Below are 56,054 nucleotides of genomic sequence, written 5' to 3'. Positions count from 1 at the left end.
GACCCGCTCGCAGACCTCGATCGCGAAGTCGGTCGGCGTCTGGGTGAAGATCTCCGGGCTGTACTGGTAGCCGAAGTCGGTGCCGCCGAGCAGCTGGTCGGCGTACTTCATCACCCACTCGGTGCCGCGGGTCGCGATCGCGATGCACTCGGCCTCGGTGACGTTGAAGACGACGCGCTGGAACAGCGGCGCGGTCGCGTTGTAGAGGTGGACGGTCGCCTTGTCGGCACCCTTCAGCGACTCGACGGTGCGCGCGATCAGGTCCTCGCGGGCCTGGGTCAGCACGGACACCCGCACGTCGTCGGGGATCCGGTCCTCCTCGACGAGCTGGCGCACGAAGTCGAAGTCGGTCTGGCTCGCGGCCGGGAACCCGACCTCGATCTCCTTGTAGCCCATCTGCACCAGGAGCTCGAACATCTTCATCTTGCGCGAGGGGCTCATCGGGTCGATGAGCGCCTGGTTGCCGTCGCGCAGGTCGGTGGACAGCCACCGGGGCGCGCGGGTGATCAACTGATCGGGCCAGGTGCGGTCCGGGACGGTGACGGGCTCGAAGGCGGTGTAGCGGTGGTACGGCATCCCGCTCGCCTGCTGGCTGGGGACGGTGACGCGCTGGTTCATGACTTCCTCGGGTGCGTGAGTGACGAGTTGGGGCGCCGGGCGCGCGACTCACTCCGCAGCGAGGGGGTCCGGCTGAGTCAGACCTCGCTGCGGCCGCTAAGAAGGAGGGCTCGCGTCATGATGGGGCTCACTCTAGCAGCCGCCCGGCCTAGGCTGATGACGTGCCTCGGTTGCTGATCGTCCACCACTCCCCCAGTCGCTCGATGCAGATGCTGCTCGCGCAGGTGGTGGCCGGCGCCCACGACGACGAGGTGCAGGCGGGCGCGGCGATCGACGTCGTGGTGCGCCCCGCACTCGAGGCCACGGCCGACGACGTCCTGGCCGCCGACGGGTACGTCCTGGGGACGACGGCGAACTTCGGCTACATGAGCGGCGCTCTCAAGCACTTCTTCGACTCCACCTTCCTCGCGGTCGGCGGCGCCCTCGACCCGACCGGAGCGCCCGCCGGCGACGGCGGCGGGGACACCGCGGGGCGTCCCTACGGTCTGTGGCTGCACGGCCGCTACGACCTGACCGGCGCCGAGCGGTCGGTGCGGTCGATCGTCGGCGCGCTCGACTGGCGCCAGGGGTACGACGTCCTCGGGGTCCTCGGGCCGGTGGACGACGCCGCGCTGGAGGCGGCCTATGCCCTGGGCGCTACGATCGCGGCACTCCTGACCGACTGATCGCGGAGCCGCGTCCCGGCCTGCGACCGACCTGTCACCGACCTGCGAACGACCTGCGAACGACCTGGATGCCGACGTCACGAGAGGGGCTCTGACACCGGATGCTGGACCGTGCCGTCCGCCTGGCCGGGATGCTCGCGCTCCTCCTGCTGGTGCCGGTCCTGGCCGCCTGCGGCAGCGAGAGCCAGGGCAAGAACACCGACGACGACCTGGTGGACTCCCTCGAGGTGCCGCAGAACGGCGTGTGCCGCAACCTCACCCCCGACGACGTCGCGCTGCCCGCCAACGCGACCGCGACGGTGCCGTGCTCGGAGGAGCACACCGCCGAGACCTTCGCGACCGGCGAGCTCCCCGAGGAGTTCGACGACACCGGGTACGACGATGCCGAGCTCGGCCGCTTCGCCTACCGCACCTGCTCGACCGCGTTCGCGAAGTTCGTCGAGGCCGACGAGAGCCTCGCACTGCGCACCACGATGAGCTGGGCCTGGTTCCGGCCCTCGGAGAAGGCGTGGGACAAGGGCGCCCGCTGGTACCGCTGCGACGTGCTGGGCGGCAGCACCGCCAGCACGACGTACCGCCCGCTCCCGGAGACCGCCCGGGGCATGCTCGCCGGGCGCCCGCCGGACGTGTGGCTCAGCTGTGCGCGCGGACCGTCGGTCGGCGAGGGCGAGAAGGTCCCGTGCTCGCAGAAGCACGACTGGCGCGCCGTGACGACGGTCAAGCTGGGCCAGCCCGAGGACACCTACCCCGGCGACCGCGTGATGGAGAGCCGCACCCGGTCCTTCTGCTCGACGTCGGTCGAGGCGTGGCTGAACTACCCGGCCGAGTTCGAGTACGGCTTCACCTTCTTCCACGAGGCCGAGTGGGACGCCGGCGTGCGCAGATCGGTGTGCTGGGCGAGGACGAGTGAGTGAGGACATGAGCATCCGCAGCCTGCCGGCCCGCCGGGCGGGCGTCGCCGTCGCGGCGCTGCTCGCGCTGACCGGCCTGGTCGCCTGCAGCGGCGACGGCGACAAGGAGAAGGCACCCGCACAGGCGCCGTCCACGCAGACCACGGCGCCGGAGCCCGAGCCCGGCCCGGCGACCGGCGCCTGCTACCCGCTGCCGTACGACGCCGCCGTCGCCCCGACCTCGACGGTCGACGCCGTCGACTGCGCCCAGCCGCACACCAGCGTCACCTTCGCGACCGGCACCCTCGACGCGGTCGTCGACGGCCACCTGCTCGCCGTCGACTCCGAACGGGTCCAGGCGCAGGTCTCGTCGGCCTGCCCGAACCAGCTGCTGGCCTACGTCGACGGCTCGCTCGACCATCTCCGGCTGTCCATGATCCGCTCGATCTGGTTCACCCCGACCGTCGAGCAGTCCGACGCCGGGGCGACCTGGTACCGCTGCGACGCGGTCCTCCTCGACGGCGCGTCGAAGCTCGCCGACCTCGACGGCGACCTCCGAGGTGCCCTCGGCGGCGCGACCGTCCCCGACCGCTACGCCATGTGCAGCACCGCCGCACCGGACGCGCCGGACTTCGAGCGGGTGCGCTGCTCGGTGAAGCACGCCTGGCGGGCCATCGACGTGGTCGCCTTCGAGGCGACCGACTACCCGGGCGTCAAGCAGGTCCGGGCCGCCGGGCGGACCCGGTGCGAGGATGCGGCGGCCGACGTCGCCGAGGACCCGCTGACCTTCAAGTGGGGCTATGAGTGGCCGACGAAGGAGCAGTGGGCGATGGGCCAGAAGTTCGGCCGCTGCTGGACGACCGACTGAGCTGTAGTGCGCGAGCCGCGCCGCGGTCGGCTCGGGCGGGTCGCAACGTTCGCCGGGCGGCCACACTGCTCGGCTCGCGGAAGCTGCGCTCGCACAGCGGGGAGGACAGCGGCCCTAGAAACCCAGTTTCCTCAGCTGGCGGGGGTCGCGCTGCCAGTCCTTGGCGATCTTGACGTGCAGGTCGAGGTAGACCGGGGTGCCGAGCAGGGCCTCGATCTGCTGGCGGGCGGCGGTGCCGACCTGGCGGAGCCGGGCGCCCTTCTTGCCGATCATGATGCCCTTCTGGGAGTCGCGCTCGACGTACAGGTTGGCGTGGATGTCGAGGAGCGGCTTGTCGTCGGGGCGGCCCTCACGCAGGCCCATCTCCTCGACGACGACAGCGATCGAGTGCGGGAGCTCGTCGCGGACGCCGTCGAGGGCGGCCTCGCGGATCAGCTCGGCGGCGAGGATCTCCTCAGGGGCGTCGGTCAGGTCGCCGTCGGGGTAGAGCGGCGGGCCCTCCGGCATCAACCGGACGAGAAGGTCCCCGAGGAGTGGGATCTGGTCGCCTCCGACGGAGGAGACGGGCACGATCTCGGCCCACTCGGTGCCGGTCTCCCGGCCCAGCTCGACGATGTCGAGGAGATGCTCCGCGATGCGGTCAGGGGCGGCGAGGTCGGTCTTGGTGACGATGGCGATCTTGGTGGTACGCCGGACCTTGGCCAGCTCGGTGACGAGGAACCGGTCGCCGGGGCCGATCTTCTCGTCGGCCGGGAAGCAGACCGCGACCACGTCGACCTCGGCCCAGGTGGTCTTGACGAGATCGTTCAGCCGCTCCCCCAGCAGGGTCCGGGGACGGTGCAGGCCGGGGGTGTCGACGAGGACCAGCTGGCCGTCGGGGCGGTGCACGATGCCGCGGACGACGGTCCGGGTGGTCTGTGGCTTGTCGGAGGTGATCACGATCTTCTGTCCGACGAGCGCATTGGTCAGCGTGGACTTGCCGACGTTGGGGCGCCCGACGAAGCAGGCGAAGCCGCTGCGGTAGCCGTCGGGCACGTCGCCGAGACCGAAGACCGGGGCGGCCGGCGGGGGCAGCGCACCGAAGTCCTCGTCGAACTCCTCGTCGAGGTCCTGATCGTCGAACTCGCTCATCCCTGTGCCTCTCGTGCGGCGTCGTAGTCGGCCCAGATCTCCTCGTCGGACTTCCCGGCGGCCTTGCCGGCCCGCCAGATGGGGCCAGGGTCGACGGCGCGCGGCTGGCGCTTCGCGACCGAGCGCCAGTAGCCCATGACGTCGTAGTGGGTGCTGGGGAGCCGGCGCTCGCGCATCAGGTGCTTGCGGATCGCCCTCATCTGGGCGGATTCGCCGGCCATCCAGAAGTAGCCGTCGCCCTCGGGCCAGTCGATCTCCTCGACGACCTCGGCGAGGCGGCTCTCGTCGCCGAGCGGGAGCCAGGTGACGGTGGCGGACGGCGGGAAGTAGCCCTCGATCCGGGAGTCGGCCGGCACCTCGGCGTGGATGCGGACCGGCAGCCGGTCGCCGTGCTCGGCTGCGATCCGCGCCATCGCGGGCAGCGCGGTCAGGTCACCGACCAGGAGCAGCCACCGCGCCTGGTCCGGCGGCAGGAAGGAGCCCTTGGCCTCGGTGAGGACGACCTGCTGGCCGACCACCTCACCCGAGCCGCCGGACGCCCACTCGGTGACCAGGCCGACCTCGTGCACCACGACGTCGAGCACCATCCGCCCGTCCGCGAAGGAGCGCACCGTGTAGTAGCGGCTCTGGAACTGGCCGGGCACGACCAGTCCCACCCACTCGTCGGAGATGCCCGTCGACACGAAGCCGGGGACGTCGAGCGTCAGCCGCACCAGGTGCGGCGTCAGCTGCTCACCGGCGCGAACCGTGGCGTCGTACTGCTGGGCGCGGGTGCTCACCCACCCAGGCTATCGAGGCACGGCTCAGACTCCGAAGTCGTGCCGAAGGGGGTACCCGCTGACACCGTCGTCGCTGCGGGTCGCCAGCACGTGGTGCAGCTGGATCTCGTCGCGTTCGAAGGCGATCCGGGAGCCGGCCATGTAGAGACCCCACACCCGGGCCGTGCCCTCGTCCGTCTCGGCGACGCAGGCATCCCAGTTGTCGGCGAGGTTGCGGCACCACCCGGCCAGGGTCCTCGCGTAGTGGACCCGGAAGTTCTCGTGGTGCTGCACCTCGAGACCGGCGTCCTCGACGGCCCCGACGATGGTGCCCGACCCGATCAGCTCCCCGTCGGGGAAGACGTAGCGGTCGATGAACGCACCGGTGCGCCGGTCGACATTGTCGCGGCGCGTGATGCAGTGGTTGAGCATCCGGCCCTGGGGCTTGAGCTTGTCGCGGATGAAGCCGAAGTAGGCAGGGTAGTTGGCGACGCCGATGTGCTCGGTCAGTCCGATCGAGCTGACGGCGTCGAAGCCGCCCTCCGCGACGTCGCGGTAGTCGGAGTGGCGCACCTCCGCCAGGTCGTCGAGGCCCTGCTTCTTGATCTCCTCCTGGGCCCAGGTCGCCTGCTCGCGGGAGAGCGTCACGCCGAGCACCTGCACGCCGTAGTGCTTCGCGGCATGGCGCACCATGCCGCCCCAGCCGCAGCCGATGTCGAGCAGGCGCTGGCCGGGCTGGAGGCCGAGCTTGCGACAGATCAGGTCGTACTTGTGCTCCTGGGCCTCTTCGAGGGTGGCGTCCTCGGTCGGGAACACCGCGCACGTATAGGTCATCGAGGGACCCAGGACGTGCTCGTAGAAGGTGTTCGACACGTCGTAGTGGTGATGGATCGCATCGGCGTCACGCTCCGCGGAGTGCCGTCCCCATTGGCCCAGCGAGCGCAGGCCCTCGAGCCGGTGGCGCCAGGCGGGGAGGTGCTCCTGCGGGGGCGGCGGGGGCGGGACGAGGTGGCTCAGCCCGAGCGAGCGCAGCACGCCGACCAGCTCGAGCGGACCGGGGATCCCGAAGTCGGTGTGGTCCTTGAGCAGCGAGAACGCGGCGTACGGGTCGCCCGGGTGGGCGCCGTGGAGGATCAGGTCGCCGGCGACGTAGGCCCGGGCGAGCCCGAGGTCGCCGGGCGCCGTCATGATGTAGGAGAGCCCACGCTCGCTCACCAGCTCCACGCCGTAGGGCTGGGACTCGTCTCCGGCCACCGAGCCGTCGTAGGCCTTGAGCCACAGGGGCAGGCCGCCCCGGAACAGGGAAGCGATCGTGGGCGCGATGCCCCTGCCTGTCTGAACTGTCATCGGCTTCGCACCGCCTTGTCGTAGAGGGTCGTCAGTCGGTCGTCGGGATCGTGGACGCGCTTGACCGCCTCGAGCCGGGCGGTGTTGTAGAGCGCGTCGAAGGTTTCCTTGTCGTAGTAGGCGTCCGAGTAGAGCGACTTGTGGCCGCCGAGCTCGTGGACCTTGGCCTCGATCGCGCGGTTGCGTGGGCCGTCGGGCGCGTCCGGGCCGACGTGCACCGTGCCCCAGAAGCCCACGTTGACGTAGGTCTTGCCGGTCTCGAGCGGGTACAGCGGCCAGGAGCGGGTGGTCGCCAGCGGACAGATCCACACCGGTCGCATGCCGACCTCCTCGTCGAACCAGGCGAGGAACTCGCCCAGCCGCTCGACCGGGACCTCGATGTCCTGCACGACCCGCTCGCGCAGCGGGCGGCCGGCGCGACGGTCGAGGCGATCGGCGATCCCGAAGCGGCGGTCGAGGTGGAGCATCCGCATGTAGACGTCGGAACGCCGGAAGCGGCGCGGCCAGAACCGGCGGATCCGCGGGTTCTGGGCGCCGAAGGCGCCGGAGCACCAGAACCAGTCGGTGTCCCACCGCCACAGGTAGTCGTGGAAGGTCAGCCGGTCGCGGTCGCAGGTCTGCAGCGAGCGGTAGTAGATCTCCTGCCCCGCGTAGTCGGAGGTCGGGCCCGGCTCGTCGGTCCATCGGGCGAGGGTCAGCACGTGCTCGCCCGGTCCGAACGAGACCCCGTCGAGGCCGTGGACCGGCTCCCCGTCGTACTGCTGGGTGGCGGTGATCTCCGCGATCGTCTTGGCGAGCAGCCCGGGGTCGTCGATGCGCAGGTGTCGCAGCGCGACATAGGGCGGCACCTTCGCCAGCTTGATCCGCAGCCGGGTGGCGTAGCCGAGCGAGCCGTAGGAGTTGGGGAAGGCGTCGAAGAGCTCGTCGCCGGGACGGGTCGTGACGACCCGGCCGCTGCCGGTGAAGACGTCCATCTCCAGCACCGACTCGTGGGGCAGGCCGAGCCGGAAGCTGGTCGACTCGATGCCGAGCCCGGTCACGGCGCCCCCCAGGGTGATCGTGCGCAGCTGCGGCACGACATAGGGCACCAGCCCATGGGGCAGCGTCGCGTCGACCAGGTCCTCGTAGGTGCACATGCCCTGGACCTCGGCCACCGGACCATCGCCGTCCACACCGTCGGGGAGCACCTCGATCACGCCGGCGAGACCGCTGACATCCAGCCCAGGAGCGTCGGTGGCGGTGCGGGCCCGGAACAGGTTGGTGGTGCGCTTCGCGAGCCGCACGGGCTGACCAGCGGGAATGGCTGCGTAGGACTCGGCGAGCCGCTGGACGGCCTGCTCGTGCTCCTCCCAAGAGCGGTTTGCCATGGTTCGAAAATACTCCTGTCCGCGGACAACGGGTGCTCCGGGGTGGTTGACCTCACTCAACCAGTTCTCCGGCCATAGGGCCAAGTCGATTTCAGAGCCAGCCATTCCCGAGCGCGACGACGACCGCCTCGGTGCGATTGCTCGCACCCGTCTTGCCGATCGCCGCGGAGAGGTGGTTGCGCACCGTGCCCTCGGACAGGAACAGCGCCGCCGCGATGGCCGCCACCGGCGCGCCGTCGCGGGCGGCACGCAGCACGTCGGTCTCGCGCGCGGTCAGCGGCGACTCCCCCGTCAGCAGGGAGTCGGTGGCCAGCGCGGGGTCGACGACGCGCAGGCCCTGGTGGATGCGGCGGACGGCGTCGGCGAGCTGCGGCGCCGGGGTGTCCTTGACGACGAAGCCCGCGGCGCCCGCCTGGAGCGCGCGACGGAGGTAGCCGGGTCGACCGAAGGTCGTGACGATGAGGACCCGGGTGCCCGGGCTGGCCGCGCGGACCTCGGCGCACGCCGCGATGCCGTCCAGTCCGGGCATCTCCACATCGAGCAGCGCGACGTCCGGAGTGTGCCGGCGCGCCGCCGCGACGGCCTCCTGCCCCGTCCCGGCCTCGGCGACGACCTCCAGATCGTGCTCGAGACCGAGCAGAGCGGAGAGCGCCCCGCGGACCAGAGCCTGGTCGTCGGCGAGCAGCAGCCGGATCGAGGTACTCACGGCAGCACCACCGCCACCGACCAGCCGGGGTCGAGGCTGCGGGTGACCAGGGTCGCGCCGAGGGTGGTCGCGCGCTCCTGGAGCCCGGTGAGGCCCGAGCCGTGGGCCGCGCCGACCGCGACACCATGACCGTCGTCGCGGACCTCGACCGTCCCGGCCGTCAGCCGCACCTCGCAGTGCCGGGCGCCGGAGTGCCGTACGACGTTGGTGACGGCCTCGCGAACGGTCCAGGCGAACAGCTCTCGCGCCTCGGTCGGGACCTCGTCGGTGCTGTTGGGCAGCGTCGCGTCGATCTGTGCCGCGGCCAGCGCGGTCCTGGCCCGGGCGATCTCGCCGGGCAGGGTGAGGTCGCGGTAGCCCTCCACCGCCCGTCGTACGTCGGCGAGGGCGTCCCGGCTCAGCCGCTCGAGGTCGCCCAGCTCGGCGCGGGCGCGCGCGGGGTCCGCGTCGAAGAGGCGGCCGGCGAGCTCGGCCTTGATCGTGATCACGGTCAGCGAGTGGCCGAGGATGTCGTGCAGATCGCGAGCCAGCCGGTTGCGCTCGCTCTCGGCCGCCAGCGCGGCGTTGGTCGCGTGGGCGCGGATCAGCTCGATGTTGCGGTTCATCATCGACCGCACGCCGAACACCGCGATCGAGGCCGCCACGACCGAGAACGCCAGCCAGGTGTTGTGCTCCCACCCCGGCACCGTCAAGCCGAGGACCAGCACCGTCGCGGTCAGCGCGAGCACGAGGGGCAGGAAGGCCCGAGGCGGATAGAGCATCACGAAGGTCACCGCGAGGTAGACCACGCTCGCCATGCCGACCTGGCCGAGCGCGACCACCATGACGACCGCCAGGCCGCCCAGGGCGAGCGTCCAGGCGAGGCGGACGCGCACCGGCGGCGCCATGGCGAGCCGGGCCCGGCCCGAGCGGAGCGTCACCCACAGGGCGAGGTAGCTGGCGGCGAACAGGGCAGTCGCGGACAGGCCGACCCAGGCCCGCGGGGCGGGCAGGTCGCCCCAGGCCGTGCGCAGGGGGTCGACGAGGAACGTCAGCCAGATCGCGGCGAACAGCGGCCCCCACCGGCCCAGCGGGCGCTGGAGGGGGTGGGGGGCCGCGGTGTCCACAGACGTCACGCTAGTCGTCCGGGGTGCGTCGGGGAGTCGCTCGGCCCGGTCAGACCCGGGCGGTGTCCCTGCTCATCCGCCACGCGGCGCCCGCCACGAAGAGCACGAACCAGGCGACCGCGTTGAGGACGGCGTACCACGGCAGCTCGTGGGTCAGCGGCCAGCGGGCGATCTCGGCGACGCCGTACATCGGCGTCCAGTACGCGATCTGTCGGACCACCTCCGCATAGTCGTCGAGCGGGATGAAGACACCGCCGAGGAAGGAGAGGAGGGCGAGACCGGGACCGAGGATCTGCATGGCGTTCTCGCCGGGGACGACGTAGCCGACGAAGACCCCGAGGGCGGCGAAGGTCAACGTGCAGAAGAGCGTCACCACGGCGCACTCGATCCACACGTGCGTGGGCATCTCGGCCTTGCCCTGCACAGCGCCGACGACGTTGACGGCGGCGATCGCGAGCGCGCCCATGACGAGGGCGACCAACGCCTTCATCAGGATGTAGACGACCGGGAGGAGCGGGGTGAGACGCAGCTGGCGCGACCAGCCGAGGGAGCGCTCGAGGGCGACCATGGAGCCGCCGGCCGCGGCGGTGAGGGCGGCACCGTACAGCGCCATCGAGGCCAGGATGTACGCCGCCACGTTGCCGCTGCCCACCTTCTCCTCCCAGCCCGACTGGCCCCCGAAGGCGAGCAGCATGGCCGCCGGGAAGACCAGCGTGAAGACGATGGTGCGCCGGTTGCGCAGCATCCGGCGCAGCTCGATGCCCAGGACGGTCGGGTTGAACCCGCCCATCGGCGGCACCCGGCGGGTGGTGGGGTCGACGGTGCTGGTGGTCGTGCTCATGCGGTCTCTCCGGTCAGGCTGAGGAAGGCCTCTTCGATGCCCTGGGCCGTGATCTCGACGTCCCGGGCGGCGGTCTCGGTGAGCAGGTAGCGGGCGACGGCGTCGCTGTCCTTGGCGTGGATGGTCACCGACTCGCCGCGGACGTCGACATGGTCGACACCACCGAGCGCGGCGACCGCGGCGGTCACGCGCCGGTCGACGCCCGGCACCGACGCTCGGACCGTGCGGCCCGAGGCGAGGGCACGGATCTGCGGGCCGGAGCCGTCGGCGGCGATCCGCCCCTTGCTGATCAGCACGATCCGGTCGGCGTACTGGTCGGCCTCCTCGAGGTAGTGCGTCGCGAACAGGACGGTGCGGCCGGCGCCGGCGTCGGCGCGGATCGCGTTCCAGAACGCCCGCCGGCCCTCGACGTCCATGCCGGTCGTCGGCTCGTCGAGGAGCAGCAGTGCGGGATCGGGCAGCAGCGCCATGGCGAACCGCAGTCGCTGCTGCTCACCTCCGGAGCACTTGGCGACCTTCCGGTCGGCGAGGCCGGTGATCCCGGCGCGCTCGAGGACCTCGTCCACCGGCCGGGTGTCGGCGAACAGACTCGCCGTGTAGGCGACGGTCTCGCGAACCGTGAGGTCCTTGAGCAGGCCACCGGTCTGCATCACCGCCGACACCAGCCCCCGGGCGATCGCCCGACGCGGCTCCAGGCCGAGCACCTCGACGGTGCCGCTCGTCGGTCGGCTCAGCCCCAGCACCAGGTCGATCGTCGTGGTCTTGCCGGCACCGTTGGGTCCGAGGAAGGCCACGATCTCGCCCGGGTGCAGTTCGAGGTCGATGCCCCGGACGGCCTGCACCGGGCCGAAGTCCTTGGTCACTCCCGCCAGGCGGACCGCCAGGCGGGTCATGCTCGTCGTCGTCATGGCTCCAGCGTCGTCGCCGGCCGGGTCCCGTGCCTCGGGCAGGCGTCACGATCCGGGCATGACAGATGTCATGGCGCGAGCGGCGCCTCAGCGGCCACCCGGGTCGGCGGTCGTGGTCGCGCCGATCGTGCCGCGGGCGTCGCCCCGGTGGATCACGACACCCCCGGCACCGGCGAAGTCGCTGAGCACGGCGGCATCCGGCTCGCTGAGGTCCGGCGCGTCGCCGAGCACGACACAGGCGTCGACTCCGGTGGAGCCCGAGGCGACCGCCATGGCGACGACGGCCTGCACCGCGGTGAGCCGGAGGGACGGCAGGTCGACCGTGGCGGCGGCGTACGTGCGGCCGTCGGTGTCGCGCACCGCCGCGCCCTCGGCTGCCTGGATACGGGCCCGGGTGGCGCGGGCGAGGGTGACGAGCTTCTGGTCCTCGGCGGACAGGTCGGACATGGATCCATCCTCTCAGCCCCCGCGGTGGGTCCGGCAGGATGGGGCCATGCCCGCCTACTGGATCAGCAGCTACCGCGCCGTCACCGACACCGAGCGGATGGCGGCCTACGCGGCCCTCGCCATGCCCGCCCTGACCGCCGCCGGCGGCCGCTTCCTCGCCCGAGGTCTCCCCGAGCAGGTCTACGAGGCCGGGCTCGAGGAGCGCTCGGTGCTCATCGAGTTCGACAGCGTCGAGGCGGCGCGGGCGGCGCACGCCTCGCCCGCCTACCAGGAGGCACTGGCCGCCCTGGGCGACGGCGCCGAGCGCGACATCCGGATCGTCCCGGGCGCCTGACGTGGCGCTCGGCCTGCGGCCGCGGCTCGGGCGCCCCGACCTCGGCCGGTACGCCGGCCGGTTCGGCCTCCCGCAGGCCGGCGGTGGAGTCGGGGTCACCTTCCTCGGCGTCGCCAGCCTGCTCATCGACGACGGGGCGTCGGCGGTGCTCACCGACGGCTTCTTCACCCGGCCGTCGCTCCCCCGCGTCGCACTGGGTCGGCTGGCTCCCGACGAGGCGCTGATCCAGCGGACCCTCGGGCGCGCCGGCATCGACCGGCTCGACGTGGTCGCGCCGGTACACACCCACTACGACCACGCGATGGACTCCGCGGTCGTCGCCGCGCGCACCGGCGCCCGGCTGCTCGGCGGCACCTCGGCCGCGCAGATCGGCCGGGGTGGCGGTCTGCCCGAGGACCAGATCGGGGTCGTCGTACCGGGTGAGCCGGTCCGGGCCGGCGGCTTCGTCCTGACCTGGATCGAGAGTGAGCACTGTCCGCCCGACCGCTACCCCGGACGGATCACGTCGCCCGTCGTACCGCCCGCGCGGACCACCGCCTACCAGTGCGGCGAGGCATGGTCGATCCTCGTCGAGCACGACAGCGGACGCACCGCGCTCGTGCAGGGCAGCGCCGGGTTCCGGCCCGGTGCACTCGCCGACCGGCGCGCCGACATCGTCTATCTGGGCGTCGGGCAGCTCGGTGTCCAGAACCCGGGATATATCGAGCGGTACTGGGCCGAGACGGTCGCGGCGGTCGGTGCCCGGCAGGTCGTGCTCATCCACTGGGACGACTTCTTCCGGCCACTGGACCGGCCACTGCGCGCCCTGCCGTACCTCGGCGACGACCTCGACGCGACGATGGCGGTCCTCGCGCCGCTCGCGGACCGCCAGGGCGTCGGCCTGCACTTCCCCACCGTGTGGCGACGAGAGAACCCCTGGGCGCTGCTCGGCTGACCCGCTAGCGGCCACCCAGCACGGTCCGGCAGGGATCGTCTCCACCCCATTCCGGGATCGGGAGCACGCGCGGCATCTTGTCAGTCGTCGCCGGGCACGACCTGGGGAACGCGGGAGATCAGCACCGTGCCGATCTTGTTGCGCCGCCCCGCCGGCTCCTCGGCCTCGAAGCGCAGGCCGTGGGCCTCGACCACCGAGCCGGGGATCGGCACCCGGCCGAGATGCTTGGCGAGCAGGCCCCCGACCGAGTCGACGTCCTCCTCCTCGATCGGGAAGCCGAAGATCTCGTCGAGGTCGTCGACCGGGTAGCGCGAGGACACCCGGACCTCGTCGTCCCGACCGTCACCGACCCGCTCGACCTCGACCTCCGCCTCGTCGTACTCGTCGGTGATCTCGCCGACGATCTCCTCGAGCAGGTCCTCGATGGTGATCAGGCCGGCCGTGCCGCCGTACTCGTCGACGACGATCGCGACATGGAGGCGCCGCAGCTGCATCTCGCGCAGGAGGTCGTCGACCGGCTTCGACTCCGGCACCCAGACAGCAGGGCGCATGACCTCCTCGACCCTCTGGGTCAGCTCGACGTCCGGCGCCTCGAAGTCGCGGCGGACGACATCCTTGAGGTAGGCCATGCCGAGCACGTCGTCGAGGTTCTCACCCACCACCGGCACCCGGGAGAAGCCGGACCGCAGGAAGAGCGACATCGTCTGGCGCAGGTTCTTGTGGTTCTCGATGTAGACCACGTCGCCGCGCGGCACCATCACCTCGCGCACGGTCGTGTCGCCGAACTCGAAGACCGAGTGGATCATCTTCCGCTCGTCGGCCTCGATCAGCTCGCTGGCCTCGGCGATGTCGACGAGCTCGCGCAGCTCCGTCTCGGTCTGGAACGGTCCCTCGCGGAACCCACGGCCGGGCGTGATCGCGTTGCCGACCAGGATCAGCAGTCGTGGGATCGGGCCGAGCACGGTGGTCAGCGCCGACAAGGGCCAGGCGCACCAGATCGCGACAGTCTCGGCGTGCTGCCGGCCCACCGTGCGCGGGGCCACGCCGATGGCGACGAACGACACGACCAGCATCACCCCGAGGGCCAGGCCCGCGCGGGCCCACCAGGGGGCGTCGAGCCGGTCGTCGACGTACAGCGTCACCACGACGATCGCCGCGGTCTCGCACAGCAGCTGCAGCAGCAGCGCGGTGTTGAGATGACGAGGCGCGTCCTCGAGCAGGACGACGAGGCGCTGCGCGCCCGCGCGTCCCTCGCCCACCATCTCCTGCGCGCGGGCGCGCGAGAAGCCCGCGAGGGCGGCGTCCGCCGCCGCGAACAACCCCGAGAGCACCACCAGGACGGCCGCCGCACCCAGCGGCCACAGACTGTCGGCGATCATCTCCGCGACCCCGGCGTCAGGAGGCGGCCACGTGGGCGCGCCACTGGGCCAGCAGCTGGTCCTGGAGCCCGAACATCACCTTGTGCTCCTCGGGCTCGGCGTGGTCGTAGCCGAGAAGGTGGAGGATGCCGTGCGTGGTGAGCAGCTCCAGCTCGGCGAGTGTGCCGTGGCCGGCCGTCTCACCCTGGCGCTCCGCCACCGCCGGGCAGAGCACCAGGTCGCCGAGGACGCCCTCCTCGGGCTCCTCGGTGACCAGGCCGGGACGCAGCTCGTCCATGGGGAAGGCGAGCACGTCGGTCGGGCCGTCCTTCTGCATCCACTTGCCGTTGAGCTCGGCGATGGTGTCCTCGTCGACCGCCTTGATGCACAGCTCGGCCAGCGGGTGCACCCGCATCTGGTCCATCACGAACCGTGCGAGCCGCGAGAAGTGCTTGACGTCGAGCCCGCTGCCGGACTCGTCGAGGATCTCGATGGTCACTTCTCGCCCTTCTTGGCGACCCGGCGGGCCGCCTTCTGCTTCTCCGACCTGGCGTCGAAGTCGTCATAGGCCGCGACGATCCGGCCGACCAGCTGGTGACGGACGACGTCGTGGCTGGTCAACCGGACGAACGCGAGGTCCTCGACGCCGTCGAGGATCGTCTCGACGACCCGCAGCCCGGAGTTGGTGCCGGAGGGCAGGTCGACCTGGGTCACGTCGCCGGTGACCACGATCTTCGAGCCGAAGCCGAGCCGGGTCAGGAACATCTTCATCTGCTCGGGCGTGGTGTTCTGCGCCTCGTCGAGGATGATGAAGGAGTCGTTCAGCGACCGGCCCCTCATGTAGGCCAGCGGGGCGACCTCGATGGTCCCCGCCCCCATCAGCTTGGGGATCGACTCGGGGTCGAGCATGTCGTGCAGCGCGTCGTAGAGCGGGCGCAGGTAGGGGTCGATCTTCTCGCTCAGGGTGCCGGGGAGGTAGCCCAGGCGCTCACCGGCCTCGACCGCGGGGCGGGTCAGGATGATCCGGTTGACCTGCTTGGCCTGCAGTGCCTGCACGGCCTTCGCCATCGCGAGGTAGGTCTTGCCGGTGCCCGCGGGGCCGATGCCGAAGGTGATCGTGTGCTGGTCGATCGTCTCGACGTAGCGCTTCTGGTTGAGCGTCTTGGGCCGGATCGACCGGCCGCGGTTGCTCAGGATGTTGAGCGAGAGGATGTCGGCCGGTCGCTCGGACGTCGCGGTCTGCACGCGCAGCATCGCCTCCACCCGCTCGACGACCTCGGGCGTGATGCCCTGGCCGGTGCGCAGGATGGCGACCAGCTCGTCGATCAGCTTCTCGGCGAGCTCGATCTCGTGGACATCGCCGGACAGCGTGATCCGGTTGCCCCGGACGTGGACCTCGACGCCGAACCGCTTCTCGATGATGCCGAGGTGCTCGTCGCCCGGGCCGAACAGCGTGACCATGTCGATGCTGTTGGGCACGACCACGGTGTGGCGCGTGGCGACGGCGGGGCTGACTTTGGGAAGTGAGTCGGTCATGGATGCCCGAGGACGGGCGGCCTTTCAGGTACGACGATGCGGCCCCTCCATGGTACGGGGCGAGGCCGCGGCGTGCCCACTCGTTTCCCCGGTCCCCCAGCCGGTCCCTCAGCCCGGTCCCTCAGCCCGGGGGCCAGGTCATCGCTCGACCGGCGAGCACGTGGCAGTGGGTGTGGAAGACGGTCTGCCCGACGCCGGCTCCGGTGTTGAACACGAGCCGGTAGTCGTCGTACCCCTCGCCGGTCGCGACGGCGCGCGCCGTCGTGGCGATCTCGGCGAACATCGCGGCGTCGGCCGCGGCCGACGCCGCGGCGTCGGGCTCGTGGTCGCGCGGCACGACGAGCACGTGCAGCGGCGCCTGGGGATTGATGTCGCGGAAGGCGACGGTGCTCTCGGTGGTGTGGACGACCTCGGCGGGGATGTCCCCCGCGACGATCTTGCAGAACAGGCAGTCGGGTGCGGCAGTCACGGGGACAACCATGCCACCATCGGCAGATGCGTACTCGCCCCCGCCGTCCGCACACCCTCCTCGTCACTCTCGCCGCCGCGGCCTGCCTGCTCGCCGGCTGCGGCGACGACCCCGAGCCGGCAGCCGGGGAGACCCCGGCGGCGACGCCGTCGACCTCGCCGACCGCCTCCGCCACCCCGAGCGAGGAGCCGGCGCAGGAGGTGTCCGTCACCGCCTACTACGTCGGTGACACGCCGGGCGGTGCAGCGCTGTACGCCGAGCCGCACGCCCAGGTCACGCCCGACCACGTGGTCAGCCTCCTCCTCGTCGGCCCGGCGGATCCCGACTACCGCACCCTGCTCCCGGCCGGCAGCATCGTGCCCGGCGTCAGCTTCGACGGGATCGGCGCCGGGGGCAGCTTCCAGGTCGAGCTCACCGACGCGTCGTGGAGCGAGCGCCCCGCCGGCATGTCCGGCCGGCAGGCCCGGCTCGCGGTGCAGCAGCTCGTGTGGACCCTCAACTCCGTGCAGGGCGGGGCCACCGCCGACCCGACGCTCCGCACCGGCGCGAAGGTGAGCTTCGTTCTCGACGGCGAGGAGGTCAGCTACCTCGGCGTACCCAGCGGGGCGCAGGCCGCACCGGAGCTCGACGTCCTCGCCGCGGTCAACATCACCGCACCCGCCGACGGCACCACCGTCGACGACACCTTCACCGCGACCGGCCTGGCCAGCTCCTTCGAGGCGACCGTGCCCTGGGAGGTGCAGGACGCCTCCGGCGCCGTCGTCCTCCAGTACTCAGCCACCGCCGAGGGGTGGGTCGAGCGGCTCTACCCGTGGACCGCCGAGATCGACGTGAGCGAGCTCCCGGCGGGGAACTACACGTTCGTCGCCCGCACCGACGACCCGTCCGGCGGCGAGGGCGGCGGGCCGACGGAGGACACGAAGCGGATCACGGTGCCGTGAGGTTCTCCCGGCTCCGGCTGAACCGCACCCTGCTGCTGCGCCAGCACCTGCTCGAGCGCGTGACGATGCCGCCCGCGGACCTGGTGGGACACCTGGTCGGCCTCCAGGCACAGGAGCCGCTGTCGCCGTACCTGTCGCTGGCGGCGCGGCTGACCGACCTCGACCCGTACGCCGTCAGCGCCGCGATCGAGGACCGGTCGCTCGTGCGCGTGCTGAGCCTGCGCGACACCGTCCACCTCCACCGGCCCGCCGACGCGGTCACCCTGCCGGTGTGGGCGGCACCGGTCCGGGAGCGCGAGATGAAGGTCAGCCAGACCATCGGCGAGGCCCGCACCGTCGACCGCGAGGCCTTCCGGGCAGCGGTCCGCGACGTGCTCGCCGACGGCCCGCTCCCCCAGCGCCAGCTGGGAGCCGCGCTCGCCGAGCGCTTCCCCGAGCACACCGCCACCCAGCTCGGCGGGGTCGCCCGGCTGCTCGCGGTGCTCGCCCAGCTGCCGCCCCGCGGCTGCTGGAAGCCGGCCGGGTCGACGGCCGTCGCGTACGACTTCGCCGCCCGCTGGACCGGCCTGGCGCTGGCCGAGCCGGACGTTGCCGAGATCGTCCGCCGCTACCTGCGCGCCTACGGCCCCGCGACCGCGTCCGACGTGACCACCTGGTCCGGCATCACCCGCCTCGGTCCGGTACTCAAGGCGATGACCGACCTCGAGGTGCACGAGGACGAGGACGGCAAGCCGCTCTACGACGTCGGCGGCGCGCCCGTCGCCGACGAGGACCGACCGGCGCCCGCGCGTCTCCTCGGCAGCTACGACAACCTCTGGCTCTCCCACGCCGCCCGGGACCGGGTCACCGCCGCCGAGCACCGCGGCCTGTGGATGGGCGTCAACGGGGCCCAGGCCATGTCGGTGTATGTCGACGGCTGGCTCGCCGGGCTGTGGCGGGTCGAGGAGGGCCGCGTCGTCCTGGTCCGGATGGTCCGGGACCTGAGCCGGTCCGAGCAGGCCGAGCTGGACGCCGAGATCGGCCGCACGGAGGCCCTGCTGGCCCGCTGAGTGTTGCGGTTTGGTCCCCAACCGCAACAATTCTGGCCGATCACGTGTGGTTTCTGCCCAATCCGTCACTGGTCAGACCACCCCAGCGGGGGGTACGAGACAGCAGCGCGGCGACGGCGGCGACACCGGCGGTGGAGGTGCGAAGCACCTCGGCGCCCAGCCGGACCGACACGGCACCGGCGGCGACGAACCGGGCCACCTCCTCGTCGGCGAGCCCGCCTTCGGGGCCGACGACGACGAGCAGGTCGCCGTCGGTCGGGAGGGCCAGCGCGGCGAGCGGCTCCGTGGCGTCCTCATGCAGCACGACGGCGACGTCGACCCCCGCGATCAGGGCGACGACGTCGGCGGTGGCCGCCAGCGGCAGCACCTCGGGGTGCCAGGCGCGACGCGCCTGCTTGGCCGCCTCGCGGGCAGTGGCCCGCCACTTCGCGTACGACTTCGCGGCGCGCTCGCCCTTCCAGACCGCGACACTGCGGGCGGCCGCCCACGGGACGATCCGGGCGACGCCGATCTCGGTGAGCACCTCGACGGCCAGCTCGCCGCGCTCGCCCTTCGGCAGCGCCTGGACCACGGTGACCGACGGCCGGGGCTCGGCGTGGTCCTCGACCGCGGTGACGGCGACGGTGAAGGTCCGCTTCGCGGTGGCGCTCACCTCGCCGGTGGCGACCCGGCCGAGCCCGTCGCCGAGCAGCAGTCGCTCCCCCACCCGCAGCCGTCGTACGACGACGGCGTGATGCGCCTCGTCGCCCTCGACGGTGACGGCGTCTCCGGCGCGCACCCCGTCGAGGGACGGCACCAGATGCTGCGGGAGGGTCATTTGTCGGTGAGGTCAGTGGGCGCTGAACGCGTCGCGCAGCCGCCCGAACATCGACTTGTGGGTCGGCCGGACATCGCCCGTGGGCCGCTCCTCGCCGCGGATCGCGGCCAGCTCGCGCAGCAGTTCCTCCTGGCGCGGGTCCAGCCGGGTCGGGGTGTCGACCCCGATGGTCACCGCGAGGTCACCCCGCCCGCCGCGCAGGCCGGGCACGCCGCGACCGCGCAGCACGACCTGGTGGCCGGACTGGGTGCCGGTCGGGACCTGGAGCTCGAAGGACGTCTCGACGCCGGAGTCCTCGTCGAGCCCGAGGTCGGCCTCCAGGGTCGGCAGCGTGATCGTGGTCCCCAGCGCCGCCGCGGTCATCGGCACCGACACCGTGCAGTGCAGGTCGTTGCCCTGGCGCTCGAAGACCTCGTGCGGGGCGACGTGGATCTCGACGTACAGGTCGCCGGCGGGGCCGCCGCCCGGGCCGACCTCGCCCTGCTCGCTGAGCTGGACCCGGGTGCCGTTGTCGACGCCGGCGGGGATCTTGACGGTGAGGGTACGCCGGGAGCGGACTCGGCCGTCGCCCGCACACTCACGACACGGGTCGGGGATGACGCTGCCGAGGCCGCGGCAGGCGGCACAGGGTCGCAGGGTGCGGATCTCGCCGAGGAAGGAACGCTGCACGTGGGCGACCTCGCCCGCGCCGCGGCAGGTCTCGCACGGAACGGGGTGGCTGCCGGGGGCGGCACCCTCGCCGCCGCAGGTCGTGCAGCGCACGGCCGTGTCGACCTTGAGCTCGCGGGACACGCCGAAGGCGGCCTCGGCGAGCTCCACCTCGATCCGGATGAGCGCGTCCTGGCCGCGTCGCACCCGTGGCCGCGGCCCGCGGCCGCCGCCCGCGCCACCGGCGTTGCCGCCGAAGAAGGCGTCCATGATGTCGGTGAAGGAGAAGCCTGCGCCCTGGCCGCCGAAGCCGCCGCCGAACGGGTCGCCGCCGCGGTCGAAGGCCGCGCGCTTGTCGGGGTCGGACAGCACCTCGTAGGCGGCGGTGACCTGCTTGAACCGCTCCTGGCTCTCCGGGTCGGGGTTGACGTCGGGGTGCAGCTGACGGGCGAGCTTGCGGTACGCCTTCTTGATCGTGTCGGCGTCGGCGTCGCGACCGACGCCGAGCAGCTCGTAGGGGTCCTGACTCACGTGATGTGCTCTCTCAGCTCTCGTCGAGGATGCGGGAGACGTAGCGCGCGACCGCGCGCACCGCCGCCATCGTTCCGGGGTAGTCCATGCGGGTGGGGCCGACGATCCCGAGCGCGGCCAGCGCGTCGTCGGGGCCGTAGCCGGTCGCCACGACACTCGTGGAGGCGAGTTCCTGGATCGGGCCCTCGGCCCCGATCCGCACGGTGACCGCGCCGCCGGTGGTGGCCTCGCCGAGCAGCTTGAGCAGCACCACGTGCTCCTCCAGGGCCTCGAGCAGCGGGCGCACCGACGTCTCGAAGCTGTCGCCGAAGCGAGCCAGGTTGGCGGTGCCGCCGACCACGACCCGCTCGTCGGAGCGGTGGTCGCTCATCGCCTCGATCAGGGTCTCGACCACGGCGACGGTGGCCGGCGCGGCGGGCGGCGTACCGTCCGCGCCCCGGACCAGGGCGTCGAGGGCGGTGACGGCGTCGGCGATGACCTCGCCGGTGGCGGCGAGGTTGATCCGGGAGCGCAGCGCGCCGAGCGCCTCGTCGTCGATGTCGGCGTCGAGCTCGACCAGGCGCTGCTCGACCCGGCCCGAGCTGAGGATCAGCACCAACAGCAGGCGGGTCGGGGCGAGCGCCACGACCTCGACGTGGCGCACCGTCGAGCGCGAGAGCGTGGGGTACTGGACGACGGCAACCTGCCGGGTCAGCTGCGCGAGCAGCCGCACCGAGCGGTTGACCACGTCGTCGAGGTCGATGGCGCCCTCCAGGAAGCCGGCGATCGCGCGGCGCTCGGCCGAGGTGGTCGGCTTGACCGTGGAGAGCCGGTCGACGAAGAGCCGGTAGCCCTTGTCGGTCGGCACCCGGCCGGCGCTGGTGTGCGGCTGGTGGAGGTAGCCCTCCTCCTCCAGCGCGGCCATGTCGTTGCGGATGGTGGCCGGCGACACGTTGAGATGGTGGCGCTCGACCAGCGCCTTGGAGCCGACCGGCTCCTCGGTCGACACGTAGTCCTCGACGATCGCCCGTAGTACGGCGAGCCTGCGCTCCTCCTGCATGCCCACCTCCTGCTCCGACTGCCTTGGCACTCCAACGACTGGAGTGCCAATCCTAGCGCCCACCCCTGCTCTTTCCCGACCACGTCGAATCAAGTAGGTTAGGCTCACCTAATCAATCTGGATCGCCACCCGGCGCGGCAAGGAGCGGACATGACGGTCGACCCCGGTCTCGACGTACGACACCTCGCCTCGGCGGCACGCAGCATCCTGGCGTGCCCCCGCGAGGTCCAGCTGGTGGTCGACGGGATCGACGACGTCACGTCCGGCCTCGAGGAGACCGGCTTGGAGATGCAGGACCACGGCGGGCGCCCGATCCTCTCCTGCCCCGCCGACTCGACCCTCGCGGTCGCGGCGACCGACGGGCGCGGCGCGCTGCTCACCCTGACCAGCGGACTCGGCGCCCCCGGCACCGTCGAGCGGGACGCCACGCTGACCCTCTCCGGTCGGCTCGAGGCACTCGGGCTCGAGCAGTGCGAGTGCTGCGACGAGATCCGGATGCGGGTCGGCCTCCGCCTCGACTTCGCACTGCTCTCCCGCGCCAGCGCTCCCCCGGACGCACCGGACGAGACCCGGGTCCGGGTCCCCCTCGGCGCCTTCGCCGACCCGGAGCACGACCTCAACCGCGGCTTCTTCCAGCGCTCGACCGAGCACGCCAACCTGTGTCACCAAGACGAGCTGCGCCGGGCGATCGCCTCGATGACGCAGACCCGGCTCGGCGAGGTCGTCGGCGTGCAGCTCGCCGACCTCCACGCCGCCGGCGTCGCGCTCCGGTGGGTCGACCTCACCGGGGCCCACAGCACCGAGCTGCGCTTCCCCCGTCGCGCCACGTCGGCGGCCGAGCTGGGCGACCTGCTGCGCACCGAGCTGCACGCCGGTCTCTGCTGAGGATCCACGGCCCCGGCGGAGTCGCTACGGTGGGCGCGTGCCGGCATTCACCGAGGTAGCGGACCGCGTCTGGGTCCGCCGCGTCCCGTCGTACGACGTCAACCTGACCGTCGTCGGAGGTGAGCGCGGTCTCGTGGTGGTCGACACGCTGGCCACCGCCGCGGAGGCCCGCGCCGCGATCGCGGCGATCGGCGACCTCCGGGCCGGGGCGGTCGTCGCGGTGGTCAACACCCACGACCACTTCGACCACGTCCTCGGCAACGCCACCTTCCGGGAGCGGTACGACGACCCGCCGGTGCACGCCACCGAGGAGGCCGCCGCCCGGACCGATCCGGCGGCGCCGCCCGCGGACCGCACCTTCTCCAGCGCGGTCGTGATCGACCTGGGCGACCGGCAGGTGGAGCTGGTCCACCCCGGGCGCGGGCACACCGCGGGTGACCTGGTCGTCCGCGTGCCCGACGCCGACGTGCTGCTGGTCGGCGACCTGGTCGAGGAGTCGGCCCCGCCCTCGCTCGGCGCGGACTCGTGGCCGCTGGACTGGCCGCAGACCCTCGATCTGGTGCTCGGCCTGCTCACCCCGGGCTCGATCGTCGTCCCCGGCCACGGCGGCGTCGTCGACCGGAGGTTCGTCGAGCAACAGTGCGACGACCTGCGTGCGGTCGCCGAGACGATCCGGGACCTCGCCACTCGTGGGGTGCCGGAGGCAGAGGCGCGCGGGGCGGCGCAGTGGCCGTTCCCCGCCGAGGCGCTGCACCACGCGATCGCCCGCGGGTACGCCCAGGTGCCCCGCGCCCACCGCCGGCTGCCGCTCGTCTGACCCACCGGGCGTGTCCGCACCTCGGGAGAGGGCCCCGGGTCCGTAGGGTGGTCCGTCGTGGATCGCTACGGGACCGACGTACTGGCAGGCGACTGGAAGGTCCCGAAGCGGGGCCGCGCCGTGGAGACCCCGGCGGACCTCGGCCTGGTCGTCGAGGAGGTCACCACCGACTGGTGCGGCGAGATCGTCGCCGTCGACCGCGACCTCGACACCGTGACGCTCGAGGACCGGCGGAGGAAGCGACGCACTTTCCCGCTCGGGACCGGCTTCCTGCTCGAGGGCAGGCCGGTCATCCTGACCGCGCCGATCACGAACGCCGGACCGGTCCGGCCGACCCGCACCGCCAGTGGCTCGATCGCCGTCCACGACGCCAAGGCCCGGGTCGCCCGCGCGAGCCGGATCTTCGTCGAGGGCCGCCACGACGCCGAGCTGGTCGAGAAGGTGTGGGGCGACGACCTGCGCATCGAGGGCGTGGTCGTCGAGTTCCTCGGCGGCGTCGACGACCTCGCCGACCACCTGCGCGATTTCGAGCCCGCGCCGAACCGCCGCGTCGGCGTCCTCGTCGACCACCTCGTGCCCGGCTCCAAGGAGAGCCGGATCGCGCAGAACATCATGAAGTCGCCAGTCGGCAAGGACGTGCTCATCGTGGGCCACCCCTTCATCGACATCTGGCAGGCGGTCAAGCCCGAGCGGCTCGGCTTCGCGGCGTGGCCGAAGGTGCCCAAGGGCATCGACTGGAAGAAGGGCACCTGCCAGCAGCTCGGCTGGCCGCACCGCGACCAGGCCGACATCGCCCGCGCGTGGAAGCACATCCTCGGCGGGGTCCGGGGGTTCCAGGATCTCGATCCGGCTCTGCTCGGCCGGGTCGAGGAGCTGATCGACTTCGTGACGCTGGTCTGACCAGTTGCGGATTGGTCCCAAACCGCAACGATCCGGCCCCGTTTCCTGCGGTTGGGGACCAAACCGCATGCTCAGAGGCCGCTGCGGAACCGGTCCAGCACCTCGTCGACCCGTGCCTGATCGCGCGCGTCCAACGGGATCAGCAGCTCGGCGACGACGTCGGTGAGCTCGGCGATCCGGCGGTTGAGCTGTCGGTTCTCCTGCACCTCGGCCTCCAGCGCACGCACCCGCTCACGCAGCGTGCCCCGGTCGCGGACCCGGGTGCGCATCCGGCGGGCCAGGTCGGTGGTCGTCATCGCAGCTCCTCGCTGTCGGGCGCCGGCCAGGCGACGCGGATCCGGCACACGGCCGGCAGGGGCAGGTCGAACATGTCCTCGCCGCGCCCGAGCGTGAGCCGCTCGACCACCCCGCCGGCGGCCTCGATCGCCGTCCGGACGCCCTCGGGCGAGACCCGCGGCGCCGCGGCCCCGGGCGAGCCCGCGTCCTCGATCGCGAACTCCAGGAACAGCCGGCCGCCGCCGGGTCGCAGCGCCATCCGGGCGAGCAGCCAGAGCTGGTCGAGCGCGGCGGGGTCGAGGTGGTCGACGAGGTGGCGCGCGTAGAGGTGGTGCGGGTCGCGGGCCAGTCGGGTGCCGTGCAGCAGCGTCGAGCGGAGCTCGCCGAGGATCAGCTGGTCGACCTCGACCTCCCGGCGCCAGCGCCGGGCCCGCCGGCGGATCACGCCGAGGCTGCCGCGGGAGAAGTCGACGGCGCCGGTACGACGCCCCGCGCGGGCGAACCACAGCGCGTCGCGGCCGGTGCCGGCACCGACGTCCAGGACCGGCAGATCGCCGAGCTGTGGCTCCACCCACCGAGCGAACGCCGACGGCCCGCGCGGGATCGCGGCGCGACGCGGCCCGTTGTAGAGCTCGGTCCAGCGCCCCATCTCGGTGCGGAAGCCGCGCAGCCACCCGTCGAGGCGCCGCACGCCCGCCGCCGGATCGGCGTACTTGAAGGAGGGGTCGGGTGTGCGCCAGTGGGGCCCGTAGAGGAAGGCGAGCATCGCCTCGGGGTCGCGCGGCGCCGGGAACTCGTGCCCGTGCAGGGTGATCGTCGAGAACGGCTCGATCGCCGAGCGCGGCAGGTCGCCGCTGCGGTTGCCGAGCTGGAAGAAGGTATCGCCGACGTGGAACGCGGCGAACACGTCGATGTGGCACGCCCGGCCGTCGGAGAGCGGCAACAGCAGCTTGACGTCGCCGCCGGACATCCGCAGCACCCGCCAGCCGCGGCCCCGCATCGCGCGGGTGATCCGGTAGGACTCGGTGACGATGTCGGCGGGCGATCCGTGCGCCGAGAGGTAGCACAGGTCGGTGTCGGAGTCGTGCGCGAGCATCCGCCCCTCGCGCACGGCGCCCAGCAGCGCACCGTAGTTGAGGTACGCCGCGACGCCGGCGTGCTCGCGCAGGTCGTCGATCGCGCGGCGGGTGCCGACGAGGATCTCGTCGCGGACGGCCTCGTCGGTCGCGGCGAAGGAGCGAGCGAGGTGACCGACCTTGTCGACACTGAGCCGGTGGCCGGAGCCGTCGACCACGGCCAGCACGCCCTCGCCCGTCCCGAGGCCGACCTCGTCGTCATACAGGACGGCCAGGCCGGCGGCATCGGTCACCCGGACCCGGCCGCGGCCGCTGAGATGGGGCCGGAGCGCACCGGGCCACGGCACCAGGACGCCCCCGGCCGCCGGCCTGCCGTCGCGCAGCGGAGTCAGCGACCAGACGTAGTGGCCGTCGATCTCGACCACCAGCGGCTGCCTCCCGGACGGCACGAGCAGCCCGTCGTCGGACACGGCGACGACCAGCGCGGGGTGGGTCATGCCGACGACGCTCCCGAGGCCCCCGGCGCGCGTCGGTGCGCGAGCGCCGTGCGCAGCGCGGTGGAGGAGGTCTGCAGCGTGTAGGGGAAGTAGGTGACCTCGACACCGAGCGCGGCCATCCGCTGCTCGAGGCGTCGCCCCTTGGCGGTCCCCTGCCAGTCGTCGCCCTTGAAGATCCGGTGGAAGCCGACGTCGCGCCAGGAGTCGGTCTTGTCCGCGGTGCTCTCCGCGTAGACGGCGTCGACGATGCCGATCGCCTCGACGATCTCGAGCCGCTCGGCGAGCGGGACGGTCGGCAGCACGCCCTTGGTCGCGACGCACACCTCGTCGGTGACCACGCCGGCGACCAGGACGTCGCACCACTGCCGGGCCTGACGCAACGCGTTGAGGTGCCCGACGTGGAACAGGTCGAAGGCCCCGGGCACGTACCCGATCACCGGCCCGCTCACGACGCCATCGGCAGCACTCGACTTCTTCATAAAGTCGAGTGTAACACTAGATTTAATAGAGTTCAGGCCAAGAGGCGGTGCACGACCCCGTCCGCGAGCAGCCGTCCGCGCCGGGTGAGCACCAGGCGGTCCGGTCGGTCCTCGACCAGCCCGTCCGCGACCAGGGCCGGGAGCGTGGTCCGGGCCTCCGCGTCCAGGACGTCCACGGCGAGTCCGGAGCGCAGCCGGACCTCCAGCAGCACCCGCTCCACGCGCCGGGTCTCCGCATCGAGGACCTCCCGGGCGTGGGCCGGGGTCACCCCGTCGGCCAGCCGGCCGGCGTACGCCGCCGGGTGCTTCACGTTCCACCAGCGCACCCCGCCGACGTGGGAGTGGGCACCGGGCCCGATCCCCCACCAGTCCGCCCCCGCCCAGTAGCCGAGGTTGTGGCGGCAGCGCGCGGCGTCGTCCCGCGCCCAGTTCGAGACCTCGTACCACCCCAGCCCCGCGGCGACCAGCAGCTCGTCGGCCTGGACGTACTTGTCCGCCAGGTCGTCGTCGTCCGGCATCGGCAGCTCGCCCCGACGCACCCGCCGGGCGAGAGCGGTGCCGTCCTCCACGATGAGGGAGTACGCCGACACGTGGTCCGGGGCGCACGCGAGAGCCGCCTCCAGGGTGTCCTCCCAGTCGTCGCCGCTCTCCCCCGGCGTGCCGTAGATGAGGTCGAGGCTCAGCTGCTCGAACCCGGCGGCGCGAGCCGCGTCGACGATCCCGGGTACGCGCAGCGGGTCGTGGGTGCGGTCGAGCACCGCCAGCACCTGCGGCACCGCGGACTGGACGCCCAGGGACAGCCGGTTGAAGCCGGCCTCCCGCAGCCGCTCCAGGTAGGACAGGTCCACCGAGTCCGGGTTGGCCTCGGTCGTCACCTCGGCATCCGGCGCCAGCCCGAACTCGTCGTCGATGGCGCGCAGGATGCGGCCGAGGTCCTCGGGCGGCAGCAGCGTCGGGGTGCCGCCGCCGAGGAAAACCGTGCCGACCGGAAGGTCGCGCCCACCCAGCACGCGGCGGGCCAGCCGCACCTCGGCGACCGCCTGGTCGGCGTACGTCGACCGGGAGACGCCGGGCCCCAGCTCCTCGGCCGTGTAGGTGTTGAAGTCGCAGTAGCCGCAGCGCACCCGGCAGAACGGCACGTGGACGTAGAAGCCGAAGGGATGGTCGCCGAGCTCGGCCAGGGCGGCGGACGGGAGCGACCCGTCGCTCGGGACAGGGTCACCTTCGGGCAATGCGGACGGCACCGCGCCAGTTTCTCAGACCGGGATGTTCAGGCTGACGGTGTAGCCATCCTCGACCGAGCCGGTGACCTCGGCCATCTGCAGCGAGTAGCCGTCGCTGAAGATCCCGTCGGTCTCGATGCTCAGCCGGGACAGGTTGCTGACGCTCTGCTCGTAGCCCTCGGTCGCGTAGACGTCGTCGCAGGCGTCCTCCGGCAGCGCCAGCTGCGAGGTGCGCAGCTTGTTGTCGGCGCCGGTCGCCTTGGCGAGGCTCTCGTAGACCTCGAAGTGCATGTGCGGCCAGCGGCCCGAGTAGCAGGCGGGGAAGATCGTGGTGAAGGTGAGACTGCCGTCGGCGTCGGCCTCCTGGACTCCGCGCAGGTAGTTCTCGTCGGCGATCTCGTCGTCGTACATCGAGTAGCGGCCCTCGCGGTCGCAGTGCCACAGATAGACGGCGGCGCCGGCCAGCGGGGTCACCTCGTCGCCGTCGAGGTCATAGACCCTGAGCCGGACCGTGGCCGGGACCCGCTCGGCGACCCCGGCGGCCGTGCCGAAGCTGGACGTGAGGTCACGGCGCACGACGCGGGACTCGGTGAGCACGTTGGGCCGTTGCTCCCGTCGCCGGGATACGGGCCCGCGGTCTCCTCGGAGGTCTCCCCGCCACCCCGACCCCGCTCAGCCGCCGACGCCCGGAACGGGCCGGTCATCGCGGGAAGCGAAGGCGACGGAGCGTAGGGAGCGAGGTACGAGCGACCGGAGTGGCGGAGCCGAGTCTTTCCGCGAGCCGGCGCGGTCTTGCCGCCCAGCGAACGCCACCACCTACGCGAGACGACCGCGAGCGCGGTAGCGCGGCGCGAGGAACGAGCGACGCGCTCGCGTCGTCTGCAGCGGTCAGCCGTAGAAGGACTCGATGAGGTCCTTGTTGTTGGTCTCGACGACGTTGCGCTTCACCTTCAGCGACGGGGTGAGCTCGCCGGACTCGATGCTCAGGTCGTGGTCGAGCAGCTTCCACTTCTTGATCGTCTCCCAGCGGTTGAGCTGGGCGTTGAGCTCGTCGACGTACTCCCCGACCATCGCCTGCACGGCGTCGTCGTTGACGAGGGCGGTGTAGTCCTTGCCCTCCTTGCCGTTCTCGGCGGCCCAGCCGGCGATGGCGTCGGGGTCGAGGGTGATCAGTGCGGAGACGAAGTTGCGCTCCGCCCCGAAGACCATGAACTGACTGACATAGGGGCAGATCGCCTTGAACTTGGCCTCGATGGCCGGCGGGGCGATGTACTTGCCGCCGGAAGTCTTGAAGAGCTCCTTGATCCGGCCGGTGATCTTGAGGAAGCCGTCCCCGTCGAGCTCACCCTTGTCTCCGGTGCGCAGCCAGCCGTCGTCGGTCAGCGCCTCACGCGTCGCCTCGTCCCGGTTGTGGTAGCCGGCCATGACGTGCGGGCCCTTGAGCTGGACCTCGCCACCCTCGGCGATGCGCACCTCGGTGCCGGGGAACGGCTGACCGACCGTCCCGAGCTTGTAGGCGTCGGGGTGGTTGACGGTGGCACCCGCGGCGTTCTCGGTCATGCCGTAGCCCTCGAGGATGAGGATGCCGGCGGCGTGGAACCAAGCGGCGATGTCGGCGTTGAGCGCGGCCGAGCCGGAGATGAAGAACCGCACCCGGCCTCCGAAGCGCTCCCGGACCTTGCTGAAGACCAGCTTGTCGAACAGCCGGTGCTGGAGGCGGAGCGGCAGCGGGACCGACCGCCCGGCCTGCTCGAGCGCGTCGACCTTGCGGCCGACCTCGAACGCCTTGAGGAAGATCTTCTCCTTGGCGCCGCCCTCGGCGGCCTGCATCGTGACGATGCGGGCGTAGGCCTTCTCGAAGATCCGCGGCGCGGCACCCATGAAGGTCGGCTTCACGACACCCAGGTTGTCGACGATCTTGTCGACCCGGCCATCGATCGCGGTCGCGAAGCCGCAGGCGAGCTGGGTGGAGAGCAGCACCTTGCCGAAGGAGTGGGCCATCGGCAGCCAGAGGAACTGCAGGTCGTCCTCGTGCAGGATGTCCTGGGCCTTGATCGCCTCGCCCTCGAAGACCCAGGTGCGGTGCAGCAGCCGCACGCCCTTGGGCTTGCCCGTCGTGCCCGAGGTGTAGATCAGCGTCGCGAGCTGTTCGGGGTCGATGGCCTGGGCCACCGTGTCGACGGCGTCGGGCTGCTCGGCCAGACGCGCAGCCCCCAGCTCGGCCAGCTGGTCGAGCGAGATCACCCAGTCGCCGTCGGCGCCGTCGGCCAGGGCCTCGTCGAAGCTGACGACCTTCGCCAGCGCCGGCAGATCCCCGCGGTGCGCGCGCAGCTTGGCCAGCTGCTCCTCGTCCTCGGCGAAGACGAAGCGGCACTCGGCGTCGCCGAGGATGTACGCCGTGTCCTCGCCGCCGGTCGAGGGGTACACGGTCGTGGTCGCGCCGCCGGCGCACATCACGGCGAGGTCGGCGAGGATCCACTCGTAGCGGGTGGCCGAGGCGATGCCGACCCGCTGCTCCGACTCCAGCCCGAGAGCGAGCAGACCGGCGGCCAGCCGACGTACCCGGTCGCCGGCCTGGCGCCACGTCACCGACTCCCACGCGTCGCCCCGCGGGAAGCGGAAGGCCTCCCGGTCCGCGCTCCTCTCCACCCGGTCGAGGAACTGCACCGCGCAGTTCTTCGGCATGTGCTCGAGGAAACTGGTGTCGTGGTTGATGGGCATGGCGCTCCCTGCGTCTGCTCGTCCGAGACCGACGTGCTCGCGATCCGTCGACCGGTGGATCGTGGGCAACTGGGCAGTAACCTAAGCCACGGGCTCCGTCGGGGGTAGGGAACCGGCCGTCCGCTGGACGAATTCTTCGGCTTTCGCGCGCACCTTGGGCAGCAGACCGTCCACGACGAGCAGGTCGGGCAACCGGCTCCGATCGGTGTTGAGGGCGACGAACATGTCCCGGATGGTCCGCCCGTGGCCGGGACGGTGCACCACCTCGACCGGGTCGCCCGGTGCGATCAGACCGGTCTCGAGGACCCGCAGGTAGGGCCCGGGGCGGGCCGCCGCGGTGAACCTCTTGACCCAGGCGCGCGGATCGTAGCCGCTCTCCCCCATCCAGCCCTTGAAGTCGTTGCAGGGCGTGCGGACGTAGACCGCCTCGACGAGGATGCCGACGCCCGGCACACCGACCCGCAGCCGGGTCCCGATCTCGAGGGCGTTGACGTCGATGCCCTCGGTGGTGAGGTTCTCGCCGAAGTGACCGTCGCGGATCGGCCGTCCGAGCTCCTGCTCCCAGAAGTCCAGGTCCTCGCGCGCGTAGGCGTACACCGCCTGGTCGGGACCGCCGTGGTGCCGGGTGTCGGAGACCTGGTCTCCCTCGATCCCCAGCGGATGCACCGTCACCGGCCCCCGAACCGGGCGCTTGTCGATCGAGGTGCGCCCGATCCCGGCCCACTCCCTGTCCCGCGGCAGGCCGACGCTGATGGTCCGCACGAATGCCATGGCGCGAGACTACCCACGCGGCAGGACCCGGCCTCAGTCCTGGACGGCCTTGGCCACGGTGATGCACGCCGTGACGTGCTCGCGCTCCTCGGCGTCCAGCGGGCGGTGGGCGCGGACGGCGTCCTCGTACGCCCAGTGCGCGTTGAGCACCGAGCGGACCACCGCCCAGTCGCGGGCGCGGGCCTCGTCGAGCCCGGCGGCGTCGACGAGCGTGTGGAAGCGACGACGGATGCCGTCGCGCACCGACCCGGCCGCCCCCGGCGCGGCGTACTCCTCGAACCGGTCGCGCAGCATCGGCTCCAGCTCGTAGTGCGGGTCGCCGTTGGTCGGCTTCGGATCGATGACCAGCCAGGTGTCCTCGCCGTCACGCCGGCCGCGCAGGACGTTGCCGTAGTGGAGGTCGCCGTGGATCACCGCCGTCGCCGGCTCCGCCGCCAGGTCCCGGCCGAGGGCGAGCGTCTGCTCGACCAGCCGCCGCGGGATCGGCACGTTCTGGGCGTCGCGGGCCAGTGCGTCCAGCCATCCCTCGACGTACGACGCCTGGGGACGCAGCTGCGGCATCGGAGCCACGTGCAGGTCGGCGTACCGGCTCGCGACCACCTCGCAGGCCTCCAGGTCCCAGCTCTCGGTCAGGTCCTCGCGGTCCAGCCGCTCCAGCAGCAGGGCCCGGCGCCCCGGGTCGGCCCGGAGCAGCTGCACCGCACCGCGCCCGCCCCAGCGCTGCAGGGCGAGGTGCTCGTGCTCGGACTCGTCGTCGGGCAGCCCGACCTTGAGGGCGGCGCGGGTGCCGTCACCGGTCGCGACCGGCAGCACGAGGGAGCAGAAGCCGTGCCAGCTCTCCCCCTCCGGCGTCAGGTCCCAGTCGTCGAGGACCGAACGGGTGATCGCCGGGAGGCGGTCCAGCCAGGCCGCCCACGCCGGCCCGAGCGCGCGCTGACCGTCGAGGTCGGCGGGGACGGAGACGACGGGGGCCACGCAGACATCCCAGCAGAGTGGGCCAACCGGCCGATGGCGGCCCCGCTAGCGTGCGGGTCATGGGGATCGATGACGTGCGGCGCCTCGGCCTCGGATCCTTCGTCCGCCCAGCGGCGGAGACCGGAACGGGCCGGCCGCGGGTCGAGGCCGTCTACGGGTACGTCGTCCGCACTCCGGCCGGGCTCCTCCTGCTCGACACGGGGCTCGGCGACGCCGGCCCGGAGGCCGAGGCCTGGTACCGGCCGCGTCGGGTCCCCGTCGAGGAGGCGCTGGGCTCGATCGGGCTCGCGACCGCCGACGTCGCGGTGGTCGTCAACTGCCATCTCCACTTCGACCACGTGGGCGGCAACCCGCGCTTCCCCCGGGTCCCCATCGTCGCCCAGCGCGCGGAGCTGGCGACGGCCCGCGCGGTCGCCGACTACACGGTGCCGCACCTGGTCGACTTCGCGGGCGCCCGCTACGACCTGCTCGACGGCGAGGCCGAGATCGCGGCGGGCGTGCACGTCGTACCGACGCCGGGGCACGTCGACGGCCACCAGTCGGTCGTCGTGGTGTGCGACGACGGCACCGTGGTGCTGGCCGGGCAGGCGCACGACACCGCCTCGGCGTTCTCGGCCGACGTCCTCGCGGCCCGTGCCCGGGCGCTGGGCCACGAGCCGCCGCTGCCCGTGCCGAGCCCGTGGCTGGAGCGGATCCTGGCCTTCGACCCGCGCCGTGTCGTGTTCGCGCACGACGCGGCGGTGTGGGAGCCGTGACCGACCGGCGGCTACTTCTTGGGCTTGTCGCCCGCGGGCCCGGTGGTGGAGAGCGCGGCGACGAAGGCCTCCTGGGGGACCTCGACGCGGCCGACCATCTTCATCCGCTTCTTGCCCTCCTTCTGCTTCTCCAGCAGCTTGCGCTTGCGGGTGATGTCGCCGCCGTAGCACTTGGCGAGGACGTCCTTGCGGATGGCGCGGATGTTCTCGCGCGCGATCACCCGGGCGCCGATGGCTGCCTGGATCGGCACCTCGAACTGCTGTCGGGGGATGAGCTCCTTGAGCTTGCCGGCCATCATCACGCCGTAGGAGTAGGCCGCGTCCTTGTGGACGATGGCGGAGAACGCGTCGACCGGCTCACCCTGGAGCAGGATGTCGACCTTCACCAGGTCGGCGGCCTGGTCGCCGGAGAACTCGTAGTTGAGCGAGGCGTAGCCCTTGGTCTTGGACTTGAGCTGGTCGAAGAAGTCGAAGGCGATCTCACCCATCGGCAGCACGTAGCGCATCTCGACCCGGTCCTCGGACAGGTAGTCCATGCCCTGCAGGGTGCCGCGCTTGTGCTGGCACAGCTCCATGATCGTGCCGATGTAGTCGGACGGCGCGAGGACCGTGGCGTCGACGATCGGCTCACGGACCTCGGCGATCTTGCCGTCGGGGTACTCGCTCGGGTTGGTGACCGTGAGCTGCGTGCCGTCCTCCATGACGACCTCGTAGACGACATTGGGCGCGGTCGAGATGAGGTCGAGGTTGAACTCGCGCTCGAGTCGCTCGCGGGTGATCTCCATGTGGAGCAGGCCGAGGAAGCCGCAACGGAAGCCGAAGCCCAGCGCGCCGGAGGTCTCCGGCTCGAAGGTGAGCGCGGCGTCGTTGAGCTGGAGCTTCTCGAGCGCGTCGCGCAGCGTCGGATAGTCGTCGCCGTCGATCGGGTACAGGCCCGCGAAGACCATCGGGTTGGGGTGCTCGTAGCCGCCCAGCGGCTCGGCCGCCTGGCGTCCGTTGACGGTGACCGTGTCACCGACCCGGGACTGGCGCACGTCCTTCACGCCGGTGATCAGGTAGCCGGTCTCGCCGACGCCGATCTTGGCCGCCTTCATCGGCTCGGGGCTGATCACGCCGACCTCGAGCATCTCGTGCAGGGCGCCGGTCGACATCATCTTGATCTTGTCGCGGTGGGACAGCTCGCCGTCGACCACCCGGACGTAGGTGACCACCCCGCGGTAGGTGTCGTAGACCGAGTCGAAGATCAGCGCGCGGGCCGGGGCGGCGGCATCGCCGACGGGCGCCGGCACCGACTTCACGATCTCGTTGAGCAGGGCCTCGACGCCGACGCCGGTCTTGGCCGAGGTGAGCAGCACGTCCTCCGGCTCGCAGCCGACCAGGTTGGCCAGCTCGGCGGCGTACTTCTCGACGTTGGCGCTGGGCAGGTCGATCTTGTTGAGGACCGGGATGATGTGCAGGTCGGCGCCCATGGCGAGGTAGAGGTTCGCCAGGGTCTGCGCCTCGATGCCCTGGGCGGCGTCGACCAGCAGGATCGCTGCCTCGCACGCCTGCAGCGAACGGGAGACCTCGTAGGTGAAGTCGACGTGGCCCGGGGTGTCGATCATGTTGAGGATGTAGGTGCCCGGCTCGGCACCCGCCTCGTTGCCGGCGCTGACCGTCCACGGCATCCGGACGGCCTGGCTCTTGATGGTGATGCCGCGCTCGCGCTCGATGTCCATCCGGTCGAGGTACTGCGCCTTCGCCTCGCGCTCGCCGACGACACCGGTCAGCTGCAGCATCCGGTCGGCGAGGGTCGACTTGCCGTGGTCGATGTGCGCGATGATGCAGAAGTTGCGGATGATCGCGGGGTCGGTGTGACCCGGCTGCGGGGCGGAGGCTGGCATGGTGCCGCCATTGTCCCGGATGCCGCTCCGGTTCGCTAAACCCGGACCTGCACCGTCCGGGACGCATCACGGGCGGTCGGCCATGATGGGCGGCGTGTTCCCCACCCTCATCCCGCACGGCCGGACCGCTCGCCGCCTGGCCTGGGCGCACCTGCCGCCTCTCGTGCGCCGCGCGGTGGAGCAGCGGCTCGGCTCCCCCGTGGTCGATGCGGTGTCGCAGGACGGCGGGTTCACGCCGGGCTTCGCGTCGGTGCTGACCTGCGCCGACGGCACCCGGGCGTTCGTGAAGGCGGCCTCGGTCAAGGCGCAGCGGGTCTTCGCCGACGCGTACCGCGAGGAGGCACGCAAGCTCGCCGCGCTGCCGGCCGTCGTACCGGCTCCGAGACTGTTGTGGACCGACGAGGTCGCCGACTGGCGCCTGCTCGCCACCGAGTACGTCGACGCGCGGGCGCCGTACCGACCGTGGCGTCCCGACGACCTGGCCGCCGCCTCCGCGATGGCCGTGGCGATGGCGGCGGTCCTGACCCCGGCCCCCGGAGCCGCACTCGACAGCGCGGTCGACGAGTTCGCCTCGTGGCCGGCGCTGTGGGACCGCGTCGTCCACCCGCGCGGAGCCGAGATCCGGGCGCTCGCCGAGCGCTATCCCGAGGTCGTCGCCGGCGACACCCTCGTCCACACCGACATCCGCGACGACAACATCCTGGTCCGCCCCGACGGCACCGCGCTCCTGTGCGACTGGAACTGGCCGATCGTCGGCGCCGCCTGGCTCGACTCGCTGCTCCTGCTCATCGGGCCGCGGGGCGACGGACTCGACGTCGACGTCCACATCGCGGCGCACCCCCTGCTGGCAACGGTTCCCGACGAGCACATCGACGTCTTCCTCGCCCTGATCCTCGGCTACTTCACCGCGAGCGCCCAGCAGCCGGTCCCGGCCACGTCGCCGCACCTGCGTGCCGCGCAGGCCTGGCAGCGCGACGTGATCGACCACTGGCTGGCCGAGCGGCGCGGCTGGTCGGGCGGACGCTGATTTGGGCGCGATGTCGACCCGCTGTTAGCCTTGCTGGTCGCGTCTCCGCGTTCCCGCCTGCCCGCCCTCCGCTGACGAAGCCGGGGTGGTCAGGAGCACGGCGACCGAGGCGCGCTCCGGACCAGAACCAGCATTTCCCCCACCTGACACAGAGGCGAGTACACGTGGCGAACATCAAGAGCCAGATCAAGCGCAACAAGCAGAACGAGAAGCGCCACGAGCGCAACAAGGCCGTCAAGTCCGGCCTGAAGACCGCGATCCGCAAGTTCCGCGAGGCCGCCGAGGCCGGCGACAAGGACAGCGCCGCGACCCTGGCCCGCGAGGCCGGCAAGAAGCTCGACAAGGCCGCCTCCAAGGGCGTCATCCACAAGAACCAGGCCGCGAACCGCAAGTCGTCGATCGCGAAGCAGGCCGCCTCTCTCTGAGACCACCCTGCTGGCTCCGGTCCGGAGCCGCGTTGAGTTGCCACTTTCTCACTGTTGAGATACGAGAGCGGCGGTCATTGACCGCCGCTCTTTGGCATCTCAACAGTGAGAAAGTGGCAACTCAACGCTGGCGCAGGCTGGTCACCGTGAGCACCAGCCGCTCGAGGGCGTAGGACGCGTCGCTGGCGGCGCCCTTGATGTCGGCGTCGGCCTGGGCGACGGCGCGAATAGCCCGGGCCAGCCCGGCGTCGGTCCAGCCCCGGGCCTGGTCGCGCAGCGAGCGCAGCTTCCACGGGGGAACGCCGACCTCGCGGGCCAGGTCGGCGTCGCGCATCCCGCGCGGGGCGCTGACCAGTCGGGCCAGGCCGCGGGCGCTGCCCGCGAAGGCGGAGGTGATCAGCACGGCCGCCGTCCCGGAGTCGAGCGCCCAGCGCAGCTCCTCCAACGCGGCCCGGTCGCGGCCGGCGAACGCCGCGTCGGCGACCGCGAACGACTTGGCCTCGGCTCGGCCGCCGAAGTAGCGCCGGACCTGGGTCTCGCTGATCCGCTCACCCGGGAAGTCGTTGGTCAGCTGGTGGGCGGCACCGGCCAGGGATCGCAGGTCGCGCCCGATGGACTCGATCAGCGCGTCGGCGGCCTCGCGGTCGATCCCGGCGCCGAGCCGGCGCACCTCCCCCGCGACGAAGCCGGGGTAGTCGGACGCCTTGAGCTCCTCGGACTTGTGCTCGGTGACGGCCGGCAGCTTGCGGAGCTTGGCCAACACGCCGGAGCCCTTCTGGCCGCCACCGTGGACGAGGACCAGCGCGACGTCCTCGACCGGCGCGGCGGCGTAGCCGAGCACGCCGTCGACGGACTCGTCCGGGAGGTTCTCCAGGCCGCGGACCACGACGCAGCGCACCGCGGAGAACAGCGACGGCGCCGCCATCTCCCCGAGCGTGGCGAGGGTCAGGTCGGCCGCCGCGCTGTCGGCGAACTCCGCCTCGGCATCGTGCCCGCGCACGGCCGCCTTGACGTCCTCGACTGTCCGGGCTCCGAGGAACTCCTCCTTGCCGGTGACCAGGATGACCCGACCCAGCACGTCCTCGGCCCGCATGCGCCCACCTTCCCACACCCCTGCGACACGGTCCTCGCCACCCGTCACCCACAGCTCGGCTCAGCGCCGCGTGACGGCACGGAGCCCGCCCGCACCGTCGGCGACGACCGCGAGATCGCCGTCCCGGTCGGTCCGCAGCACCCGGGCACCGGCGTCCTCCAGCGCGCGCACGACCGACGTCGACGGATGGCCGTAGTCGTTGTCGGCGCCCACCGAGACCAGCGCCATCTCGGGACGCAGCCCGGTCAGCCAGCCGAGGTCCTGGTGCGAGCTGCCGTGGTGCGGGACCTTGAGCACGTCGATGTCGAGGTCGCGCGCCAGCGCCGCCACCTCCGCCTGCCCGGGCGGCTCCAGGTCGCCGGTGAGCAGCAGCCGCAGCCCGGCCGTCTCGACCAGGAGCACCACGCTCGCGTCGTTGGCGGTGCTGCCGTCGCCGGGACCCCCGACCGTCGCCGGCAGGTCCGGATGGAGCACCTGCAGGATCGCGTCGCCGATGCGTCGGGTGGAGCCGTACGGCGCGGTCGCCACCGGGATCCCCGCCTCATCCGTCGCGCGCCGGACCAGCCCGACCCCGCCCGGCGGGTCCGCGACGGCGGTCGTCTCGACCCCGCCGACCCGGCGCCCGTCGAGGACTCCGCTCAGCCCGTCGACGTGGTCGGCGTGGAAGTGGGTGAGGACGACCAGCGGCACTCGCTCGACCCCGAGGGCGTCGAGACAGTCGTCGACGGCCCGCGGGTCGGGCCCGGCGTCGACCACGACGGCCGACCGGGGGCCGACCGACACGGCCAGCGTGTCGCCCTGCCCGACGTCGCACGCGACGAGCACCCAGCCGGGCGGTGGCCAGGCGCCCGACATCGTGGACCAGAGCCGGCCCGGCACCCCGAGCACGACGAGCAGCAGGAGCACGGCGAGGAGCACGCCCACCGTGCGCGACCGGACCAGCCAGGGCAGCCCGACGGCGATCACCAGGCAGATCAGGGTCAGCAGACCGATCGCGAGCGCGCCGCTCCCCCAGCCGACCGCGGCGCCGGGCAGGTCGGCGGCGTGCTCGGCGACGGCGATGATCCAGCCGACGCTCCACCCGGCCGCCGTGCCGCACAGCCGGCCGGCCCAGGGCCACAGCAGACCGACCAGTCCGCCGGTCAGCCCGAGCACGGTGGCCGGCGCGACCGCAGGTCCGGCCAGCAGGTTGGCGACGATCGCCACCAGGCTCACCTCGCCGGACAGGCCCGCGATCACCGGCGTGCAGGCCAGCTGAGCCGCCGTCGGGATGGCGACCGCCTCGGCCAGGCCGCCGGGCAGCCATCGCGCGAGCGCCCGCGTCAGTGGAGGGCCGAGCAGCACGATCCCGCCCGTGGCGAGCACCGACAGCGCGAACCCGGCCGCGACCGCGAGGTCCGGCTGGACCAGGACCAGGCCGACCACGGCGACGCCCAGGGCCCGCAGCCCGCGGCGGCGCCCGTCGGGGCCGAAGGCGAACAGCCCGACCGTGCCCATCACCGCCGCTCGGAGCACGCTCGGCTCGGTGCGGGCGAGCAGCACGAAGCCGACGATCCCCGCCAGGCCGACGACGGTGAGCCAGCGCCGGCGCACCCCCACGGCGCGGGCGAGCAGCAGCAGCGACCCGACGACGAGGGTCAGGTTGGTGCCGCTCACCGCGGTCAAGTGCGTGAGGCCGGTGGTCCGGAAGTCCTGCTCCACCTCCTCGGGAAGCCCGGCGTCGTCGCCGTCGACCAGTGCCGGGACCAGGCCCGCCTGGTCAGGCGGCCGGTGGGCGACGGCTTGCCGGATCGAGGCGCGGACGGCCGCCGAGGCGCGCCACCAGGGATCGGGCCCTCGGATCCGGACCGGGGCGCGGGCGCCGACGAGCAGGGCGGCAGTGCCGGGGTCGTCGGAGACCGCCAGGCGCCCTTCGGCGAGCACCCGCTCGCCGAGGGCGGTCCGCGTCCAGGCCGGGTCGCCGATGAGCACGATCGCGCCGCCGGTGCGCAGTCGATGGCCGCGCGCGGTCAGCTCCCGCACCCGGACGCGGACCACCGCCTGGGGCCCGGAACGACCCTCGATCGAGCGGGGATCCGACACCACCGTGCCGACGATGTCGGCCGTGGCCCGCTCCGCCGCGAGGTCCCGGAGCGGCGAACCGCGGACCGCGTCGTGGCGCAGCACGGTGCCGGTGACGGCCGCCCCGGCGACGAGCAGGGCAGTCGCCGCCAACCGCAGCACCCCGTCGGGCGGGCGAGCCCTCCCGACGACGGCCGGACCGGCCAGGGCACCGGCGAGGACGACGAGCCCGAGGTAGGCCGCGCCGCCGAAGCGCTGTGCGGCGATGCCGCCGAGCCAGGCCGCCGCTCCCAGCAGCGGCATCCGCAGGTCAGGGACGGCGGCGGCACGGCGGGAGGACGGCAGCTCCGTGGCGGGGGTGGGCGTCGGGATCATGGCGTCACACCGTCACGTGCGGGGCGATCTGGGCGAGGGTCTTGTCTCCGATGCCGTCGACCTCGAGCAGCTCGTCGACGCTGGTGAACCCGCCGCGGGACGCGCGCCAGACGATGATCGCCTGCGCCGTGACCGGTCCGACCTGTGGCAGTGACTCCAGCTCGGCCTGAGCGGCGGTGTTGAGGTTGACGAGCGGCCCGGGCGCACCACCGCCGCTCGCCCCCGGGATCGCGGCGGCCCCGGACGACAGCGTGGCCGCTGGCGCGCCGACCAGGACCTGCTCGCCGTCGACGAGGACCCGGGCGAGGTTCAGCGGGGTCAGGTCGACTCCCTTGCGGGCGCCGCCGGCCGCCGCGACCGCGTCGGTGACGCGGGCCCCCGCGTCGAGGACGACGATGCCGGGGCGCCGTACCTTCCCCGCGACGTCGACCGTGACGGTCGAGGTGGCCTGCGCGGACTCCGTGCCGTCGGCTAGGGGCGGAGATGCGCCGCCGACCGGGGCGCGGGCGGTCACGAGAGGCGCGGCGGGCTCGGCGGAGACCGGCTCGAGAGGTGCGGGCCGGTCCCGCAGCACCCACCACGTGGTGACCGCGAGCCCGAGAGCGACCGCGATGGCCACGACCGCGACCTGGGGCATGCCGAGGGCCGGCAGGCGGACCGCGCGAGGGAGCAGCCCCGCCGGCGGACTCGGGCGCCCACGCCGGCGACGGGCCGCATGGCGCCCGGGGACCGGCAGGGCGGGCGCCCCCTCCTGCATCGCCGCCCCCGGCCCGGATCCCCCAGGCCCGGATCCCCCAGGCCCGGATCCCCCAGGCCCGGATCCCTCAGGCACCGCCACGCCCGCCGACCGGGCCCCGTCCGCCGGCACCCGCGCCACCACGCGGGTGTGGTCGGCCCACCACGGCTCGGCCGCGTCCCCCACCGCGGACCCGACCGTGCCCGGCGTCGCCTCCTCGGATGTCGCCTCGCCGACCGTCCGGGACGCAGCGGTCGACCGACCGGCGCCCAGGTCGGCCGCGATCAGCGCCAGGCGGCGGGCGGCGGCATCGGCACCGGGCGGATCGGGACGGGCGGCGGGGCGGCGTACGGGCATGGAGGCACGCTAGGTTCGTGGCCGATGACGGGGCCGGAGCGGCACGGTCGTCTGTGGACAGCGCCCCGGCGGCCCCCGGCCTGGGGAGGAACGAGGTCACGCAGCGGGACCACGGTGGCCCGTGCGCAGCCTTCGACGAGCGGCCCGGTCGCCCCCGGCGTCTACGCCAGCACCGGCGCGACGCAGATCGCGAGCATGCCGGGACCGACGTGGGCGCCCAGCACCCCGCCGAGCTCGACGCAGCGCACGGGCTCACCGGAGCGGGCGGGGACCAGCCGCTCGCCGACCTGCTCGACCAGCCGCGCCGCCATCGCCTCGGCGCGCTCGGCGGCGGCCAGGTGGGCGACGCAGACCTCGACCTGCTGCTCCCCCGCCGCCTCGACCGCGAGCGCCTCGAGCCGGGCGATCGCCTTGGCCGCGGTGCGGACCTTCGCCTGAGGCGAGATCACGCCGTCCACGATGCCGAGCAGGGGCTTGACCGCCAGCGCGCCCCCGAAGACGGCGGCGGCGGCACCGACCCGGCCGCCTCGGCGCAGGTACTCGAGAGTGTCGACATAGAACAGCGACGTCGCCGAGGCGGCCCGCTGGCGGGCGGCCTCGGCCGCGTCGGCCGCCGTGCCCCCTGCCTCGACCACGCCGAGGGCGGACTCGACGGCGTACCCCGTGGCGACCCCGACCTGCCGGGTGTCGACGCAGGTCACCGGGACCGGAGCCTCGCGCGAGGCGACGAGGGCGGACTCGAAGGTGCCGCTGACCTCGGCGGACAGGTGCACGGAGACGATCTCGCTCGCGCCCTCGGCCGCGAGCCGCGCGTAGAGCTCGGCGAACACCGCCGGGGAGGCGCGCGAGGTGCTGACGGCGCGCTTCTCCTTCAGCGCGACCGCGAGTCGCTCGGGCGTGACCTCCTCGGCGCCCTCGTCGTAGACATCGTCGTCGATGACCACCTGCAGCGGGACCACGTGCACCCCGCCGACCGCGGCGACCTCGGCCGGGACGGTCGAGGTCGAGTCGGTGACCACGACGATCGACATGCGCCGAGATTAGCGGTTGCGGCCCGGGCCGGCGCCCGTCGTACCCGGCATTCGGGTCGCTGAATCGGGAGATCCACGACCCGAATGCCGGGTACGACGCGCAGGCTCAGACGACGATGTTGACGAGTTTCGGCGCCCGGACGATCACCTTGCGCACGTCGCGTCCGTCGATGGCCTTGACCACGGCCGGGTCGGCGAGCGCCGCCGCCTCGAGATCGGCCTCGCTGATGTCGGGCGACACCTCCAGGCGGCCGCGCACCTTGCCCTGGATCTGGACGACGGCCGTGACGGCGTCGTCGACCAGCAGCGCGGGCTCGACGACGGGCCACGAGGCCTGGGCGACCGACGGCGGGTGGCCCAGCCGCGCCCACATCTCCTCGGCGGTGAACGGCGCCACCAGCGACAGCAGGATCGCGACGGTCTCGGTGGCCTCCCGGACCGCCGGGTCGGCCGGACCGCACCCCGAGTCGATGGCCTTGCGGGTGGCGTTGACCAGCTCCATGACGCGCGCGACGACCACGTTGAAGCGGTACGACTCCAGCAGCTGCGCGGCCTCGTGCACCGTCTTGTGGGTGACCTTGCGCAGCGCGACATCGCCCTCGGCGACGTCCGCGCCCGGCGACGACGTGACGTCGCCCGCCAGCCGCCACGCCCGCTGCAGGAACTTGGCCGAGCCGGCCGGCGAGACGTCGGCCCAGTCGACGTTGTCCTCGGGTGGGCTCGCGAAGACCAGGGTCAGCCGGATCGCGTCGACGCCGTACTCCGCAAGTTGTCCCCCCAGACTGACGCCGTTGCCCAGCGACTTGCTCATCTTGCGGCCGTTGTTGATGACCTTGCCCTGCGACAGGTACGCCGAGAACGGCTCGTCCCAGTCGATCAGGCCCATGTCGCGCAGCACCTTGGTGAAGAAGCGCGCGTAGAGCAGGTGCAGGACGGCGTGCTCGTCGCCGCCGATGTAGAGGTCGATCGGCCCCCACGCCTCGGCCAGCGCCGGATCGAACGCCTGGGTGTCGTCGTGGGCCGACAGGTAGCGGAAGAAGTACCACGACGAGTCGACGAAGGTGTCCATCGTGTCGGTGTCGCGGGTGGCCGGGCCGCCGCACTGCGGGCAGCTGACGTTGACCCACTCGGTCGCCGCGCCCAGCGGCGAGGTGCCCTTGGGCTTCAGGTCGGCGCCGCGCAGCTCGGGCAGCTCGACGGGCAGCTGGTCCTCGGGGACCGGGACCTCGCCGTCGACCGGGCAGTGGATGATCGGGATCGGCGCGCCCCAGTAGCGCTGGCGCGACAGCAGCCAGTCGCGCAGCCGGAAGTTGACCGTGCCCTCGCCGCTGCCCTGCTCGGACAGGTACGCGATGGTGGCGCTCTTGGCCTCGGCGACGGGCAGCCCGTTGATGTCGAGGCCGGACGTCACGCCGGCAGCGGGCGAGTTGATCGCCGGCCCCTCACCGTGGAACGCCTCGCCCTCCCAGTCGGACGGCGGCTGCGTGGTCCGCACGATCGGCAGGCCGAACGTCGTGGCGAACTCCCAGTCGCGCTGGTCGCCACCGGGCACGCCCATCACCGCGCCGGTGCCGTAGTCGGCCAGCACGTAGTCGGTCGCCCACACCGGCAGCTTCTCGCCGGTCAGCGGGTTGGTCGCGTGGACGCCCAGGAAGACGCCCGTCTTGGGCCGGTCGGTGGCCAGCCGGTCGATGTCGCTGGCCTTGCGGATCTCGTCGCGGTAGGCCTCGAAGTCGGCGCGGTGCTCGTCGGTGACCAGCTCCTCGGCCAGCTTGGCGTCGACGGCGACGACCATGAACGTCGTACCGAACAGGGTGTCGGGCCGCGTGGTGAACACGGTGACCGGCTCGTGGTTCTCGACGTCGAAGGTGACGTGGGCACCCTCGGAGCGGCCGATCCAGTTGCGCTGGGCGTTGACGACCTTGCCGATCCACGACCCCTGCAGGTCGTCGAGGCAGTCGTAGAGCTCCTGGGCGTACTCGGTGGTCTTGAAGTACCACTGGGTCAGCTCACGCTTGGTGACCACGGCGCCGCAGCGCTCACAGGTGCCGTCGGCGAGCACCTGCTCGTTGGCCAGCACGGTCTGGTCGTTGGGGCACCAGTTGACCGGCGAGTTCTTGCGGTAGGCCAGGCCCTTCTCCCGGAACTTCAGGAACAGCCACTGGGTCCACTTGTAGTACTCGGGGTCCGAGGTGTGCAGCCGGCGCGACCAGTCGAAGCTGACGCCGTAGCGCTTCATCGACGCGTACTGCGTCTCGATGTTGGCGTAGGTGTACGTCGCTGGGTGCTCGTCGTTCTTGATCGCGGCGTTCTCGGCGGGCAGGCCGAAGGAGTCCCAGCCCATCGGGTTGAGGACCTCGTAGCCGCGCAGCCGCCAGTAGCGCGAGATCACGTCGTGGATGGCGAAGACCTCGGCGTGACCCATGTGCAGGTCTCCGCTCGGGTAGGGGAACATCGTCAGCGCGTAGCGCTTCTCCTTGGTCCCCGAGGTCACCGCCGCGTCGTCGGCACGGAAGAGGTCGAGCGACTCCCAGACCGGCAGCCACTTCTCCTCGACGGCGTGGACGTCGTAGTGGACGTCGTTCTCGCTGCTCATCTCAACTCTCTCGTCTCGGTCCCGCACCCCGTTGTCGCGCAGACCACGCTCCGGACATGCAAAAGCCCCTCGCCAGGGAGGGGCCGCCGCGTCGACCGGTCTGGTCGCCGACGCGGCTAGGTAAGGAGCAGGATCATCCGCACACCCTCATCCTACTCCTCCGCCGACCCCCGGGCCCACGCCGCCCAGAGCCGGGCGTAGACGCCCCCGGCGGCCGTCAGCTCCTCGGGTGTGCCGAGCTCGACCAGCCGGCCGTCCTCCATGACGGCGATCCGGTCACACCGCGCGGCCTGGCTGAGCCGGTGGGCCACGACGATCGTCGTACGCCCGGCGGTGGCCCGCTCGATCGCCTCCTCCAACTGCCGCGCACCGGCGCTCCCGGCCTCGGCCGTCGCCTCGTCGAGCACGACCACGGGCGGGTCGGCCAGCACCAGCCGGGCGAGGGCGACCTCCTGGGCCTGGAGCGCGGTGAGCGGATGCCCGCCCGCGCCGATCGGGGTGTCCATGCCCTCGGGCAGCGCCGCGACCCAGGAGCGGGCGCCGACCAGGTCGAGCGCGGCGGCGAGCTCGGCGTCGGTCGCGTCGGGTGCGGCGAGGAGCAGGTCGTCACGCAGGCTGCCGCGGAAGAGGTGGACGTCCTGGGTCACCAGCGCGGCCGTGTGCCGCAGCACCTCGGGTGCCAGCTCGGCGGTCGTCGCACCGCCCAGCCAGACCGTGCCGTCCGTCGGCAGCCGCAGCCCGGTCACGAGCGCGCCGAGCGTGCTCTTGCCGGCGCCGCTCGCGCCGACCACCGCCAGCCGCTCCCCCGGCGCGATCTCGAGGGAGAGGTCGTGGAGCACCGGGTGGTCGGGGTGGTAGCCGAACCCCACGCCCTTGAAGGTCACCGAACGGTCGGCGACCTCGACCCCGCCCGGCGGCACCGTCCGCCGCGGCACCTCCAGAACGCCGACGAGGCGGCCCAAGCCGGCCGCGGCCGACTGCACGTCCTCCAGCAGCGCCAGCACGATGTTGATCGGGTTGAAGAGCCGGATGAACATCAGCGCCGCCGCGGTCGCCGCGCCCGCCGTCACCGCGTCGCGTGCCACCAGCCACCCGCCGACGGCGAGGATGGCGCCCGTCCCGACGTACTCGGCGAGGTTGAGGCGCTGGAAGAAGACCGTCCGCATCCGGACCGCGTCCAGGCGCAGTCCGCGAGTCGTCAGCGCCCGGCTCCGGACGGTGGCGCGGTGCCGGTCACCGAGCCCGAGCGCCCGCACCGTCCCGCTGGCCTGGACGGACTCGAGGAGCTGCTGCACCTCGGCGCCCTCCGCGCGGGACAGGGAGCGATAGGTGGGACCGGCCAGGTGCAGGTAGCCCCGCGTCGCCCACACCTGGATCGGTACGGCGAGCAGCGCGGCCAGCGCGAACCGGTAGTCGACCACGGCCAGGCCGACCAGACTCAGGACGAGCGTGATCGCGGCGCCCCCGAACCGGCTGAGCACCGCCCGCACGACGTCCGCGAGCGCCCGCACGTCCTGGCTGACCCGGGCGAGCAGATCGCCGGTGCCGGAGTCCTCGACCACGCCGTACTCCAGGTGCAGGGCGTGGTCGAGCACGTCCTCGCGCAGCTCGGCCACCGCGGGCTCGCCGACCCGGGCGATGAGCAGCTCGGCCACGAGGCCGGCCACGCCCGCGAGCGCGGCCAGCGCCACCAGGGTGACGACCGGGACGGCGACGGAGCCGCCGTCGGCGCCCGGCGCGAGCACCTCGTCGACGACCCGGCCGATCACGACCGGGACGGCGATGCCCGCCGCGGCGGCGACGACCATCATCAGCAGGGCGGCTGCCGCGAGTCCGGCGCGCGGGCGCAGGATCCGGCGCAGCTCGCGGAGGGTGGCGCGGCCGGAGGCGACACCGATCAGCGCGGTCGGGTGCGGACCCGTCGGGGTCGTCATCGCAGCACCGCCGTCGCGTAGCCGGCGCGGTCGAGCAGGGCGTGGTGGGTGTCCGCGGGCATGCCGTCGGTCAGCCAGACCACCTCGTCGCAGGCATCCAGCAGCACCGGGCTGGTCGTCAGGACGATGGTCGTCAGGCCGGCCCGGAGGCCGGTCAGGCGCTCGGCGACGAGCGCCTCGGTGACGGAGTCGACGGCGCTGGTCGGCTCGTGCAGGACCAGGGTCGGGGCCCGGAGGGCGAGCGCCCGCGCGAGGCCGACCCGCTGGCGCTGGCCGCCGGAGAGCAGATGGCCACCCTCGCCGACCTCGGCGTCGAGGCCGCCCGGCAGCACCCCGACGACGTCGGTGACGGCGGCCGCGTCGAGCGCCGCCGCCACCAGCTCCGGATCCCGTCCGGCGCCGTCGACGTTGGCGGCGAGGGTGCCGGTGAACAGCCGCACGTCATGCGGCGCGACGACCAGGGCGGCACGCAGGGCGGCGGGCTCGGCCGCGCTCAGCGGCAGGTCGCCCAGCCGGGCCAGGTCGCCGTCGGGGCGGGGCTCGCCGGTCAGCGCGGCGGCCAGGCGCTCCAGTTGCTCCGGGGTTCCGACGACGCCGGTGGCCGCACCGGCCCGCAGCCGCAGGGTCTGGCCGGCCAGCCCGAGCACGGCACCGTCCACCTCGACGGGCTGCGGGTCGGAGGGCACGTCCGCGTCGCCGTACGCCGGCGGGGTGCTCTGGAGCACCCCCGCGACCCTGGCGGCGGCGGCGCGCACGGTCGCCAGCTCGGCGAAGGTGTAGGCGACCATCTGCAGCGGCCCGGCGAGGAACTGGGCCAGGCCCAGCGCCGCGACGAGGGCCCCGAGACTCAGCTGGCCGTCGAGGGCCAGCGCGCCGGCGACGGCGACCGTGGCCGCGACCAGGAGGGCCGGGGCGAGGGCGGCGAGTGACTCGAACCCTGCGTTCGCGCGGGCGCTGCGCAGGGAGGCGACGAGAGCGCGACCGCTCACCAGTCGGAAGCGCCGGCTCGCGGCGTCCTCCGCGGAGAGTCCCTTGAGAACCCGCAGGCCGGTCAGCAGGTCGGACGCCGCGTCGGCCGCCTCCGCACCGGCGCGGCGGTCCGCGACGATCCGGCGCTCCAGGATCGCGGAGGCCCGGTGCAGCAGCGCAGCGACCAGCAGCACCCCCACCACGACGACGGCACCGACGACGAGATGGATCCGCAGCAGCGCGACGACGGCGACGATCATGCCGGCCAGCCCGGCGGCGAACATCTGCAGCACGCCCGAGGTCTCGGCGACCGCCCGGACGTCGGAGGAGGCGACCTCGGCGAGCCCTCCGGAGCCCGCCTCGTGCGGGCCGACACCGCGTACGTCGAGCAGGTGGGCCGCGACCCGGCCGCGCAGGGTGACCTCGGCGTCGGCGACCACCCGGGTCGCCGTACGGTCGAAGCAGAGATAGGAGAACGACAGCAGCGCGAAGGTCGCCGCGAGCACGACGAGCCACAGCACCAGGGCCCGGTCGTCGCGGGCGCTGACACCGCGGTCGAGCGCCAGGCCGACCACGACCGGGACCAGGGCCTCGCCCGTCTGGTGGCCGATCGCGCACACCGTCGCGAGCGTGACCCGCCACGGCTGGGCGGTGACCGCGTCGCGCAGCAGGCCACGCGCCTCGGGAAAGGTCGGCTCAGACATGGCTGTCCCGGGCAAGCGTCGGCGGGGCGTCGGCGACCGGGCGCGGCGCACGGGAAGGACGTCGGATCATCAGGCCCTCTCACGATGAGTAAGGCGTACCTTAGTTAAGGGTGTGACCCGGCGGCCCCCCAGGTCCACATCCCGGCCGGCCGACGCCACCCACTAACGTGCGGACATGACCGTTACCGACCTGTTCCGCCTCGACGGCAAGGTCGCCGTCGTCACCGGCGCCAGCTCCGGCCTGGGCGTCGACTTCGCGAAGGCCCTGGCCGAGGCCGGCGCCGACGTCGCCCTCGGCGCCCGCCGTGTCGACCGGCTCGCCGACACCGCCACCCTCGTCGAGGCCACCGGCCGCCGCGCCCTCAGCGTCGCGACCGACGTCGCCGACCCCGCCTCCTGCCAGGCCCTCGTCGACGCCACCGTCGCCGAGCTCGGCCGGGTGGACATCCTCGTCAACAACGCCGGCATCGGCACCGCCGTACCCGCCACGCGCGAGACGCCGGACGAGTTCCGCCAGGTCATCGACATCAACCTCAACGGCAGCTACTGGATGGCCCAGGCCTGCGGCCGGGTGATGGCGCCCGGCTCGAGCATCATCAACATCTCCTCGGTGCTCGGCATCACCACCGCCGGGCTCCCCCAGGCCGCGTACGCCGCCTCCAAGGCCGGCATCATCGGGCTGACCCGCGACCTCGCGCAGCAGTGGACCGGCCGCAAGGGCATCCGGGTCAACGCCATCGCGCCGGGCTTCTTCGCCTCCGAGATGACCGACACCTACCCGCCGGGCTATCTCGACGCGCAGAAGCAGCGGATCCCCGCCGGCCGCAAGGGCGACGCCCGCGAGCTGGCCGCGACCGTCGTCTTCCTCGCCTCGGACGCCGCGGGCTACGTCACCGGCCAGACGCTCGCCGTCGACGGCGGTCTCACCATCACCTGATCGACCCGTCAGCGGGACTTGAACGCCACGACCACCGACGGGCGCGGGAACGCGTCGGTGTGGGGCCAGGTGCTGGCCTGGTTCTCGAAGGTGGCACCGTCGATCTCGCCCGGGTGCTGGACCGCCACGAACAGCGAGCGATCGTCGTCGGCGATCAGCGGCCCACACGCCTCGGCCCCCTTGGGCACGGTGCAGAACTGCTGCACCTGGCCACGGTTCGGCCCCGCGACCGGCACCCGGAAGACACCGTCGTTGCTGCCGAGGACGTTGCCGTCGGTGGAGATCCACAGGTTGCCGGCGGAGTCGAAGGCAACGTTGTCGGGACAGCTGATCGGGCTGACCTTGGACTTGTCGAAGCCCCCGAACCAGGTCTCCGGCGCGGCCGGGTCGCCGCACACCAGGAAGAGGTCCCAGGTGAAGGTGGTCGCCGCGTGGTCGCCGCCGTCCGGGGTCATCTCGAGGACGTAGCCGTTGCGGTTGCCGCTGGCATTGGTCAACGGCGCGCCGATGCTGGCCCGGACCTGCGAGCCGGCCAGGGGGTTCGCCTCGTCGACCGGCATCGAGGCGGTGCCGCGGTTGGAGTTGTTGGTGAGGGCCGCGTACACCTTGCCGTTGACCGGGTTCGGCTCGACGTCCTCGGGACGGTCCATCTTGGTCGGGGCGACCTTGTCCGCGGCGAGGCGGGTGAAGAGCAGCACGTCGGCGACCGACATGCCGGGCACGAACGACTGGGTGTCGGTGGTGAGCGGGATCCAGGTGCCGGTGCCGTCGAAGACGCCGTCCTCGGTGCCGTCGCCGACCAGCCGGGCGACGTAGAGCGTGCCCCTGGTGAGCAGGTCGAGGTTGTTCGCCCGCGCCGCCCGGGTACCTCGTGCGTCGTACCTGCCGGTGGAGACGAACTTGTAGAGGTAGTCGCCGCGCTCGTCGTCGCCCAGGTAGGCCACCGCGCGCCCGTCCCCGGCGAGCGCGACGTTCGCGCCCTCGTGCTTGAAGCGACCCAGCATGGTGTGCTTGCGCGGTGTCGAGGTCGGGTCGTACGGGTCGACCTCGACGATCCAACCGAAGCGGTGCGGCTCATGCGGCTCCTTCGACAGGTCGAAGCGCGGGTCGACGCTGCTCCAGCCCTTGCCCGAGCCGTTGATGCCGTATCGCGCGTACTCGGCGGCGTAGCGGGGATCGAGCCCCGTGCCCTTGTCGAAGTACTGGTTGAAGTTCTCCTCGCCGGAGAGGACCGTGCCCCACGGCGTGGTGCCGCCGGCGCAGTTGTTCAGGGTGCCGAGAACGTTCCGACCCGTCGGGTCGGCGCTGGTGCGCATGCGCGCGTCGCCGGCGACCGGGCCGGTGAGCTCGAAGACCGTGGCGTCGTGGAGACGGCGGTTCTGCCGCGAGTGGCCGAGGCCGGCGCGCTTCCAGGAGCCGGCCGGCTTGTGGCGGCGCAGCTTGACGACCGACATGCCGTGGCTGGCGATCGCGATCCGCTTGATGTCGTCGGCGGAGTAGGCACCCGTCGGGAACATGAGGTTCTCGTCGGTGTACTCGTGGTTGACCACCAGCAGCGCCTCGTCCTCGTCCAGGGGCAGGAGGCCGACGTAGTCGCAGTTGTAGCCGAACTGCCGGCGCGCGGAGGCGACCGACTGGGTGTGCGCGTCGAACTCCGGGGCACCCTTGACCACCGGGTCGCCCCACCGGATGACGACATCGTGGTCGAAGCCCTTCGCGGTGACGAAGGCGTCGCGCTTGTTGGGCTCGACGGGAGCGAAGGCGGCCTGGCGGAGCGCGCCGTGCCCGGTCGGCGCGCCCGGCCGGCGGGGCGCCTGGGTCGCCGCGGCCGCGAGGCCGCCGGACTGGACGACACCGCCGACGACGAGCGCACCGGCGGTGATGGTGCCGCCACGCAGGAAGCTGCGGCGGCCGACGGCCTTCGCGATCTCGTCCCGGATGTGGACGTGGTCGGTCGGGTTGGGCTCCGGCTGGTCACATGCGTTCCCGCACCGGAAGAAGCAGGTCATGTGGGAGCGCGAGCCGTGCCGAGTGCCCTCGGCAGCAAGGGCGAGCAACGGCCGGTTCTCGGGACGCACAGAGGTCATGGTGGTAGGCGACCAGAGCGCGGTGAACGCCGCCCGACCCGTCGGTGACGCGCCGGTGAAGGCGGGACGCCACGTGCGCGGGGCCCGATCGGGACCGGCATGATGAGCCGCATGGACCCACGGCCGGCAGGATCGCCGCGGGAGGTGGCGGCCGTCTTCCTGCGTCTCGGACTGATCGCCTTCGGCGGTCCCGCAGCCCACATCGCGCTGATGCGCGAGGAGCTGGTCCGCCGCCGCGGCTGGGTGAGCGACCAGCGCTTCGCGGACCTGATGGGCGCGACGAACCTGATTCCCGGGCCCAACTCCACCGAGCTCGCCATCCACCTCGGCCATGACCGGGCCCGCTGGCGCGGTCTCGTGACGGCGGGTGTCTGCTTCATCCTGCCCGCGGCACTGATGGTGGGCGTGCTGGCCTGGGCCTACGTGGAGTACGGCGACACGCCCGCCATCGGGTCCGTCCTGTACGGCGTGGTGCCGGTCGTCGTCGCGATCGTGGTCTGGGCGCTGGTCGGCCTGGCCCGGACGGTCCTCGCCTCCCGCTGGCTGGCGCTGCTCGCCGGAGTCGCGCTGGCGGCGTACCTGCTGGGCACGCCGGAGCTCGCCGTCCTCTTCGGCGGCGCGGTTGTCGCCGCCCTGGCGCACGCCGTCCGCGCCCTCGCGCGCCGTGGCGACCACGCGTTGCTCGGCCTCCCCCTCCTCGCCCTGGCGGCGCCTCCTGACGGCCGCCTGCCCGAGCTGTTCTGGACGATGCTCAAGATCGGGGCGGTCCTCTACGGCAGCGGGTACGTGCTCATCGCGTTCCTGGAGGGCGACTTCGTCGACCGCCTCGGCTGGGTCACCCAGCAGCAGCTCCTCGACGCGGTGTCGATCGGCCAGGTCACGCCGGGACCGGTGTTCACCACCGCGACCTTCCTCGGGTACCTCGTCGCGGGCCTGCCCGGTGCGGTGGTCGCGACCGTCGCGATCTTCCTGCCGTCGTTCGTGTTCGTCGGCCTGCTCACCCGGCTGACCGACTGGCTGCGCTCGCGCGCCTGGACGGCGGCGCTGCTCGACGGGCTCAACGCCACCGCCCTGGCGCTGATGGCGGGCGTGGCCCTCCAGCTGGGTCGCACCGGCCTGGTCGACGTCCTCACCGTCGTCCTGGCGGCCGGCACGCTGGTCCTGTTGTGGCGGACCCGGCTCAACAGCGCCTGGTTCATCGCGGCCGGCGCGGTGGTGGGGGTGCTCCGCTACCTGACCGGGTGATGGCTGGTCATCGAGATCCGGTTGAAGGTGTTCATCGTGAGCGCCACCCAGGCGACCGCGGCGAAGGCGTCGTCGCCGAGCACCGTGCGGCTCTCCCCCTCGGTACGACGGCGCTGCTCCGGGTCGGGCAGCAGGGTGACCGACTCCGCCAGGGCGAGCGCGGCCCGCTCCTGCACGGTGAACAGGCCGGTCTCCGACCATGCCGGCAGCAGGGCGAGCCGTCGCTCCGACTCCCCCGCCCGCACGGCGCGCCGCTGGTGCAGGTCGATGCAGAAGGCACAGCCGTTGAGCTGCGAGACCCGCAGGTTGACCAGCTCGACGAGGAGCCGGTCGAGGCCGGCGGACTCGGCCGCGATGCCGGCCTCGCGGGCGAGGTCGGTCGCGGCGGCGTACGCGGCGGGGACGGCCTTGTCGAGGAAGAGCGGAGCGGTCGCGGGGTGGTTCATGCCACCGGGTCGTTGATGTCGTCGTACTCGGGGTGCTTGGTGAGCCACTTCGCGACATAGGGGCAGTGCGCGATGATCCGCTTGCCCTGCGCCCGGACGTCGGCCAACGCCATGGTCACCAGCTCGCCGGCGAGTCCGCGGCCGGCGTACGCGTCGTCGACCTCGGTGTGCACGAAGTCGACGTGCACGCCGTCGGGCAGCCGGTACTGCGTGAAGCCCGCGAGCGTCTCGCCGTCGCGGATCGCGTAGCGGCGCCTCTCGGGGACGTGGACGTAGGTGATGCCGCTGTTGTCCGGAGCCTCGCTCATGCACCCATCCTGCCGGTCGAACGGCGAAAAGACACGGAGGCCGCCCCGGCACGGGGCGGCCTCCGGTCAGGGGGTCACACGGTCAGCGCAGGTCCCAGCGGTCGGCGTCCATGACCTTGGTCCAGGCGGCGACGAAGTCGCGGACGAACTTCTCCTTGGCGTCGTCGCTGGCGTAGACCTCGGCGAGGGCACGCAGCTCGGAGTTCGAGCCGAACACCAGGTCGTTGCGGCTGCCGGTCCAGGTGCGGCCGTCCTCGGCGGCGCCGCGGAAGACCTCCTCCGAGGAGTCGACGGCGGTCCACGTCGTATCGAGCTCGAGCAGGTTGACGAAGAAGTCGTTCGTCAGCTCGCCCACGCGGTCGGTGAGGACACCCAGGTCCGAGCCGTCCCAGTTGGTGCCGAGCACGCGGAGGCCGCCGATGAGGACGGTGAGCTCCGGCGCGCTGAGGCCCAGCAGGTTGGCGCGGTCGACGAGCGCGAACTCGCTGGGGTACTTGCTCGACTTCGGCAGGTAGTTGCGGAAGCCGTCGGCCTTGGGCTCGAGGTAGCCGAACGACTCGACGTCGGTCTGCTCCTGCGTGGCGTCGCCACGCCCCGTGGTGGTGGTGACCGTGACGTTCACGCCCGCCGCGGCGGCGGCCTGCTCGACACCCACGGAGCCGGCGATCACGATCGTGTCGGCCAGCGAGGCACCGTGGGCGGTCGCGATCTCCTGCAGGGTCGCCAGGATCGGCGCGAGCTCGGCCGGGCGGTTGACCGCCCAGGACCGCTGCGGCTCCAGCGCGATGCGGGCGCCGTTGGCACCACCCCGCTTGTCGGAGCTGCGGTACGTCGACGCGGAGGCCCACGCCGTCGAGACGAGTTGCGACACGGACAGGCCGGCCTCGGCGATCGCGTTCTTGAGCCCGGTGACCTGGGCGTCGGTGAGCGCGGTGCCGGCGGGAATCGGGTCCTGCCAGACGAAGTCCTCGGCCGGGACGTCGGCGCCGAGGTAGCGCGACTTCGGGCCCATGTCACGGTGGGTCAGCTTGAACCACGCGCGGGCGTAGGCGTCGGTGAAGGCGTCCTGGTCGTCCTTGAAGCGCAGGGAGATCTCGCGCATCTCCGGGTCCTCGCGCAAGGCGATGTCGGAGGTCAGCATGCGCGGCTCACGCTTCCCGTCACCGAACGACTCGGGCACCAGGTCGGCGCCGCCGTTGTTCTTGGGGCGCCACTGCTGCGCGCCGGCGGGCGAGTTGAAGAGCTCCCACTCGTAGCCGAAGAGGATGTGGAAGAACTCGTTGTCCCAGCGGGTCGGGTGGTAGGTCCAGGTGACCTCGAGGCCGGAGGTGATGGCGTCGATGCCCTTGCCCGAGGCGTGCGAGGACTTCCAGCCCAGGCCCTGCTCCTCGATCGGGGCGGCCTCCGGCTCGGGGCCGACGGCCTCGGCCGGTCCGTTGCCGTGGGTCTTGCCGAAGGTGTGGCCACCGGCGATGAGCGCCACGGTCTCCTCGACCGTCATGCCCATCCGACCGAAGGTCTCCTTGATGTCGACGGCCGACGCCACCGGGTCCGGGTTGCCGTTGGGGCCCTCGGGGTTGACGTAGATCAGGCCCATCTGGACCGCGGCGAGCGGGTCCTCGAGGTCGCGCTCACCGGTGTAGCGCTCGTCCTCGAGCCACTCCGCCTCGGGGCCCCAGTAGATGTCGTCGTCCGGCTCCCACACGTCGGAGCGGCCGCCGCCGAAGCCGAAGATCGGGAAGCCCATGTCCTCCTGGGCGACATTGCCGGCGAGGATCATCAGGTCGCCCCACGAGAGGGACTTGCCGTACTTCTTCTTGACCGGCCACAGCAGGCGGCGGGCCTTGTCGAGGTTGCCGTTGTCGGGCCAGGAGTTGGTCGGCGCGAAGCGCTGCTGACCGTGTCCGGCGCCGCCCCGGCCGTCGGTGGCGCGGTAGGTGCCGGCGGCGTGCCACGCCATCCGCACGAAGAGCGGGCCGTAGTGGCCGAAGTCGGCCGGCCAGAAGTCCTTGGAGTCGGTGAGCACGGCCTTGACGTCGGCCTTGACCTCGTCGAGGTCGAGCGCCAGGAAGGCGGCCTTGTAGTCGAAGTCGGCGCCGAACGGGTCGGCCACGGCCGGGTTCTTCGCCAGGATCTTCAGGTTGAGCCTGTTGGGCCACCACTGCTGGTTGGCGGAGCCCTGGGTAGGGTGGGGCAGACCATGCATGACCGGGCACTTGCCGGCCGCCTGCTGCGCGTCCTGCGGCTCCTCCGTGACGAGGGGCTCTGTGTGCTGGTTGTTGTCGGGCATTCGGGAACCTTTCCGGGGACCTGTCGTACCTACTGGGGGCGGGATGTGCAGTCGGGGCAGAGGCCCCAATAGATGACCTCGGCCTCGTCGATCACGAAGCCGTGGGAGTCGGAGGCGGTCAGGCACGGCACGTGGCCGACCGCGCAGTCCACGTCGGCGATCTCACCGCAGGAGCGGCAGACCACGTGGTGGTGGTTGTCGCCGGTGCGCGTCTCGTAGCGCGCGACGGATCCGGCGGGCTTGATGCTGCGCACGAGACCGGCGTCGGTGAGCGTGTGCAGCGAGTCGTACACCGCCTGGTGGGACACCTCGGGCAGCAGCGCGCGCGCGGACGCGATGATCGACTCCGTGTCCGCGTGGGGGTGCGCGTGCACCGCCTCCAGGACCGCGAGCCGGGGCCGCGTGACCCGGAGCGCGACCTCTCGCAGCTGCTGCTGGAAGTCGGGCACGGACATGACTCCAGCATGCCATCTTTCTTGAATCAGTCAAGATCGGCAGGGGGTGTGTCGCCGCCCGATCGAGGCTGTCGGCACGGTCGCCGCCCGCGCGGCCCGACTGCGGAGGCGGTCGGCGGGTACTGCCCTGCCATGGACATCTCACCCGCCTGGCTGATCCTCGGCGTGGTCATCGCCGCGTTCATCGTCCTGGGCCTGGTCTGGGCGTTCGTCGCCGACCGTCGGCGCAACGAGGACGTCGCGCACGACCCCGAGCGCGTCGATCCCACGGCCGACCGAACCGACCACACCCCGCCCGGCGAGCCCGCCGACCCCGACCGGGACCGTCTCCACGTCGACCCCCGGCACCGGGGGCCGAGCGAGATCTGACCACCCCCGGACGACACGGACGGCCGGCTCCCGCCGATGGCGG

The 56,054-nt window shown here is 72.6% G+C and carries 54 protein-coding genes (1 of these 54 running past the window's edge); 16 read left to right on the top strand and 38 right to left on the bottom strand.

From position 1 onward, the window contains the following. A protein-coding gene (gene leuA / locus RB608_RS25695; protein ID WP_308090940.1) for a 2-isopropylmalate synthase crosses the window boundary here: on the bottom strand, nt 1–618 show its start. Its footprint begins 1,140 nt before the window's first position; the window shows 618 of its 1,758 coding nt (coding positions 1–618); it begins with the start codon at nt 616–618; the stop codon falls past the left edge of the window. Nucleotides 619–779: 161 nt separating this feature from the next. Between leuA and RB608_RS25690 the strand changes: the two genes are divergently transcribed. The 3 genes from RB608_RS25690 (at nt 780) to RB608_RS25680 (ending at nt 3,041) form a co-directional block, all read left to right on the top strand. Further along, nucleotides 780–1,283 carry a flavodoxin family protein gene (locus tag RB608_RS25690; RefSeq protein WP_308090939.1) on the top strand — a complete coding sequence of 168 codons (504 nt, stop codon included), beginning with the start codon at nt 780–782 and terminating at the stop codon, nt 1,281–1,283. Nucleotides 1,284–1,384: 101 nt separating this feature from the next. Continuing rightward, nucleotides 1,385–2,197, top strand: a complete 813-nt coding sequence (locus RB608_RS25685) for a septum formation family protein (RefSeq protein ID WP_308090938.1) — start codon at nt 1,385–1,387, stop codon at nt 2,195–2,197. Nucleotides 2,198–2,201: 4 nt separating this feature from the next. Continuing rightward, a complete protein-coding gene (locus RB608_RS25680; protein ID WP_308090937.1) occupies nt 2,202–3,041 on the top strand; it encodes a septum formation family protein in 840 nt (279 codons plus the stop codon). 114 nt (nt 3,042–3,155) lie between these two features. On the opposite strand, the gene era is transcribed toward RB608_RS25680, so the two are convergent. From era to RB608_RS25635, 9 genes are all read right to left on the bottom strand, one after another. Continuing rightward, nucleotides 3,156–4,172 (bottom strand): GTPase Era, encoded by a 1,017-nt coding sequence (gene era / locus RB608_RS25675; RefSeq protein ID WP_308090936.1) that lies wholly within the window; start codon nt 4,170–4,172, stop codon nt 3,156–3,158. Next, nucleotides 4,169–4,951 carry a siderophore-interacting protein gene (locus RB608_RS25670; RefSeq protein ID WP_308090935.1) on the bottom strand — a complete coding sequence of 261 codons (783 nt, stop codon included), beginning with the start codon at nt 4,949–4,951 and terminating at the stop codon, nt 4,169–4,171. Before RB608_RS25670 ends, era begins: the two co-directional genes overlap by 4 nt. Before the next feature lie 24 nt (nt 4,952–4,975). Then, nucleotides 4,976–6,277, bottom strand: coding sequence for a cyclopropane-fatty-acyl-phospholipid synthase family protein (locus RB608_RS25665; protein ID WP_308090934.1), 1,302 nt, complete (start codon nt 6,275–6,277; stop codon nt 4,976–4,978). Beyond that, complete coding sequence (locus RB608_RS25660) at nt 6,274–7,644, bottom strand: FAD-binding oxidoreductase (protein ID WP_308090933.1); 1,371 nt, start codon at nt 7,642–7,644, stop codon at nt 6,274–6,276. The genes RB608_RS25665 and RB608_RS25660 overlap by 4 nt, the downstream gene beginning before the upstream one ends. A gap of 91 nt (nt 7,645–7,735) precedes the next feature. Beyond that, on the bottom strand, nt 7,736–8,350 hold the full coding sequence (locus RB608_RS25655) for a response regulator transcription factor (protein WP_308090932.1): 615 nt from the start codon (nt 8,348–8,350) through the stop codon (nt 7,736–7,738). Next, nucleotides 8,347–9,456, bottom strand: a complete 1,110-nt coding sequence (locus RB608_RS25650) for a histidine kinase (RefSeq protein WP_308090931.1) — start codon at nt 9,454–9,456, stop codon at nt 8,347–8,349. The genes RB608_RS25655 and RB608_RS25650 overlap by 4 nt, the downstream gene beginning before the upstream one ends. A gap of 49 nt (nt 9,457–9,505) precedes the next feature. Next, a complete protein-coding gene (locus tag RB608_RS25645; protein ID WP_308090929.1) occupies nt 9,506–10,297 on the bottom strand; it encodes an ABC transporter permease in 792 nt (263 codons plus the stop codon). After that, nucleotides 10,294–11,205 (bottom strand): ABC transporter ATP-binding protein, encoded by a 912-nt coding sequence (locus tag RB608_RS25640; protein WP_308090928.1) that lies wholly within the window; start codon nt 11,203–11,205, stop codon nt 10,294–10,296. The genes RB608_RS25645 and RB608_RS25640 overlap by 4 nt, the downstream gene beginning before the upstream one ends. Before the next feature lie 87 nt (nt 11,206–11,292). After that, complete coding sequence (locus RB608_RS25635) at nt 11,293–11,652, bottom strand: cytidine deaminase (RefSeq protein WP_308090927.1); 360 nt, start codon at nt 11,650–11,652, stop codon at nt 11,293–11,295. A 46-nt stretch (nt 11,653–11,698) separates the two neighbouring features. Between RB608_RS25635 and RB608_RS25630 the strand changes: the two genes are divergently transcribed. Together RB608_RS25630 and RB608_RS25625 are read left to right on the top strand one after the other, a co-directional pair. Then, nucleotides 11,699–11,986, top strand: coding sequence for a DUF1330 domain-containing protein (locus tag RB608_RS25630; RefSeq protein WP_308090926.1), 288 nt, complete (start codon nt 11,699–11,701; stop codon nt 11,984–11,986). A 1-nt stretch (nt 11,987) separates the two neighbouring features. Further along, nucleotides 11,988–12,920, top strand: a complete 933-nt coding sequence (locus RB608_RS25625) for an MBL fold metallo-hydrolase (protein WP_308090925.1) — start codon at nt 11,988–11,990, stop codon at nt 12,918–12,920. A gap of 80 nt (nt 12,921–13,000) precedes the next feature. Here the strand turns inward: RB608_RS25625 and RB608_RS25620 are convergent, their stop codons facing one another. From RB608_RS25620 to RB608_RS25605, 4 genes are all read right to left on the bottom strand, one after another. Continuing rightward, nucleotides 13,001–14,299, bottom strand: coding sequence for a hemolysin family protein (locus RB608_RS25620; RefSeq protein ID WP_308090924.1), 1,299 nt, complete (start codon nt 14,297–14,299; stop codon nt 13,001–13,003). Nucleotides 14,300–14,315: 16 nt separating this feature from the next. After that, the gene (gene ybeY / locus RB608_RS25615; RefSeq protein WP_308090923.1) at nt 14,316–14,777 is read right to left on the bottom strand and encodes an rRNA maturation RNase YbeY; all 462 of its coding nucleotides are present in this window, start codon (nt 14,775–14,777) and stop codon (nt 14,316–14,318) included. Further along, entirely contained in the window at nt 14,774–15,814 is a 1,041-nt protein-coding gene (locus RB608_RS25610) for a PhoH family protein (protein ID WP_308090922.1), read from the bottom strand. The genes ybeY and RB608_RS25610 overlap by 4 nt, the downstream gene beginning before the upstream one ends. 121 nt (nt 15,815–15,935) lie before the next feature. Next, a complete protein-coding gene (locus tag RB608_RS25605) occupies nt 15,936–16,283 on the bottom strand; it encodes an HIT domain-containing protein (RefSeq protein ID WP_308090920.1) in 348 nt (115 codons plus the stop codon). Nucleotides 16,284–16,309: 26 nt separating this feature from the next. On the opposite strand from RB608_RS25605, the gene RB608_RS25600 reads away from it, so the two are divergent. Together RB608_RS25600 and RB608_RS25595 are read left to right on the top strand one after the other, a co-directional pair. After that, nucleotides 16,310–17,224, top strand: coding sequence for a Gmad2 immunoglobulin-like domain-containing protein (locus RB608_RS25600; protein WP_308090919.1), 915 nt, complete (start codon nt 16,310–16,312; stop codon nt 17,222–17,224). After that, nucleotides 17,221–18,273 carry a winged helix DNA-binding domain-containing protein gene (locus RB608_RS25595; RefSeq protein WP_308090918.1) on the top strand — a complete coding sequence of 351 codons (1,053 nt, stop codon included), beginning with the start codon at nt 17,221–17,223 and terminating at the stop codon, nt 18,271–18,273. The genes RB608_RS25600 and RB608_RS25595 overlap by 4 nt, the downstream gene beginning before the upstream one ends. Before the next feature lie 40 nt (nt 18,274–18,313). On the opposite strand, the gene RB608_RS25590 is transcribed toward RB608_RS25595, so the two are convergent. The 3 genes from RB608_RS25590 to hrcA are packed head-to-tail and all read right to left on the bottom strand — an operon-like array spanning nt 18,314 to nt 21,308. Continuing rightward, nucleotides 18,314–19,090 carry a 16S rRNA (uracil(1498)-N(3))-methyltransferase gene (locus RB608_RS25590; protein ID WP_308090917.1) on the bottom strand — a complete coding sequence of 259 codons (777 nt, stop codon included), beginning with the start codon at nt 19,088–19,090 and terminating at the stop codon, nt 18,314–18,316. Nucleotides 19,091–19,102: 12 nt separating this feature from the next. Beyond that, nucleotides 19,103–20,269: a molecular chaperone DnaJ gene (gene dnaJ, locus RB608_RS25585; protein WP_308090916.1), complete on the bottom strand. Its 1,167-nt coding sequence runs from the start codon at nt 20,267–20,269 to the stop codon at nt 19,103–19,105. 13 nt (nt 20,270–20,282) lie between these two features. Beyond that, a complete protein-coding gene (gene hrcA, locus RB608_RS25580) occupies nt 20,283–21,308 on the bottom strand; it encodes a heat-inducible transcriptional repressor HrcA (RefSeq protein ID WP_308090915.1) in 1,026 nt (341 codons plus the stop codon). A 150-nt stretch (nt 21,309–21,458) separates the two neighbouring features. Between hrcA and RB608_RS25575 the strand changes: the two genes are divergently transcribed. From RB608_RS25575 to RB608_RS25565, 3 genes are read left to right on the top strand one after another with little or no spacing between them, the layout of a single operon-like run. Next, nucleotides 21,459–22,193 carry a hypothetical protein gene (locus RB608_RS25575; RefSeq protein WP_308090914.1) on the top strand — a complete coding sequence of 245 codons (735 nt, stop codon included), beginning with the start codon at nt 21,459–21,461 and terminating at the stop codon, nt 22,191–22,193. Nucleotides 22,194–22,230: 37 nt separating this feature from the next. Beyond that, nucleotides 22,231–23,010: an MBL fold metallo-hydrolase gene (locus tag RB608_RS25570; protein ID WP_308090913.1), complete on the top strand. Its 780-nt coding sequence runs from the start codon at nt 22,231–22,233 to the stop codon at nt 23,008–23,010. Nucleotides 23,011–23,067: 57 nt separating this feature from the next. Then, the gene (locus tag RB608_RS25565) at nt 23,068–23,910 is read left to right on the top strand and encodes a DUF3097 domain-containing protein (protein WP_308090912.1); all 843 of its coding nucleotides are present in this window, start codon (nt 23,068–23,070) and stop codon (nt 23,908–23,910) included. Nucleotides 23,911–23,981: 71 nt separating this feature from the next. Here RB608_RS25565 and RB608_RS25560 read toward each other — a convergent pair whose 3' ends face one another. From RB608_RS25560 to RB608_RS25525, 8 genes are all read right to left on the bottom strand, one after another. Further along, nucleotides 23,982–24,206 carry a DUF6752 domain-containing protein gene (locus RB608_RS25560; protein WP_308090911.1) on the bottom strand — a complete coding sequence of 75 codons (225 nt, stop codon included), beginning with the start codon at nt 24,204–24,206 and terminating at the stop codon, nt 23,982–23,984. Beyond that, nucleotides 24,203–25,759, bottom strand: coding sequence for a class I SAM-dependent methyltransferase (locus RB608_RS25555; RefSeq protein ID WP_308090910.1), 1,557 nt, complete (start codon nt 25,757–25,759; stop codon nt 24,203–24,205). The genes RB608_RS25560 and RB608_RS25555 overlap by 4 nt, the downstream gene beginning before the upstream one ends. Continuing rightward, nucleotides 25,756–26,238: an adenylyltransferase/cytidyltransferase family protein gene (locus tag RB608_RS25550; RefSeq protein WP_308090909.1), complete on the bottom strand. Its 483-nt coding sequence runs from the start codon at nt 26,236–26,238 to the stop codon at nt 25,756–25,758. The genes RB608_RS25555 and RB608_RS25550 overlap by 4 nt, the downstream gene beginning before the upstream one ends. Nucleotides 26,239–26,270: 32 nt before the next feature. Continuing rightward, complete coding sequence (gene hemW / locus RB608_RS25545; protein WP_308090908.1) at nt 26,271–27,482, bottom strand: radical SAM family heme chaperone HemW; 1,212 nt, start codon at nt 27,480–27,482, stop codon at nt 26,271–26,273. Nucleotides 27,483–27,494: 12 nt separating this feature from the next. Further along, a complete protein-coding gene (locus RB608_RS25540) occupies nt 27,495–28,058 on the bottom strand; it encodes a hypothetical protein (protein ID WP_308090907.1) in 564 nt (187 codons plus the stop codon). Between the two features lie 291 nt (nt 28,059–28,349). Then, complete coding sequence (locus RB608_RS25535; RefSeq protein ID WP_308090906.1) at nt 28,350–30,182, bottom strand: long-chain fatty acid--CoA ligase; 1,833 nt, start codon at nt 30,180–30,182, stop codon at nt 28,350–28,352. 81 nt (nt 30,183–30,263) lie between these two features. Further along, nucleotides 30,264–30,953 carry an MOSC domain-containing protein gene (locus RB608_RS25530; protein WP_308090905.1) on the bottom strand — a complete coding sequence of 230 codons (690 nt, stop codon included), beginning with the start codon at nt 30,951–30,953 and terminating at the stop codon, nt 30,264–30,266. A gap of 33 nt (nt 30,954–30,986) precedes the next feature. Next, nucleotides 30,987–31,928 (bottom strand): aminoglycoside phosphotransferase family protein, encoded by a 942-nt coding sequence (locus RB608_RS25525; protein ID WP_308090904.1) that lies wholly within the window; start codon nt 31,926–31,928, stop codon nt 30,987–30,989. Nucleotides 31,929–31,987: 59 nt separating this feature from the next. On the opposite strand from RB608_RS25525, the gene RB608_RS25520 reads away from it, so the two are divergent. Continuing rightward, nucleotides 31,988–32,683: an MBL fold metallo-hydrolase gene (locus RB608_RS25520; protein ID WP_308090903.1), complete on the top strand. Its 696-nt coding sequence runs from the start codon at nt 31,988–31,990 to the stop codon at nt 32,681–32,683. A gap of 11 nt (nt 32,684–32,694) precedes the next feature. Here RB608_RS25520 and lepA read toward each other — a convergent pair whose 3' ends face one another. Next, nucleotides 32,695–34,566: a translation elongation factor 4 gene (gene lepA / locus RB608_RS25515; RefSeq protein WP_308090902.1), complete on the bottom strand. Its 1,872-nt coding sequence runs from the start codon at nt 34,564–34,566 to the stop codon at nt 32,695–32,697. Between the two features lie 94 nt (nt 34,567–34,660). On the opposite strand from lepA, the gene RB608_RS25510 reads away from it, so the two are divergent. Continuing rightward, entirely contained in the window at nt 34,661–35,593 is a 933-nt protein-coding gene (locus tag RB608_RS25510) for a phosphotransferase (RefSeq protein ID WP_308090901.1), read from the top strand. A 164-nt stretch (nt 35,594–35,757) separates the two neighbouring features. Then, complete coding sequence (gene rpsT, locus RB608_RS25505) at nt 35,758–36,018, top strand: 30S ribosomal protein S20 (protein WP_308090900.1); 261 nt, start codon at nt 35,758–35,760, stop codon at nt 36,016–36,018. 121 nt (nt 36,019–36,139) lie between these two features. Here rpsT and holA read toward each other — a convergent pair whose 3' ends face one another. The 7 genes from holA to RB608_RS25470 form a co-directional block, all read right to left on the bottom strand. Beyond that, nucleotides 36,140–37,111: a DNA polymerase III subunit delta gene (gene holA, locus RB608_RS25500; protein WP_308090899.1), complete on the bottom strand. Its 972-nt coding sequence runs from the start codon at nt 37,109–37,111 to the stop codon at nt 36,140–36,142. A 60-nt stretch (nt 37,112–37,171) separates the two neighbouring features. Next, on the bottom strand, nt 37,172–39,547 hold the full coding sequence (locus RB608_RS25495) for a ComEC/Rec2 family competence protein (protein WP_308090898.1): 2,376 nt from the start codon (nt 39,545–39,547) through the stop codon (nt 37,172–37,174). 4 nt (nt 39,548–39,551) lie between these two features. Continuing rightward, on the bottom strand, nt 39,552–40,640 hold the full coding sequence (locus RB608_RS25490) for a helix-hairpin-helix domain-containing protein (protein ID WP_308090897.1): 1,089 nt from the start codon (nt 40,638–40,640) through the stop codon (nt 39,552–39,554). A 161-nt stretch (nt 40,641–40,801) separates the two neighbouring features. Beyond that, nucleotides 40,802–41,671, bottom strand: a complete 870-nt coding sequence (locus tag RB608_RS25485; RefSeq protein WP_308090896.1) for a DegV family protein — start codon at nt 41,669–41,671, stop codon at nt 40,802–40,804. 106 nt (nt 41,672–41,777) lie between these two features. Beyond that, nucleotides 41,778–44,267: a leucine--tRNA ligase gene (leuS, locus tag RB608_RS25480; protein ID WP_308090895.1), complete on the bottom strand. Its 2,490-nt coding sequence runs from the start codon at nt 44,265–44,267 to the stop codon at nt 41,778–41,780. A 152-nt stretch (nt 44,268–44,419) separates the two neighbouring features. After that, nucleotides 44,420–46,201, bottom strand: a complete 1,782-nt coding sequence (locus RB608_RS25475) for an ABC transporter ATP-binding protein (protein ID WP_308090894.1) — start codon at nt 46,199–46,201, stop codon at nt 44,420–44,422. Beyond that, nucleotides 46,198–47,874 carry an ABC transporter ATP-binding protein gene (locus tag RB608_RS25470; RefSeq protein ID WP_308090893.1) on the bottom strand — a complete coding sequence of 559 codons (1,677 nt, stop codon included), beginning with the start codon at nt 47,872–47,874 and terminating at the stop codon, nt 46,198–46,200. Before RB608_RS25470 ends, RB608_RS25475 begins: the two co-directional genes overlap by 4 nt. A gap of 175 nt (nt 47,875–48,049) precedes the next feature. On the opposite strand from RB608_RS25470, the gene RB608_RS25465 reads away from it, so the two are divergent. Beyond that, entirely contained in the window at nt 48,050–48,811 is a 762-nt protein-coding gene (locus RB608_RS25465) for a 3-oxoacyl-ACP reductase family protein (RefSeq protein ID WP_308090892.1), read from the top strand. 8 nt (nt 48,812–48,819) lie between these two features. Here the strand turns inward: RB608_RS25465 and RB608_RS25460 are convergent, their stop codons facing one another. Then, nucleotides 48,820–50,898, bottom strand: a complete 2,079-nt coding sequence (locus tag RB608_RS25460; protein ID WP_308090891.1) for a PhoX family phosphatase — start codon at nt 50,896–50,898, stop codon at nt 48,820–48,822. A gap of 111 nt (nt 50,899–51,009) precedes the next feature. On the opposite strand from RB608_RS25460, the gene chrA reads away from it, so the two are divergent. Continuing rightward, a complete protein-coding gene (gene chrA, locus RB608_RS25455) occupies nt 51,010–52,143 on the top strand; it encodes a chromate efflux transporter (RefSeq protein WP_308090890.1) in 1,134 nt (377 codons plus the stop codon). Here the strand turns inward: chrA and RB608_RS25450 are convergent. The 4 genes from RB608_RS25450 to RB608_RS25435 all read right to left on the bottom strand — a co-directional run bounded on the left by RB608_RS25450 (nt 52,128) and on the right by RB608_RS25435 (nt 55,642). Then, nucleotides 52,128–52,589, bottom strand: coding sequence for a carboxymuconolactone decarboxylase family protein (locus RB608_RS25450; RefSeq protein WP_308090889.1), 462 nt, complete (start codon nt 52,587–52,589; stop codon nt 52,128–52,130). The genes chrA and RB608_RS25450 overlap by 16 nt on opposite strands. Beyond that, on the bottom strand, nt 52,586–52,897 hold the full coding sequence (locus RB608_RS25445) for a GNAT family N-acetyltransferase (protein WP_308090888.1): 312 nt from the start codon (nt 52,895–52,897) through the stop codon (nt 52,586–52,588). The genes RB608_RS25450 and RB608_RS25445 overlap by 4 nt, the downstream gene beginning before the upstream one ends. An 82-nt stretch (nt 52,898–52,979) precedes the next feature. After that, nucleotides 52,980–55,187: a catalase/peroxidase HPI gene (katG, locus tag RB608_RS25440; RefSeq protein WP_308090887.1), complete on the bottom strand. Its 2,208-nt coding sequence runs from the start codon at nt 55,185–55,187 to the stop codon at nt 52,980–52,982. A 29-nt stretch (nt 55,188–55,216) separates the two neighbouring features. Then, entirely contained in the window at nt 55,217–55,642 is a 426-nt protein-coding gene (locus tag RB608_RS25435; protein WP_308090886.1) for a Fur family transcriptional regulator, read from the bottom strand. Between the two features lie 132 nt (nt 55,643–55,774). Here RB608_RS25435 and RB608_RS25430 point away from each other — a divergent pair, with 132 nt between their 5' ends. Beyond that, entirely contained in the window at nt 55,775–56,011 is a 237-nt protein-coding gene (locus RB608_RS25430; RefSeq protein ID WP_308090885.1) for a hypothetical protein, read from the top strand. The last annotated feature ends 43 nt before the right edge of the window (nt 56,012–56,054 follow it).

The sequence above is a fragment of the Nocardioides sp. LHD-245 genome, from assembly GCF_030929495.1.
GTDB lineage: Bacteria > Actinomycetota > Actinomycetes > Propionibacteriales > Nocardioidaceae > Nocardioides.
This window is presented reverse-complemented; position numbering and strand designations above follow the sequence as displayed.

What these genes read in the sequence shown, in the direction of transcription:
- RB608_RS25560 (WP_308090911.1), bottom strand. Translation starts at nt 24,206, where the DNA reads ATGACGACCACCGACCTGGCCCGCCGGATGCGCACCCGGGTCCGCGAC.
- RB608_RS25520 (WP_308090903.1), top strand. Translation starts at nt 31,988, where the DNA reads ATGGGGATCGATGACGTGCGGCGCCTCGGCCTCGGATCCTTCGTCCGC.
- RB608_RS25535 (WP_308090906.1), bottom strand. Translation starts at nt 30,182, where the DNA reads ATGCCCATCAACCACGACACCAGTTTCCTCGAGCACATGCCGAAGAAC.
- RB608_RS25450 (WP_308090889.1), bottom strand. Translation starts at nt 52,589, where the DNA reads ATGAACCACCCCGCGACCGCTCCGCTCTTCCTCGACAAGGCCGTCCCC.
- RB608_RS25430 (WP_308090885.1), top strand. Translation starts at nt 55,775, where the DNA reads ATGGACATCTCACCCGCCTGGCTGATCCTCGGCGTGGTCATCGCCGCG.
- katG (WP_308090887.1), bottom strand. Translation starts at nt 55,187, where the DNA reads ATGCCCGACAACAACCAGCACACAGAGCCCCTCGTCACGGAGGAGCCG.
- RB608_RS25485 (WP_308090896.1), bottom strand. Translation starts at nt 41,671, where the DNA reads ATGTCGATCGTCGTGGTCACCGACTCGACCTCGACCGTCCCGGCCGAG.
- RB608_RS25680 (WP_308090937.1), top strand. Translation starts at nt 2,202, where the DNA reads ATGAGCATCCGCAGCCTGCCGGCCCGCCGGGCGGGCGTCGCCGTCGCG.
- RB608_RS25600 (WP_308090919.1), top strand. Translation starts at nt 16,310, where the DNA reads ATGCGTACTCGCCCCCGCCGTCCGCACACCCTCCTCGTCACTCTCGCC.
- leuS (WP_308090895.1), bottom strand. Translation starts at nt 44,267, where the DNA reads ATGAGCAGCGAGAACGACGTCCACTACGACGTCCACGCCGTCGAGGAG.
- lepA (WP_308090902.1), bottom strand. Translation starts at nt 34,566, where the DNA reads ATGCCAGCCTCCGCCCCGCAGCCGGGTCACACCGACCCCGCGATCATC.
- RB608_RS25685 (WP_308090938.1), top strand. Translation starts at nt 1,385, where the DNA reads ATGCTGGACCGTGCCGTCCGCCTGGCCGGGATGCTCGCGCTCCTCCTG.
- RB608_RS25495 (WP_308090898.1), bottom strand. Translation starts at nt 39,547, where the DNA reads ATGATCCCGACGCCCACCCCCGCCACGGAGCTGCCGTCCTCCCGCCGT.
- RB608_RS25665 (WP_308090934.1), bottom strand. Translation starts at nt 6,277, where the DNA reads ATGACAGTTCAGACAGGCAGGGGCATCGCGCCCACGATCGCTTCCCTG.
- RB608_RS25635 (WP_308090927.1), bottom strand. Translation starts at nt 11,652, where the DNA reads ATGTCCGACCTGTCCGCCGAGGACCAGAAGCTCGTCACCCTCGCCCGC.
- RB608_RS25630 (WP_308090926.1), top strand. Translation starts at nt 11,699, where the DNA reads ATGCCCGCCTACTGGATCAGCAGCTACCGCGCCGTCACCGACACCGAG.
- RB608_RS25555 (WP_308090910.1), bottom strand. Translation starts at nt 25,759, where the DNA reads ATGACCCACCCCGCGCTGGTCGTCGCCGTGTCCGACGACGGGCTGCTC.
- RB608_RS25445 (WP_308090888.1), bottom strand. Translation starts at nt 52,897, where the DNA reads ATGAGCGAGGCTCCGGACAACAGCGGCATCACCTACGTCCACGTCCCC.
- chrA (WP_308090890.1), top strand. Translation starts at nt 51,010, where the DNA reads ATGGACCCACGGCCGGCAGGATCGCCGCGGGAGGTGGCGGCCGTCTTC.
- RB608_RS25575 (WP_308090914.1), top strand. Translation starts at nt 21,459, where the DNA reads ATGACGGTCGACCCCGGTCTCGACGTACGACACCTCGCCTCGGCGGCA.
- RB608_RS25530 (WP_308090905.1), bottom strand. Translation starts at nt 30,953, where the DNA reads ATGGCATTCGTGCGGACCATCAGCGTCGGCCTGCCGCGGGACAGGGAG.
- RB608_RS25490 (WP_308090897.1), bottom strand. Translation starts at nt 40,640, where the DNA reads ATGCCCGTACGCCGCCCCGCCGCCCGTCCCGATCCGCCCGGTGCCGAT.
- RB608_RS25470 (WP_308090893.1), bottom strand. Translation starts at nt 47,874, where the DNA reads ATGTCTGAGCCGACCTTTCCCGAGGCGCGTGGCCTGCTGCGCGACGCG.
- RB608_RS25460 (WP_308090891.1), bottom strand. Translation starts at nt 50,898, where the DNA reads ATGACCTCTGTGCGTCCCGAGAACCGGCCGTTGCTCGCCCTTGCTGCC.
- RB608_RS25645 (WP_308090929.1), bottom strand. Translation starts at nt 10,297, where the DNA reads ATGAGCACGACCACCAGCACCGTCGACCCCACCACCCGCCGGGTGCCG.
- RB608_RS25640 (WP_308090928.1), bottom strand. Translation starts at nt 11,205, where the DNA reads ATGACGACGACGAGCATGACCCGCCTGGCGGTCCGCCTGGCGGGAGTG.
- RB608_RS25475 (WP_308090894.1), bottom strand. Translation starts at nt 46,201, where the DNA reads ATGACGACCCCGACGGGTCCGCACCCGACCGCGCTGATCGGTGTCGCC.
- hrcA (WP_308090915.1), bottom strand. Translation starts at nt 21,308, where the DNA reads ATGCAGGAGGAGCGCAGGCTCGCCGTACTACGGGCGATCGTCGAGGAC.
- RB608_RS25465 (WP_308090892.1), top strand. Translation starts at nt 48,050, where the DNA reads ATGACCGTTACCGACCTGTTCCGCCTCGACGGCAAGGTCGCCGTCGTC.
- RB608_RS25550 (WP_308090909.1), bottom strand. Translation starts at nt 26,238, where the DNA reads ATGAAGAAGTCGAGTGCTGCCGATGGCGTCGTGAGCGGGCCGGTGATC.
- RB608_RS25435 (WP_308090886.1), bottom strand. Translation starts at nt 55,642, where the DNA reads ATGTCCGTGCCCGACTTCCAGCAGCAGCTGCGAGAGGTCGCGCTCCGG.
- holA (WP_308090899.1), bottom strand. Translation starts at nt 37,111, where the DNA reads ATGCGGGCCGAGGACGTGCTGGGTCGGGTCATCCTGGTCACCGGCAAG.
- era (WP_308090936.1), bottom strand. Translation starts at nt 4,172, where the DNA reads ATGAGCGAGTTCGACGATCAGGACCTCGACGAGGAGTTCGACGAGGAC.
- RB608_RS25660 (WP_308090933.1), bottom strand. Translation starts at nt 7,644, where the DNA reads ATGGCAAACCGCTCTTGGGAGGAGCACGAGCAGGCCGTCCAGCGGCTC.
- RB608_RS25590 (WP_308090917.1), bottom strand. Translation starts at nt 19,090, where the DNA reads ATGACCCTCCCGCAGCATCTGGTGCCGTCCCTCGACGGGGTGCGCGCC.
- RB608_RS25620 (WP_308090924.1), bottom strand. Translation starts at nt 14,299, where the DNA reads ATGATCGCCGACAGTCTGTGGCCGCTGGGTGCGGCGGCCGTCCTGGTG.
- RB608_RS25610 (WP_308090922.1), bottom strand. Translation starts at nt 15,814, where the DNA reads ATGACCGACTCACTTCCCAAAGTCAGCCCCGCCGTCGCCACGCGCCAC.